The sequence below is a fragment of the Microbispora sp. H10830 genome (assembly GCF_014161375.1).
GTDB classification, from domain to species: domain Bacteria; phylum Actinomycetota; class Actinomycetes; order Streptosporangiales; family Streptosporangiaceae; genus Microbispora; species Microbispora catharanthi.
Window position 1 is genome coordinate 1 of the sequence record NZ_JABBWX010000008.1, and the last position, 56,443, is coordinate 56,443.

The 56,443-nt window shown below is 70.5% G+C and carries 53 protein-coding genes and 1 riboswitch (1 of these 54 cut by a window edge); of the genes, 29 read left to right on the forward strand and 24 right to left on the reverse strand.

Annotation, left to right across the window (positions count from 1 at the left end):
• Positions 1-467 precede the first annotated feature (467 nt).
• Together HHX35_RS20685 and mgrA are read left to right on the forward strand one after the other, a co-directional pair.
• The gene (locus tag HHX35_RS20685) at positions 468-2,513 is read left to right on the forward strand and encodes a S9 family peptidase (RefSeq protein ID WP_182900686.1); all 2,046 of its coding nucleotides are present in this window, start codon (positions 468-470) and stop codon (positions 2,511-2,513) included.
• Positions 2,510-3,535, forward strand: coding sequence for an L-glyceraldehyde 3-phosphate reductase (gene mgrA / locus HHX35_RS20690; protein ID WP_182900421.1), 1,026 nt, complete (start codon positions 2,510-2,512; stop codon positions 3,533-3,535). The genes HHX35_RS20685 and mgrA overlap by 4 nt, the downstream gene beginning before the upstream one ends.
• Before the next feature lie 211 nt (positions 3,536-3,746).
• Here mgrA and HHX35_RS20695 read toward each other — a convergent pair whose 3' ends face one another.
• The gene (locus tag HHX35_RS20695; protein WP_310739197.1) at positions 3,747-6,152 is read right to left on the reverse strand and encodes a lysylphosphatidylglycerol synthase transmembrane domain-containing protein; all 2,406 of its coding nucleotides are present in this window, start codon (positions 6,150-6,152) and stop codon (positions 3,747-3,749) included.
• 49 nt (positions 6,153-6,201) lie between these two features.
• On the opposite strand from HHX35_RS20695, the gene HHX35_RS20700 reads away from it, so the two are divergent.
• Both HHX35_RS20700 and HHX35_RS20705 read left to right on the forward strand, forming a co-directional pair.
• Entirely contained in the window at positions 6,202-6,639 is a 438-nt protein-coding gene (locus tag HHX35_RS20700; protein WP_182900423.1) for an RpiB/LacA/LacB family sugar-phosphate isomerase, read from the forward strand.
• A gap of 35 nt (positions 6,640-6,674) precedes the next feature.
• Positions 6,675-8,720 (forward strand): molybdopterin-dependent oxidoreductase, encoded by a 2,046-nt coding sequence (locus tag HHX35_RS20705; protein WP_182900424.1) that lies wholly within the window; start codon positions 6,675-6,677, stop codon positions 8,718-8,720.
• Here HHX35_RS20705 and HHX35_RS20710 read toward each other — a convergent pair.
• A complete protein-coding gene (locus HHX35_RS20710) occupies positions 8,691-9,137 on the reverse strand; it encodes a GNAT family N-acetyltransferase (RefSeq protein WP_182900425.1) in 447 nt (148 codons plus the stop codon). The two genes, HHX35_RS20705 and HHX35_RS20710, sit on opposite strands and share 30 nt — an antisense overlap.
• 86 nt (positions 9,138-9,223) lie before the next feature.
• On the opposite strand from HHX35_RS20710, the gene HHX35_RS20715 reads away from it, so the two are divergent.
• A complete protein-coding gene (locus tag HHX35_RS20715; RefSeq protein ID WP_182900426.1) occupies positions 9,224-9,673 on the forward strand; it encodes a hypothetical protein in 450 nt (149 codons plus the stop codon).
• A 3-nt stretch (positions 9,674-9,676) separates the two neighbouring features.
• Here the strand turns inward: HHX35_RS20715 and HHX35_RS20720 are convergent, their stop codons facing one another.
• The gene (locus HHX35_RS20720) at positions 9,677-10,060 is read right to left on the reverse strand and encodes a VOC family protein (protein ID WP_139579770.1); all 384 of its coding nucleotides are present in this window, start codon (positions 10,058-10,060) and stop codon (positions 9,677-9,679) included.
• A 41-nt stretch (positions 10,061-10,101) separates the two neighbouring features.
• A complete protein-coding gene (locus HHX35_RS20725; RefSeq protein ID WP_182900427.1) occupies positions 10,102-10,347 on the reverse strand; it encodes a hypothetical protein in 246 nt (81 codons plus the stop codon).
• A 5-nt stretch (positions 10,348-10,352) separates the two neighbouring features.
• Positions 10,353-10,425: riboswitch (guanidine-III (ykkC-III) riboswitch) on the reverse strand.
• Positions 10,426-10,571: 146 nt separating this feature from the next.
• Between HHX35_RS20725 and HHX35_RS20730 the strand changes: the two genes are divergently transcribed.
• Complete coding sequence (locus tag HHX35_RS20730) at positions 10,572-12,395, forward strand: acyl-CoA dehydrogenase (protein ID WP_139579768.1); 1,824 nt, start codon at positions 10,572-10,574, stop codon at positions 12,393-12,395.
• Between the two features lie 166 nt (positions 12,396-12,561).
• On the opposite strand, the gene HHX35_RS20735 is transcribed toward HHX35_RS20730, so the two are convergent.
• Together HHX35_RS20735 and HHX35_RS20740 are read right to left on the reverse strand one after the other, a co-directional pair.
• Positions 12,562-14,073, reverse strand: coding sequence for a sodium:solute symporter family protein (locus HHX35_RS20735; protein WP_182900428.1), 1,512 nt, complete (start codon positions 14,071-14,073; stop codon positions 12,562-12,564).
• A 405-nt stretch (positions 14,074-14,478) separates the two neighbouring features.
• On the reverse strand, positions 14,479-15,642 hold the full coding sequence (locus tag HHX35_RS20740) for an MFS transporter (protein ID WP_182900429.1): 1,164 nt from the start codon (positions 15,640-15,642) through the stop codon (positions 14,479-14,481).
• A 134-nt stretch (positions 15,643-15,776) separates the two neighbouring features.
• On the opposite strand from HHX35_RS20740, the gene HHX35_RS20745 reads away from it, so the two are divergent.
• Positions 15,777-16,232 carry a MarR family winged helix-turn-helix transcriptional regulator gene (locus HHX35_RS20745; protein WP_182900430.1) on the forward strand — a complete coding sequence of 152 codons (456 nt, stop codon included), beginning with the start codon at positions 15,777-15,779 and terminating at the stop codon, positions 16,230-16,232.
• A gap of 5 nt (positions 16,233-16,237) precedes the next feature.
• Here HHX35_RS20745 and HHX35_RS20750 read toward each other — a convergent pair whose 3' ends face one another.
• Together HHX35_RS20750 and HHX35_RS20755 are read right to left on the reverse strand one after the other, a co-directional pair.
• Positions 16,238-16,531, reverse strand: coding sequence for a Dabb family protein (locus HHX35_RS20750; protein ID WP_079315164.1), 294 nt, complete (start codon positions 16,529-16,531; stop codon positions 16,238-16,240).
• A 129-nt stretch (positions 16,532-16,660) separates the two neighbouring features.
• Positions 16,661-17,401, reverse strand: coding sequence for a GbsR/MarR family transcriptional regulator (locus HHX35_RS20755; protein ID WP_182900431.1), 741 nt, complete (start codon positions 17,399-17,401; stop codon positions 16,661-16,663).
• A gap of 312 nt (positions 17,402-17,713) precedes the next feature.
• Here HHX35_RS20755 and HHX35_RS20760 point away from each other — a divergent pair, with 312 nt between their 5' ends.
• Positions 17,714-18,943 carry a serine hydrolase gene (locus HHX35_RS20760; RefSeq protein WP_182900687.1) on the forward strand — a complete coding sequence of 410 codons (1,230 nt, stop codon included), beginning with the start codon at positions 17,714-17,716 and terminating at the stop codon, positions 18,941-18,943.
• 106 nt (positions 18,944-19,049) lie between these two features.
• Positions 19,050-19,457 (forward strand): hypothetical protein, encoded by a 408-nt coding sequence (locus HHX35_RS20765; protein WP_182900432.1) that lies wholly within the window; start codon positions 19,050-19,052, stop codon positions 19,455-19,457.
• Positions 19,458-19,553: 96 nt separating this feature from the next.
• On the opposite strand, the gene HHX35_RS20770 is transcribed toward HHX35_RS20765, so the two are convergent.
• From HHX35_RS20770 to pdhA, 5 genes are all read right to left on the reverse strand, one after another.
• Positions 19,554-20,558, reverse strand: coding sequence for a TIGR04500 family putative peptide maturation system protein (locus tag HHX35_RS20770; protein ID WP_182900433.1), 1,005 nt, complete (start codon positions 20,556-20,558; stop codon positions 19,554-19,556).
• Entirely contained in the window at positions 20,555-20,842 is a 288-nt protein-coding gene (locus tag HHX35_RS20775) for a hypothetical protein (RefSeq protein WP_182900727.1), read from the reverse strand. Before HHX35_RS20775 ends, HHX35_RS20770 begins: the two co-directional genes overlap by 4 nt.
• Positions 20,843-20,913: 71 nt before the next feature.
• On the reverse strand, positions 20,914-22,350 hold the full coding sequence (locus HHX35_RS20780) for a dihydrolipoamide acetyltransferase family protein (RefSeq protein ID WP_182900434.1): 1,437 nt from the start codon (positions 22,348-22,350) through the stop codon (positions 20,914-20,916).
• A 16-nt stretch (positions 22,351-22,366) separates the two neighbouring features.
• Complete coding sequence (locus HHX35_RS20785) at positions 22,367-23,341, reverse strand: alpha-ketoacid dehydrogenase subunit beta (RefSeq protein WP_182900435.1); 975 nt, start codon at positions 23,339-23,341, stop codon at positions 22,367-22,369.
• On the reverse strand, positions 23,338-24,429 hold the full coding sequence (gene pdhA / locus HHX35_RS20790) for a pyruvate dehydrogenase (acetyl-transferring) E1 component subunit alpha (RefSeq protein ID WP_240809401.1): 1,092 nt from the start codon (positions 24,427-24,429) through the stop codon (positions 23,338-23,340). The genes HHX35_RS20785 and pdhA overlap by 4 nt, the downstream gene beginning before the upstream one ends.
• Before the next feature lie 386 nt (positions 24,430-24,815).
• Between pdhA and HHX35_RS44685 the strand changes: the two genes are divergently transcribed.
• The 6 genes from HHX35_RS44685 (at position 24,816) to HHX35_RS20820 (ending at position 30,396) form a co-directional block, all read left to right on the forward strand.
• A complete protein-coding gene (locus HHX35_RS44685) occupies positions 24,816-25,166 on the forward strand; it encodes a helix-turn-helix domain-containing protein (RefSeq protein ID WP_310739198.1) in 351 nt (116 codons plus the stop codon).
• A gap of 76 nt (positions 25,167-25,242) precedes the next feature.
• Positions 25,243-25,488 carry a phosphoribosylformylglycinamidine synthase subunit PurS gene (gene purS / locus HHX35_RS20800; RefSeq protein WP_139579756.1) on the forward strand — a complete coding sequence of 82 codons (246 nt, stop codon included), beginning with the start codon at positions 25,243-25,245 and terminating at the stop codon, positions 25,486-25,488.
• A 174-nt stretch (positions 25,489-25,662) separates the two neighbouring features.
• Positions 25,663-26,112: an ATP-binding protein gene (locus HHX35_RS20805; protein WP_079315171.1), complete on the forward strand. Its 450-nt coding sequence runs from the start codon at positions 25,663-25,665 to the stop codon at positions 26,110-26,112.
• A 182-nt stretch (positions 26,113-26,294) separates the two neighbouring features.
• Positions 26,295-26,978, forward strand: coding sequence for a phosphoribosylformylglycinamidine synthase subunit PurQ (gene purQ, locus HHX35_RS20810; protein WP_139579754.1), 684 nt, complete (start codon positions 26,295-26,297; stop codon positions 26,976-26,978).
• Positions 26,975-29,230, forward strand: coding sequence for a phosphoribosylformylglycinamidine synthase subunit PurL (purL, locus tag HHX35_RS20815; RefSeq protein WP_182900436.1), 2,256 nt, complete (start codon positions 26,975-26,977; stop codon positions 29,228-29,230). Before purQ ends, purL begins: the two co-directional genes overlap by 4 nt.
• Before the next feature lie 146 nt (positions 29,231-29,376).
• A complete protein-coding gene (locus tag HHX35_RS20820) occupies positions 29,377-30,396 on the forward strand; it encodes an aminotransferase class V-fold PLP-dependent enzyme (RefSeq protein WP_182900437.1) in 1,020 nt (339 codons plus the stop codon).
• A 135-nt stretch (positions 30,397-30,531) separates the two neighbouring features.
• Here HHX35_RS20820 and HHX35_RS20825 read toward each other — a convergent pair whose 3' ends face one another.
• Positions 30,532-32,640, reverse strand: a complete 2,109-nt coding sequence (locus HHX35_RS20825) for a M6 family metalloprotease domain-containing protein (RefSeq protein ID WP_310739199.1) — start codon at positions 32,638-32,640, stop codon at positions 30,532-30,534.
• A 108-nt stretch (positions 32,641-32,748) separates the two neighbouring features.
• Here HHX35_RS20825 and HHX35_RS20830 point away from each other — a divergent pair, with 108 nt between their 5' ends.
• Positions 32,749-33,915, forward strand: coding sequence for a helix-turn-helix domain-containing protein (locus HHX35_RS20830; RefSeq protein ID WP_182900438.1), 1,167 nt, complete (start codon positions 32,749-32,751; stop codon positions 33,913-33,915).
• Between the two features lie 24 nt (positions 33,916-33,939).
• On the opposite strand, the gene HHX35_RS20835 is transcribed toward HHX35_RS20830, so the two are convergent.
• From HHX35_RS20835 to HHX35_RS44695, 4 genes are all read right to left on the reverse strand, one after another.
• Entirely contained in the window at positions 33,940-34,602 is a 663-nt protein-coding gene (locus HHX35_RS20835; RefSeq protein WP_182900439.1) for a class I SAM-dependent methyltransferase, read from the reverse strand.
• Between the two features lie 169 nt (positions 34,603-34,771).
• Positions 34,772-35,581 (reverse strand): collagen-like protein, encoded by an 810-nt coding sequence (locus tag HHX35_RS44690; RefSeq protein ID WP_182900440.1) that lies wholly within the window; start codon positions 35,579-35,581, stop codon positions 34,772-34,774.
• Between the two features lie 159 nt (positions 35,582-35,740).
• Positions 35,741-36,634, reverse strand: coding sequence for a collagen-like protein (locus tag HHX35_RS20845; RefSeq protein ID WP_220505693.1), 894 nt, complete (start codon positions 36,632-36,634; stop codon positions 35,741-35,743).
• A gap of 236 nt (positions 36,635-36,870) precedes the next feature.
• On the reverse strand, positions 36,871-37,671 hold the full coding sequence (locus HHX35_RS44695; RefSeq protein WP_220505694.1) for a collagen-like protein: 801 nt from the start codon (positions 37,669-37,671) through the stop codon (positions 36,871-36,873).
• A 234-nt stretch (positions 37,672-37,905) separates the two neighbouring features.
• Here HHX35_RS44695 and HHX35_RS20855 point away from each other — a divergent pair, with 234 nt between their 5' ends.
• A complete protein-coding gene (locus HHX35_RS20855; protein WP_182900441.1) occupies positions 37,906-39,357 on the forward strand; it encodes an MFS transporter in 1,452 nt (483 codons plus the stop codon).
• Here the strand turns inward: HHX35_RS20855 and HHX35_RS20860 are convergent.
• A complete protein-coding gene (locus tag HHX35_RS20860; protein WP_139579744.1) occupies positions 39,264-39,959 on the reverse strand; it encodes a TetR family transcriptional regulator in 696 nt (231 codons plus the stop codon). The two genes, HHX35_RS20855 and HHX35_RS20860, sit on opposite strands and share 94 nt — an antisense overlap.
• A 109-nt stretch (positions 39,960-40,068) precedes the next feature.
• Between HHX35_RS20860 and HHX35_RS20865 the strand changes: the two genes are divergently transcribed.
• Entirely contained in the window at positions 40,069-41,496 is a 1,428-nt protein-coding gene (locus HHX35_RS20865; protein WP_182900442.1) for an MFS transporter, read from the forward strand.
• A 14-nt stretch (positions 41,497-41,510) separates the two neighbouring features.
• On the opposite strand, the gene HHX35_RS20870 is transcribed toward HHX35_RS20865, so the two are convergent.
• Entirely contained in the window at positions 41,511-42,461 is a 951-nt protein-coding gene (locus HHX35_RS20870) for an Lrp/AsnC family transcriptional regulator (protein WP_182900443.1), read from the reverse strand.
• Positions 42,462-42,542: 81 nt separating this feature from the next.
• Here HHX35_RS20870 and HHX35_RS20875 point away from each other — a divergent pair, with 81 nt between their 5' ends.
• From HHX35_RS20875 to HHX35_RS20885, 3 genes are all read left to right on the forward strand, one after another.
• Positions 42,543-43,406 (forward strand): NAD(P)H-binding protein, encoded by an 864-nt coding sequence (locus HHX35_RS20875; protein WP_182900444.1) that lies wholly within the window; start codon positions 42,543-42,545, stop codon positions 43,404-43,406.
• Complete coding sequence (locus tag HHX35_RS20880) at positions 43,403-44,449, forward strand: NAD(P)/FAD-dependent oxidoreductase (protein ID WP_182900445.1); 1,047 nt, start codon at positions 43,403-43,405, stop codon at positions 44,447-44,449. Before HHX35_RS20875 ends, HHX35_RS20880 begins: the two co-directional genes overlap by 4 nt.
• Before the next feature lie 87 nt (positions 44,450-44,536).
• Positions 44,537-44,977: a sterol carrier family protein gene (locus HHX35_RS20885; RefSeq protein WP_182900446.1), complete on the forward strand. Its 441-nt coding sequence runs from the start codon at positions 44,537-44,539 to the stop codon at positions 44,975-44,977.
• Positions 44,978-44,989: 12 nt separating this feature from the next.
• Here the strand turns inward: HHX35_RS20885 and HHX35_RS20890 are convergent, their stop codons facing one another.
• The gene (locus tag HHX35_RS20890) at positions 44,990-45,283 is read right to left on the reverse strand and encodes a DUF4190 domain-containing protein (protein ID WP_182900447.1); all 294 of its coding nucleotides are present in this window, start codon (positions 45,281-45,283) and stop codon (positions 44,990-44,992) included.
• 465 nt (positions 45,284-45,748) lie between these two features.
• Between HHX35_RS20890 and purF the strand changes: the two genes are divergently transcribed.
• Both purF and purM read left to right on the forward strand, forming a co-directional pair.
• Positions 45,749-47,185, forward strand: a complete 1,437-nt coding sequence (gene purF, locus HHX35_RS20895) for an amidophosphoribosyltransferase (RefSeq protein ID WP_139579738.1) — start codon at positions 45,749-45,751, stop codon at positions 47,183-47,185.
• Positions 47,182-48,210 (forward strand): phosphoribosylformylglycinamidine cyclo-ligase, encoded by a 1,029-nt coding sequence (gene purM / locus HHX35_RS20900; RefSeq protein ID WP_139579737.1) that lies wholly within the window; start codon positions 47,182-47,184, stop codon positions 48,208-48,210. The genes purF and purM overlap by 4 nt, the downstream gene beginning before the upstream one ends.
• A gap of 528 nt (positions 48,211-48,738) precedes the next feature.
• Here purM and HHX35_RS20905 read toward each other — a convergent pair.
• Positions 48,739-48,969 (reverse strand): DUF3073 domain-containing protein, encoded by a 231-nt coding sequence (locus tag HHX35_RS20905; RefSeq protein WP_079315184.1) that lies wholly within the window; start codon positions 48,967-48,969, stop codon positions 48,739-48,741.
• A 151-nt stretch (positions 48,970-49,120) separates the two neighbouring features.
• A complete protein-coding gene (locus HHX35_RS20910) occupies positions 49,121-50,239 on the reverse strand; it encodes a Glu/Leu/Phe/Val dehydrogenase (RefSeq protein ID WP_182900448.1) in 1,119 nt (372 codons plus the stop codon).
• 134 nt (positions 50,240-50,373) lie between these two features.
• On the opposite strand from HHX35_RS20910, the gene HHX35_RS20915 reads away from it, so the two are divergent.
• Together HHX35_RS20915 and bldC are read left to right on the forward strand one after the other, a co-directional pair.
• On the forward strand, positions 50,374-51,240 hold the full coding sequence (locus HHX35_RS20915; protein ID WP_139579735.1) for a hypothetical protein: 867 nt from the start codon (positions 50,374-50,376) through the stop codon (positions 51,238-51,240).
• A 521-nt stretch (positions 51,241-51,761) separates the two neighbouring features.
• Positions 51,762-51,965 (forward strand): developmental transcriptional regulator BldC, encoded by a 204-nt coding sequence (bldC, locus tag HHX35_RS20920; RefSeq protein ID WP_013133571.1) that lies wholly within the window; start codon positions 51,762-51,764, stop codon positions 51,963-51,965.
• A gap of 234 nt (positions 51,966-52,199) precedes the next feature.
• On the opposite strand, the gene HHX35_RS20925 is transcribed toward bldC, so the two are convergent.
• Positions 52,200-52,946 carry a TetR/AcrR family transcriptional regulator gene (locus HHX35_RS20925; RefSeq protein WP_310739201.1) on the reverse strand — a complete coding sequence of 249 codons (747 nt, stop codon included), beginning with the start codon at positions 52,944-52,946 and terminating at the stop codon, positions 52,200-52,202.
• 222 nt (positions 52,947-53,168) lie between these two features.
• Here HHX35_RS20925 and HHX35_RS20930 point away from each other — a divergent pair, with 222 nt between their 5' ends.
• The 4 genes from HHX35_RS20930 to HHX35_RS20945 all read left to right on the forward strand — a co-directional run.
• A complete protein-coding gene (locus HHX35_RS20930) occupies positions 53,169-54,272 on the forward strand; it encodes a LacI family DNA-binding transcriptional regulator (protein WP_182900449.1) in 1,104 nt (367 codons plus the stop codon).
• 114 nt (positions 54,273-54,386) lie between these two features.
• Positions 54,387-54,653: a hypothetical protein gene (locus HHX35_RS20935; protein WP_079315186.1), complete on the forward strand. Its 267-nt coding sequence runs from the start codon at positions 54,387-54,389 to the stop codon at positions 54,651-54,653.
• 66 nt (positions 54,654-54,719) lie between these two features.
• The gene (locus HHX35_RS20940; RefSeq protein WP_182900450.1) at positions 54,720-55,595 is read left to right on the forward strand and encodes an N-acetylmuramoyl-L-alanine amidase; all 876 of its coding nucleotides are present in this window, start codon (positions 54,720-54,722) and stop codon (positions 55,593-55,595) included.
• A gap of 94 nt (positions 55,596-55,689) precedes the next feature.
• A protein-coding gene (locus tag HHX35_RS20945; RefSeq protein WP_182900451.1) for a beta-N-acetylhexosaminidase crosses the window boundary here: on the forward strand, positions 55,690-56,443 show its 5' portion. 887 nt of this gene lie beyond the right edge of the window; the window shows 754 of its 1,641 coding nt (coding positions 1-754); its start codon is at positions 55,690-55,692; its stop codon lies off the right edge, out of view.

The following is a 56,443-nucleotide window of genomic DNA, read 5'->3' on the forward strand; positions in this document are numbered from 1 at the left end:
TAATTCTTCCCGACCGGCTCTTCCGTGTCAAATCCGCCCCACCGGGACTTATTTGACCCGAAACCCGCCGACCGACAGGAATTCGACCACCCCGTTTCCGGGGCAACCCCTCTAACTTACCCGAACCGCCAGCCCGGCGCAAAACCACCGAACCAAGAAGATCGAAAAGCGAGAGGAGCCGCCGGCAATCAACCCGCGCACACACAAGACAACCACCGAAGTGATCGAAGAGGAGTGCGCCGAACCGCGCCGACACCACAAGATTACCAGGGTCCGGCACCGCCATGACCCGACTCGATACGAACGCCTGGAGTCCCGGATGTATTCCGCCCGCCTCACGCCTGGGGCCGGTGGGATCGCGACGCGCCGGCCGCGGCCCCCTTGTTCCCCGTCACGGGTTATCCACAGGCCGCAGCGAGGAGGCTTGGCGGGACCATGCCGAACATAGACTTTGGCGGGTGAGCGACATGCCGCCTGTAGCGAAGAAGGTTCCCCTGGAGCGCACGCATCACGGTGACACCGTGGTCGACGAGTATGCGTGGCTGCTCAAGAAGGACGACCCCGACACCATCGCGTACCTGGAGGCGGAGAACGCCTACACCCAGGAGATGACCGGCCACCTGCAGGACCTCCAGGAGAGCATCTTCAAGGAGATCAAGGGCAGGACCCTGGAGACGGACCTGTCGGTGCCCACCCGCAAGGGCGCCTGGTGGTACTACTCCCGCACCGAAGAGGGCAAGCAGTACGGCATCCAGTGCCGCGTGGCCGCCGACGGCGACAGCCCGCCACACCTGGAGCCGGGCACGTCTCTCCCGGGCGAACAGGTGATCCTGGACGGCAACGAGCTCGCCGGTGACAGCCCCTTCTTCTCCATGGGCACGAGCGCGGTCAGCCCCGACGGCACGAAGCTCGCCTACTCGACCGACTTCTCGGGAGACGAGCGCTTCACTCTCCGGTTCAAGGATCTGAAGACGGGCGAACTGCTCCCGGACGAGATTCCGGGAGTCTTCTACGGCGGCGCCTGGTCGGCCGACGGCTCCACGTTCTTCTACACGACGGTGGACGAGGCGTGGCGTCCATACCGGATTCACCGGCACACGCTTGGCTCGACCGAGGACGTCGTCGTTCATCAGGAGGACGACGAGCGCTTCTGGGTGGGCATCGGGCTCACCCGCAGCCAGCGCTACCTGGTGCTGACCTCGGGCAGCAAGATCACCAGCGAGGTGCGGGTCCTCGACGCGGACACCCCGGAAGGCGAGTTCGCGGTGGTGCGGCCCCGGCAGACCGGCGTGGAGTACGGGCTGGAGCACGCGGCCGACCGCTTCCTCGTCCTGCACAACGACGGCGCCGTGAACTTCGAGCTCGCCACCGCCCCCATCGACGATCCGGGGAGCTGGACTCCGCTGATCGAGCACAGGGACGACACGCGGCTGCTCGACGTGGACGCCTTCAAGGACTACGTCAGCGTCCACTTCCGCCGTGACGGTCTCACGGGGGTCCGGATCCTGCCGGGCGACGGCGGCGAGCCCTACGAGATCTCCTTCCCTGAGCCGCTGTACGACGTCGCGCCGACCGGCAACGCGGAGTTCGAGACCAGCCGGCTGCGTCTCAGCTACACGTCCATGGTCACTCCGCCGTCGGTGTACGACTACGACCTGCGCTCCCGCGAGCTGATCCTGCTCAAGCAGAGGGCGGTGCTCGGCGGCTACGACCCGGCCGACTACGAGCAGTTCCGCGAGTGGGCCACCGCCCCGGACGGCACCAGGATCCCGATCTCGATCGTGGTCCGGAAGGACACGAGCCGGCCCGCCCCCACCCTGCTTTACGGCTATGGCAGCTACGAGTCGTCCATCGATCCCTACTTCTCGGTGGCCCGGCTCTCGCTGCTGGACCGGGGGTTCGTGTTCGCGATCGCCCACGTGCGCGGGGGCGGCGAGATGGGCCGCCGGTGGTACGAGGACGGCAAGCTGACCAGGAAGAAGAACAGCTTCACCGACTTCGTGGCGTCCGCACGGCATCTGAAGGCCGAGGGATGGTCCGACAGGATCATCGCCAGGGGCGGCTCGGCCGGCGGTCTGCTCGTGGGCGCGGTCGCCAACCTGGCGCCGGAGGAGTTCGCGGGGATCGTCGCCGAGGTCCCGTTCGTGGACGCGCTGAACACGATCCTCGATCCGTCGCTGCCGCTCACGGTGACCGAGTGGGACGAGTGGGGTAACCCGCTGCACGATTCCGAGGTCTACGCGTACATGAAGTCCTACTCGCCCTACGAGAACGTCGACGGCCGGCCTTACCCGCCGATCCTGGCGACGACCAGCCTCAACGACACGCGGGTGCTCTACCACGAGCCGGCCAAGTGGATGGCCCGGCTCCGTGCCACCGCGCAGGGCGGCCCGTTCCTGTTGAAGACCGAGATGGGCGCCGGCCACGGAGGCCGCAGCGGCCGTTACGACGCCTGGCGTGAGGAGGCGTTCGCGCTCTCCTGGATCCTCGACCGAGTTGGAGTGACCGAGTGAGCTATGTGGCTGCCGAGGGCCGGTATGGGCCCATGCCGTACAACCGGACCGGACGGAGCGGGCTGAGGCTGCCCGCGGTGTCGCTCGGGTTGTGGCACAACTTCGGCGACGACAAGCCGATCGAGACCCAGCGGGCCATCCTCCGCCGGGCCTTCGACCGCGGAGTCACCCACTTCGACCTCGCCAACAACTACGGTCCGCCGTACGGCTCCGCCGAGATCAACTTCGGGCACCTCTACCAGCAGGACTTCGCCAGGTACCGCGACGAGCTGGTGATCTCCACCAAGGCGGGGTACGACATGTGGCCCGGCCCGTACGGCAACTGGGGGTCGCGCAAGTATCTGCTCGCGAGCCTCGACCAGTCGCTGAAGCGGATGGGCCTCGACTACGTGGACATCTTCTACAGCCACCGCTTCGATCCGGAGACGCCCCTGGAGGAGACCATGGGGGCGCTCGCCCACGCGGTCCGCTCGGGCAAGGCGCTCTACGCGGGCATCTCGTCCTACTCCCCGGAGCGGACCCGGCAGGCCGCGGCGATCCTGCGGGACATGGGCACTCCGTTGCTCATCCACCAGCCCTCCTACTCGATGCTCAACCGGTGGATCGAGAACGGGCTGCTCGACGTGCTGGAGGAGGAGGGCGCCGGCTGCATCGCGTTCTCTCCGTTGGCACAGGGCATGCTGACCGACCGCTACCTGGCCGGCGTTCCGAAGGACTCGCGGGCGGCCCAGGGCAAATCGCTCGATCCGTCCCTGCTGACGGAGGAGAGCCTGCGCCATGTCCGGCGGCTCAACGAGATCGCCGGGCAGCGCGGGCAGTCGCTGGCGCAGATGGCCCTGGCCTGGGCGCTTCGCGATCCGCGGGTGACGTCGGTCCTGATCGGCGCGAGCAGCGTCGAGCAACTCGACGACAGCCTCGACGCGATCAACCGGCTCGACTTCACCCAGGACGAGCTGGACGCGATCGACAAGGACGCGGTCGAGTGCGGGATCAATCTCTGGGCCGCTTCCAGCGCGGAATGAGCGTCCACGAGCCGCGGTGCACCGGCCGGCGCGCCTGCACCGCGGCGTGTGGCCCATGCTCGTGACCCCAGGCTGGTGACCCCGGGCTCATGGCCGGTGTCTCTGCTCTGGCGCACAGACACCGGGCGCCTGAGGCCTCATCCCCACCGCACCGCCTGTCCCGGCGGACGGCGATGCCCGGCCGGGCGTCGCCGAAGCCGGCCGCCGACGTTCAGAGGGCGTTCTGACGCTGGAGGTAGGCGAAGGAGGCCCAGCCGGGCAGGACGGGAAGCCAGAACGTCATCAGCCGGAACAGCAGCACGGCCGAGGTGGCGATGGGGCCCGGCACGCCGGCGACCTGCAGGCCGAGCGACAGGGCGTACTCAACCGCGCCCAGCCCGCCGGGCGTCGGAGCGGCCGAGCCGATGGCGTTGCCGGCCAGGAACACCACGGCGACCGCCGTGAAGCTGGCCTTGCCTCCGAACGCCTGGACGCACGCCTCAAGGCAGATCACGAAGCTGAGGGTGAGCAGCAGGGTCCCGCCCACCGCCTCGACGATCTTCTTGGGTGACTGCACCACGTCGAGCAGCCGGGGGATCACCCCCGAGAACATCGCCCGCAGGCGGGTCGTCAGCACGCGGCGAAGCGGCCGTACGGCGAGCACGATCAGGAAGAGCACCGCGACGCCGAGCAACACGACGAGCAGGCCCCGCGACGGGGTGAGGGACGGCGCGGCCTGCGTTCCGGTGAGGTAGCCGAACAGCAGCAGCAGCATGATGTGCATGGCCAGGCCGATGAGCTGCGAAGCCCCCACGCTGGTCACCGCCGCCCCCGGCGGGACGCCTCGTTTCTGCAGATAACGGGTGTTCAGCGCGACGCCGCCGACCGCGGCGGGCGCGACGAGCTTCACGAACGACGCGGCGAGCTGTGCCAGGACCGTGCGGCCGAGCGGCAGCGGCTCGGGTACGAACCCGCGCAGCATGATCGCCGCCGCGACGTAGCTGAGGGCGCCGGCGACCAGTGCGACGCCGCTCCACGCCCAGTTCGCCGTGGTGATCACGCTGATCAGGTTGACCTGGCTGAGCTGGGAGAGCAGGAAGTAGGCGCCGAGCGTGCTGACGATGATCGTCAACAGCGTCCGGGGGCGGAACCGTTCGAGCCGCACCTCCTCGACCTCGACCTGCGGCTTCAGCGCGGTGATCTGCACGCGGATTGCGGGCAGGAGCTTCCTGTCCCGGCGGGCGGCCGTCCGGGTGTCCCGGCTCAGCGCGATCCGCTGGAGCAGCGGCATCGCCCCGGCCAGCGTGTTCTCCCCCAGCGCCTTCGCCGCCGACCCGACAGAGCGCTCGGCTCCCACCCGAGTGCCGAGGTAGGCGAGGAGCTGGGCGATGTCGAGCCGCAGCAGCAGGTCGCCCGCCGCGATCTCGCCGCTCCGGGCGTCCACGAGGTAGACGTTCCGATGGGCGTCGACGTGGATGCTCTCGCCGGTGAGGTGGCGGTGGGCCAGGCGCTGCGCGTGCAGCAGCCGGACCTGCTCCCACATCCGCTCCAGCAGCTCGTCGTCGAAGTCCTCATCCTGTAGATCGCTCACCGGCCGGGTGTCCACGTGCTCGTAGGCGAGCAGCGCGGCCTCGGTGCCGACCTCGCTCGTGCCGAGCAGGCGCGGCAGCCGCACCCCGGCGGCCTGCGCGGCGTACGCCATCAGCGCCTCGCGCTCCAGCTCGGCGCGCAGCGAGCGGATGGCTCTGCGCCGGGTCTCGCTGTTGAGCAGGAAACGCCGCCACAGCCGGTAGAGGACGCCCGCCACCTGCCGGTCCCGGTCGAGCACGGTCACGTCGATCCGCCGGTCGTCGGCGAGGCCGACCAGGTAGCGGCGGCTGCCCGAGCTGTCGTCCTCCACCCGCCTGGCGCTGACCGGCGTGAAACCGAGCCTGCGCAGCGCCGCCAGCACGGCGCTGCCGGGCGGCCTGGTGTTCGCGCTGCCGATGCCGTAGAGCGTGCCGAACCCGACGGCGAGGCCGACGACGTACGTGAGGATCACGCCGAGGGCGGTGACCTTGGTCGCGGTGAAGAGCGCGAACACGTCGAGGGCGAGCGCGACCCACATCAGCGCCCGCCAGTTCGGGCGCCGCGCCATCCTCACGGCCGTGGCGTACGCGATGGCGGGGGTGAGCACGGTGTTGAGCGGCTCCACGTCCCTGCCGCCGGTGAGCAGCTGCACCAGGTCGGCCGGGCCCGCCTGGACCAGCCACTCGTCCAGCGCGTACGACACCAGCAGGGCGAGGATCGCGGCGATCAGCCCCTGGGTGACCCGCATGCCGTCGCGGTGGAAGACCCGCTCGACGGCGAACGCGACCGGGACGACCAGCACGGCGACGCCGCCCAGCAGCCCGGCGGCGGCCGACAGCACCTCGGGGGCGCGGCCGGTGCCCGCCTGGACGTCGGTCTCCAGGCCGTTCAGCGTGCGCTGCAGGGCCAGGGCCATCAGTGTGACGGCGACGAGGGCCAGCAGCGTGAGCAGGAACCGCAGTGCGTCGGAAGGACGGCGGATCCGCTGCGGCAGCAGAGGCTCGACGACGAGGACAGCTCCTTGGCCAGGAGTGTCCAGCGTTATGTCCTGCTCCTTGATGCCTCTCACCACCAGCGATTCTGTGCGATCTTCGCACTCGGTGTCCACAATTGACGGCATGCGTATATCCCTGGCCTCGGACAGCCTCGACGGGATCGCGTCGGTGCTTGTGGCCGAGGTGGAACGGCGCGGCCATTCAGTCACACTCTATGGAGCACTGGCCCCCGGCGACCGGGCCGATTGGGCGTGGTGCTGCTCCGCCGCGGCGAGGGACGTCGCGGAGGGCCGCGCGGACCAGGCCGTGGTCTGTTGCTGGACCGGCACCGGCGCGTCCATAGCGGCAAACAAGGTAGCGGGCGTGCGGGCGGCGCTGTGCACCGACGCCGCCACCGCCGCGGGCGCCCGCAAGTGGAACGACGCCGACGTGCTCGCGCTCAGTCTCCGCCTCACCTCCCAGCAGGTTCTGACGGAGATTCTGGACGCCTGGTTCTCCGAGGCGCCGAGCACCGACCCCGAGGACGCCGCGAACATCGCGTACGTGCGGGAAATCCGGTAGAGACCGCCCGTGGGGGGCGCGCTAACGTCGATGCCATGACGTCGCTACCCGTCCTCGGCGCCTGCCCGCTCGACTGCCCCGACACCTGCTCCTGGGTCGTCACCGTACGCGACGGTGAGGCCGTCGGGTTGCGCGGCAACCGCGACCACCCCTACACGCGCGGGGCGCTGTGCGTGAAGGTCAACCGCTACCTGGAGCAGGTGCGGTCGGCCGACCGTGTTCTCCACCCGTTGAAGAGGGTGGGGCCGAAGGGATCCGGCCGGTTCGAGCGGATCAGCCTGGACCAGGCCCTGTCGGAGATCGCCGCCAAGCTGACCTCGATCGTCGAGGAGCACGGCGGCGAGGCGATCTGGCCCTACCAGGGCACCGGGACGCTCGGCTACGTCCAGGGCGAGTCGGGTCAGGCCGGGCGGCGGTTCTGGAACGCCCTCGGCGCGTCCCGGCACGACCTCAACATCTGCGCGCGGGCCGGCAACGACGGGCTGCGGTACGTCAACGGGACTCCCGGCGGCATGGACCCGGAGACGTTCGCGTTGTCGCGGCTCATCCTGCTGTGGGGCACCAACACGCTGACCAGCGGCCACCACCTGTGGAAGTTCGTCCAGGACGCCCGCGCCGCCGGGGCGTACGTCGTGGCGATCGACCCCATCCGCACGCGTACGGCCGACCAGGCGGACGAGCACCTGCCGATCCGGCCGGGCACCGACGCCGCGCTCGCCCTCGGCCTGCTGCACGTCGTGCTGGAGGAGGGCGCTGAGGACCGCGCGTACATCGAGGAGCACACGACCGGCTGGGACGAGTTCGAGGCCGAGATCCGCAGGCATCCGCCGGCGCTGGTCGCGGAGATCACCGGCCTGCCCGAGGAGCGGATCCGCGCCCTCGGCGTACGGCTCGCGCACACCCGGCCGACCGGCATCCGGGCCACGATGGGCATCCAGCGGCACGCGGGCGGCGGGGCCGCGATGCGGGTGATCGCGTGCATCCCCGGCGTCACCGGCGACTGGCGCCACCCGGGCGGCGGCGTGGCCTACTCCACCTCGGGATACGCCCCCACGGGCCCCAATCCGCGTGACGACCTGCTCCCCCACCCCGTGCGTACGCTCACGATGACCCGGCTGGCCGACGGGCTGGACGAGTCGGTCAAGTGCCTGTGGGTCTATGCGGCCAACCCGCTGGGCTCGACCTCCGACCAGAACCGGATCAGGGCGGCGCTGGCGCGGGAGGATCTGTTCACGGTGGTGATGGAGCAGTTCCCGACCGACACCGTCGACTACGCCGACTACGTGCTGCCCGCGACCATGCAGATCGAGCACCTGGACGTGCACCACGGCTACGGGCACATGTACATGGTGTGGAACGAGCCCGCCGTCGAGCCGCCGGGCGAGTGCCTCTCCACGACCGAGACCTTCCGCCGGCTCGCCCGGCTGATGGGCCTGACCGAGCCGTCCCTCTACGACAGCGACCTCGAACTGGCCGGGCAGACGCTCGCCCAGGCGGGGATCTCGCTGGAGGAGTGCCGCAAGCAGGGGTGGGCCCGGCTTCCGGTGGCCGACCCGTTCGTGCCGTTCACGGAGGGCTTCCCGACGCCGAGCGGGCGGCTGGAGTTCGCCTCCGCGAAGGCCGAGGCCGCCGGGCTGCCGCGCGTGGCGGGCTACGTCCCCTCGTTCACCGCCCGTACGGCTCCCGCCGACCGGCCGCACCCGCTCGTCATGATCACTCCGGCCGCGCACATGTTCCTCAACACGCAGTTCGCCAACAACCCGGAGCTGCGCAAGCGGTCGAAGGGCCCGCGGGTGCTGGTCAACCCGGCCGACGCCGCGTCCCGGGGGCTCGTGGACGGGCAGGCCGCCCGGGTCTTCAACGGCAACGGCGAGTTCAGGGCGTACGTGGAGGTCAGCGACCGGGTGGCGCAGGGCGTGGTGGCGGCGCCGAAGGGCCACTGGCCGAAGCTGTCGGCGGGCGCCAACCCCAACGCGCTGGTCGACGAGCGGGACGCCGACATGGGCCGGGGCCCGGTCTACCACGACAACTTCGTCGACGTCGCCCCGCTGTCAGAGGAGGAGCTTGAACCCCTCGTGTGAGGCCGTGAAGCCGAGCGAGCCGTAGAAGCGGTGGGCCTCGGTGCGGGCCTTGTCGGAGGTGAGCTGCACCAGCGCGCAGCCTCGCTCCCGGGCCCGCTCGACCGCCCACCGCATCATCTCCCGGCCGATCCCCCGGTTGCGGTGCGGCACGGCGACCCTGACCGCCTCGATCAGCGCGCGCTCACCACCCCGCCGCGACAGCCCGGGAATGTAGGTGATCTGCATGGTCCCGACCGCGTCGCCGTCGGACTCCACGACGATCAACTCGTTGCGCGGGTCGGCGTCCACCGCATCGAAGGCGGCGTAGTAGTCCGGATCCCCGGAAGACGGGCGGGCGGCGGTGATCGGGTCCTCGTTGATCATGGCCACGATGACGGGGACGTCCTCACGCCGGGCCGTACGGAAGTGCAGCGACATGCCGGGGAGCCTAACCGGGTGGCGTCAGGGGCGGCTCAGGGACTTCCCCGATGCCGGAGAAACGCCCGGAAAGGCACGCTGTAGTCATGAACGAACTGACCCGCATGGACGAGATGTCCTTGGCCGGCGCGGCCCTGCGCGGCGCGCCCTGGCGAGCCGCGGCGACGTCCGGTGGGGCGGTCGCGGCCACGAGCTTCCTCCTGGGCGTCATCCTGCCCGGCCCGGCCGACCTGACCTGGGCCCTGTGCGCGGGGATCACCGTGTTCGCCCTCGTCGCGGCGATCGGCGCGATCTCCAAGCCGGACGTCGGCGACCGGGTGACCCGGCAGGCCCGCCTGTGGGCGCTGCGCCACCCCTGGCGCTTCTCGCTCTACCCGGGCCTCGGCGCGGCGGCCCTCATGTACCCGGTGCAGCTCGTCATCGACCACGAGGGCGTCTTCGGCTCGGCCTGGGACGCGCTGTGGGGCGGCGCGCTCGTGCTGCTGATCACCACCGTTCTCACGTTCTCGATGCGCGGCCGGGCCAAGAGCTCCTAAACCTCACGCGGAGGCGGCACGCTCGTACTCGCCGCGGCAGACGCAGAACTCGTTGCCCTCGGGGTCGAGGAGAGTGACCCAGCCGGTGCCCTCCGGGGTGCGGTGGTCCTCGTACGGCTTGGCCCCGAGCGCGAGCAGCCGCTCCACCTCCTGGTCGCGGGTGCGCTCCCCCGAGGGGACGACGTCGAGGTGCAGGCGGTTCTTGACCGTCTTGCCCTCGGGCACCTGGATGAAAAGCAGGTGCGGAGGGCCGTCCGGACGGTCCAGCATGACCTCGTCGTCCTCCGGCTCCGAGTCGACGAGCGGCCAGCCCAGGGCCTCGCTCCACCACTGGGCCAGCTCGTACGGCCGGGCGCAGTCGATCGTCATCGTGTGGATCTCCATCATGCGCCCAGCCAATCGCGACACCGGTAAAGCTGTCAAGCAGGTTACGTTGCCGTCCGGCGCGGCCGCAGGGACTGGACGAGACCCACCGCGGACACGATGGCCCAGACCCCCTCCAGCAGCAGGAATCCCCAGTCGTCGTCCGCGTACGCGAGCCACGCGAGCACCGCGGAGCCGACGAGGTTGAGCGTGAGGTAGATCTTCGAACGGTTGTCCAGGACGTTCATCTGGGAGAGCAGGAACGCGCCGAGGATGAGGACGGCGCCGGCGATCTGCAGAACTTGGTCCATGTCCTTCCGCCCACCGTCTTCGCTGGTCCGGGTACGGAGGGCACCTCGTCCGGGAGGGCCGCGGATCACGACCCTCACATCATGTGACCATACCGGTCGCACCTAACCAATCCGTGCGAACTGTGGCGCAGACCATGGATATCGCGGGTTACTCGCGGGTAGCATTCGTTTAGAGTTACCGACCAGTACGTTACCCCCGGGTTCGGTTCTAGGAGCGCACACAGATGGGTCACTACAAGAGCAACCTCCGCGACCTGGAGTTCAACCTCTTCGAGGTGTTCGGGCGCAGCGAGATCCTCGGCACCGGCCCGTTCGCCGAGGTGGACGAGGACACCGCGCGAAGCGTGCTGGATGAGGTGAACCGGCTCGCCGCCGGCCCCATCGCCGACTCGTTCGAGGACGCCGACCGCCACCCGCCCGTCTTCGACCCCGCCACCCACAGCGTGACCATGCCGGAGAGCTTCAAGCGCTCCTACCAGGCCTGGGTAGACGCCGAGTGGTGGCGCCTGGAGTTGCAGCCGGAGCTCGGCGGCACGCCCGCCCCGCGCAGCCTGGTGTGGGCCATGGCCGAGATGGTGCTCGGCGCCAACCCCGCCGTGTGGATGTTCGCCTGCGGCCCGGCCTTCGCCCACCTGCTGTTCGAGCTCGGCACCCCGGAGCAGAAGCGGTTCGCCGAGATGGCCGTCGAGCGGCGCTGGGGCGCGACCATGGTGCTGACCGAGCCCGACGCCGGCTCCGACGTGGGCGCGGGCCGCACGAAGGCGGTCCAGCAGCCCGACGGCACCTGGCACATCGAGGGCGTCAAGCGCTTCATCACCAGCGCCGAGCACGACATGGCCGAGAACATCTTCCACCTCGTGCTGGCCCGGCCCGAGGGCGCCAAGCCCGGCACCAAGGGCCTGTCGATGTTCCTCGTGCCGAAGTACCTGGTGGACCTGGAGACCGGCGAGCTGGGCGAGCGCAACGGCGTGTACGTCACCAACGTCGAGAAGAAGATGGGCCTGAAGGTCTCCACGACCTGCGAGCTCACGCTCGGCGAGAAGCACCCCGCCATCGGTTACCTGGTCGGCGACGCGCACGACGGCATCCGGCAGATGTTCATGGTGATCGAGCACGCCCGCATGATGGTGGGCGCCAAGGCCATCGCCACGCTGTCCACCGGCTATCTCAACGCGCTGGACTTCGCGAAGAACCGCGTCCAGGGCGCCGACCTCACCCGCTCGGGCGACAAGACCGCCCCGCGCGTGACGATCACCCACCACCCCGACGTACGCCGCGAGCTCATGCTGCAGAAGTCGTACGCCGAGGCGATGCGGGCGCTGGTCATCTACACGGCGACGATCCAGGACCAGATCCAGATCGCGGAGTTCGAGGGCCGCCGCGACGAGGCCGCCGAGGCGCTCAACGACCTGCTGCTCCCGCTGGTCAAGGGCGTCGGCTCCGAGCGGTCGTACGAGCTGCTGGCCCGCTCGCTGCAGACGCTCGGCGGCTCGGGCTTCCTCCAGGACTACCCGATCGAGCAGTACATCCGCGACTCGAAGATCGACTCGCTGTACGAGGGCACGACCGCGATCCAGGGCCAGGACCTGTTCTTCCGCAAGGTCCTGAAGAACCAGGGCGCGGCGCTGGGGTCGCTGCTCGGCGAGATCAAGGCGTTCGCCGCCTCTGAGGCGGGCAACGGGCGGCTGAAGGTCGAGCGCGGCCTGCTCGACGAGGCGGCCGACGAGGTCAAGGCCATGGCCGACACGATGGCCGGCTGGGCGATCGCCTCCATGGAGACGCCGCAGGAGGTCTACAAGGTCGGCCTCAACACCACCCGCTTCCTCATGGCGCTGGGCGACCTGGTGCTGGGCTGGCTGCTGCTGCGCCAGGCCGAGATCGCGCTGAACGCCCTGTCCGCCTCGGAGGAGGACAAGGCGTTCTACACGGGCAAGATCGCGGCGGCCTCGTTCTTCGCGCAGACCGTGCTGCCGCGCGTGGCCGCCGAGCGCCGCGTGCTCGCCGCCACCGGCCAGGACCTCATGGAACTGCCGGAAGAGTCCTTCTGATCTGTTCTGGTTCGGTACGGCCGCCGCCCACGTAACGGTGCGGCGGCCGTACCGCGTTTCTGGGCCGCACCGCTCCCGGGCCGGTCAGGTGAACGCGGGAAGCGGTGCGGCGGTCAGGGGAGGCACACCCCCAGGCGGAGGCACATCCTCGGGCGGACGCACGTCCTCAGGCGGACGTCGGAAGCGGCCGGGCGGCGCTGTCCTCGTCGGTGTTGACGGTCTGGAGCAGTTCCTCGCGCTCGGGGGTGTTCTCCGGGCGGATGAAGCCGATGATCGTGAAAAGCACCAGCGAGGTGGCCACCGGCGCGGCCGTCGCCACGGCGGTCGAGACGTCGCTCATGCCGTAGTTGGTGAGCCAGAAGACGAACAGGCCGGCCGCCCACGAGACCAGCGCGGCCGTCGGGCCGGACCTGCGGAACAGCGGCAGCATGCCGAGCAGCAGCGGGATCGAGATCGGGCCCATGAGCCCGGCCACCCATTTGATGACGACCGTGATGATGTCCTTCAGCACCGGGCTGTTGACCTGGGTGGCCACGGTCATCGACAGCGCGATGAACGCCACCGTGGTGACCCGGGCCGCGACCAGGGCGGCCCTGGTGTCCCAGGCCCGCGCCGCGCGGGACAGCACCGGGATCACGTCGCGGGTGAAGACCGAGGCGATCGCGTTGGCGTCGGAGGAGGCCATCGCCATCGTGTGCGAGAAGAAGCCGGCGATCACCAGGCCGAGCAGGCCGTGCGGGATGAGCTGGGTGGTCAGCAGCGCGTAGGAGTCGCTCGCGTCCGGCTTGGTCGCGTGGACCAGCAGCGGCGCGGCCCACATCGGGAAGAACAGCAGCAGCGGCCAGATCGCCCACAGCACGGCCGACAGCCGGGCGCCGCGGGCCGCCTGCGCCGCCGACGGCGCGGCCATGTAGCGCTGGGCCTGGTTCCACATGCCGCCGTTGTACTCGAACGTCTTGACGAACAGGAACGCGAGCAGGAACGTCACGGTGAACGGGCCGTTCAGCGGCTGCGCGTGCTCGGGCGGCAGCCGGTCCCACATGTCCCCCACCGCGCTGATGCCGCCGAGCTTGGCGAGGACGGCGAACAGCATGACGACGCCGGCGAGGAGCTGGATGACGAACTGCCCGAAGTCGGTGAGCGCGTCGGCCCACAGGCCGCCGACCGTGCAGTAGACGGCGGTGACGACGCCGGTGATCAGGATGCCCTGGTTGAGCGACAGCCCGGTGAACGTCGACAGCAGCGTGGCGATCGCGGCCCACTTGGCGCCGACGTCCACGATCTTCAGCAGGCCGCCGGACCAGGCGAGCGCCTGCTGGGTCGGCACGTTGTACCGCTTGGCGAGGAACTCCAGCGGCGAGCTGACCCTGAGCTTCGACCGGATCCGGTTCAGCCTCGGGGCGAACAGCACCGAGCCGATCGCGATGCCGATCGCGATCGGGAAGGCCCAGGTGACGTACGAGGTGGCGCCATAGAGGTAGGCGATGCCTGCGTACCCGGTGAACATGACGGCGCTGTAGCCGGACATGTGGTGCGAGATGCCGGCCAGCCACCAGGGCATCTTGCCCCCGGCGGTGAAGAAGTCACTGATGTTGCCGATACGCCGGTGCGAGTAGACGCCGATCGCCACCATGACGATGAAATAGGCGCCCAGAACGAACCAGTCCAATGGGTTCACGCGCGTCGTACCTCCGGGTGAACGGCGGCACCCGGACCGACAACCGCCTGGCCTCGTTACGATGCGCCCGCCCCCCTCCCGCCGTCAATGGCGGGTTCGCAGGTCACGGGCGTACGAGAGAGCGGATCGAGGCCGTGATGCAGGTCACAGCACGTTCATACTCATGAACCGGCTTCGCGTATCTGAATCGTTATCAGGAACGGCCTTGATCTCGCACGGGGTGGGGGGTGAAAGTGTGCGGCGAAATGAGATTCCAGCAAGCGGCACACAACGGACCCGTCACCGCCTGGCACCGGTGATCGTCCGGCAGGGCACGTGCGCGAGCGGGAGGACGAGGGGCGCCGCCCCCGCCCCTCGCGTGAGCATGCCCGGAAGTGTGAAAGGCCCAGCGAACAAGAGAGAAGGTCAGACGGCCGCGACCACCGCGGAGCGGCGTTCGAGGGCGGCCGAGAGGGCGGCGAGCACGAGCGCGGAGGCGGTGAGGAGGGCGCCCACCCAGTTGGGCGCGGTGTAGCCCAGGCCCGCCGCGATGACGAGGCCGCCGAGCCAGGAGCTCAGGGCGTTGCCGAGGTTGAAGGCGCCGATGTTCACGGCCGAGGCCAGCGTCGGCGCGCCGTGGGCCAGGTCGAGCACGCGCTTCTGCAGCGGCGGCACGGTGGCGAAGCCGAGCGCCCCGATCAGGGCGACGGTCACCGCGGCCAGGATCTTGCTGTGCGCGGTCAGCGTGAAGGCGGCGAGGACGACCGCGAGGGCGCCCAGCGAGACGTACAGCATCGGCATCAGCGCGCGGTCGGCGAACCTTCCGCCGACGAGGTTGCCGGCGACCATGCCGAGGCCGAAGAGGACCAGGAGCCAGGTGACCGCCCCTTCGGGATAGCCCGCGACCCGGACCATCATGGGCGCGATGTACGTGATGGCCGCGAAGACGCCGCCGAACCCGAGCACGGTCATGCCCATCGCCAGCAACACCTGGACGTCGCGGAGTGCGGCCACTTCGTGACGCAGGCGTACGCCCTGGGGGCGCGGCATCTCGGGCACGAGCGCGGCGATGCCGATCAGGCCGACGGCGCCGAGCCCGGCGACGACGGCGAAGGTGGTCCGCCAACCGGCGACCTGGCCGACCAGGGTGCCCAGGGGTACGCCGACGACGTTGGCCACGGTCAGACCGGTGAACATCAGGGCGATCGCCCCGGCCCTGCGGTGCGGGGCGACCAGTTCGGCCGCGACCACGGAACCGATGCCGAAGAACGCGCCGTGCGCCAGCGAGGCGACCACTCGGCCGGCCAGCATCACTCCGAAGCCCGGCGCGAGGGCCGAGAGCAGGTTGCCGGCGATGAACAGCGTCATCAGCAGCATCAGCACGCGCTTGCGGGACATGGTCGTCCCCAGCACGGTCATCGGCGGGGCGCCGACGACCACGCCCAGGGCGTAGCCCGTGACGAGCAGGCCGACGGTCGGGATGGAGACCCCGAGGTCGGACGCCACCTGCGGAAGCAACCCCGTGATCACGAACTCGGTGGTCCCGATCCCGAAGGCCCCGATGGCGAGGGCTACGAGTGCGAGAGGCATGAACGTCCCCCAACGATTGCAGGAGCAAGTAACAGGCGCAGACAATAGTTGCAGACGCTTGATACTTGCAAACGCGGGCTATTGCAGGAGTGGAGTATCCTCGTCTGAGTCACACGCGAACGGAGGGAGAGTCGATGACGACCGCCGATCCCGCCCTCACCGCGCTCGCGCAGGGCTGGTGCGCGCTCTCCCTGCTGCACGAGAGGATCGAGGCGCACATCGAGCGCGCCCTGCAGAGCGAACACGGCCTGAGCGTGCGGGAATACTCCCTGCTGGAGACGCTCAGCCGGCAGCACGACGGCCCCGGGGGCCATCTGCAGATGAAGCAGGTCGCCGACGCCGTGGTGCTCAGCCAGAGCGCGACGACACGCCTGGTGACCCGGCTCGAAGAGCGGGGACTGCTCACCCGCTACCTGTGCCCCACCGACCGCCGCGGGATCTACACCGACGTCAGCCCCGCGGGCCTGGCGCTGCTCGCCGAGGCCCGGCCCACGAACGACGCCGCCCTGCGGGAAGCCCTCGACCAGGCAGCCCGGAATCCCCGGCTCGCCCCTCTGGTCGAAGCGGTCGAATCACTGCATGCGCAGTAGCGAACCTAGAGGACGTACTGCACGGCCGCGCGGGCGGCGAGGATCGGCGTGATGCACTCGTCGATCACCGCCCGGTGGGCCGGGTGGTCGCGGTAGACGACGTAGTCCTCGGGGGAGTCGAAGTCGGCGACCACGCCGAAGGAGAAGTTGCCCTGGTTGACGCCCGCGTCCGGGCCGATCTGGTAGGAGCGCAACTCGGGGATGACGTCCGGCAGCCCGCCCAGCCGCCTGGCCACCTCGGCCCGCTGCTCCTCGGTGGCGTCCTCGGTCCACTTCAGCAGCACGACGTGGCGGAACATGCACTCCCCCTGGGATGAGACGCACGCGGCCGGCCGGCCGCGCTCTTCACGGCGCTCATCCTCTCATCATCGATGGCGAAGGCGCAGGCGCGGTGCCTGTTCGCGCCGGCCCGTCAGCCGAAGCGTGTGTCAGTCGCCAGGCGTTCGCACCGGCCGGGGAGCGCTCCGGGCGGCCGGGCTCTGCCACTGCTCCAGGACCTGCCGGAAGGCCTCGCTCACGAGGGACAGGAGTTCGGCGGAGGATTCGAAGCGCCCGCCCGCCGGGGTCGCGGCCCCGAGGATCTCCGCTCCGCGCCGCGATGCGGCCGCCAGGACCTCGTTCATCCGCAGAGACGCGAGGATCGACCGAAGCCAGATCTCATCGTCGATGACATAGCGCTCGCGCCGCGCGCCGGGAACCCGTTCCCGCCTGAGCATCCCCTGCTGTTCCAGGAAGGCGACGGCGTGCGAGATCGAGGCAGGGCTGACGTGAAGCCGCTGGACCAGGTCGGCGGCGGTGAGAGTGCCGGAGTCGGTGACGTACAGGCAGGCCAGCACCCTGGCCTCCATCCGGGGCAGCCCCTGCTGAACGAGGAGGGCGATGAAGGACTCCGTGAAGTCCTGCACCGCTTGGGGGTCGCGCCCATGGCCGCTGTCGGGGATCGGCGGCGCCGGAGGCTGAGCCCGTTTGTGCCGGCGCGCGCGGTGCCGCGTGGCCTCGTGCGCCCGCTCCGCCCCGTAATCGTCGGGCCCGCCGTTGCGGGTGACCTCCCGCATGACGGTCGAGGCGGGCCGCCCCAGACGCCGGCCGATCTCCGCGTATCCGAGCCCCTCGGCCAGCCCCGCAGCGATGTGCTGACGGTCCTCGTCGGTGAGTCTGCCTCCGGGCATGGGTGCTCGTCTCCTGTCTGCCGGCATGTGCGGAGCTCGGCGCCCGCATGCCGCACAGTATGCATTCACTCTGAGGTCATTGCAATGCACACCTGGCCGCTCGTTGCATTCAGTTTCATAGTCATTGCAATGGAACGCCCTAATACCCCTCTACAGCAGCCGCCATCTGCTCGCTTTGCTTGTTGACCGATTAGTGAATGCAATGTAGTGTCGCAGACGTTCAGAGATTCCCGAACACTTGCGAGTGCCGGTGGCGCCGCAGAGGGAGTCCCGATAAGGGCAGATCGACCACTGTGCGTGAGGAGATTCATGATGGAAACCGGCGACAGCGGCTTGTCCGCAACCGGGCTGCGCAGGTTGCGCGAGGTGCTGGCGCGGTATGTCGAGTCGGGGAGGATTCCCGGGCTCGTCGCCCTGGTCAGCCGGGGCGACCGGACGCACGTCGAAGCGATCGGGACGATGCGTCATGACGGTGGCGCGCCGATGCGCCGGGACACGATCTTCCGGATGGCCTCGACGTCCAAGCCGGTCTCTGTCGCGGCGGCGATGGTCCTGCTGGATGAGTGCAGGCTGCGGCTGGATGACCTGGTGGAGCCGTGGCTGCCGGAACTGGCCGACCGCCGGGTGCTGAAGCGGATCGACGGACCGCTGGACGACACCGTGCCGGCGCGGCGGCCGATCACCGTGCGGGACGTGCTGACCTCCACGTTCGGGATCGGCATGGATATGACGTCGCTGGGCACTCCGATCATGAACGCGGTCTTCGAGCAGGGGCTCACGCCCAACCTGCCGGTGCCGATGCCCGAGCCGGATGAGTGGATGCGCCGCCTCGGCACGCTTCCGCTGATGTACCAGCCCGGAGAGCGCTGGCAGTACCACATCAGCAGCGACCTGCTCGGCGTGCTGGTGGCCAGGGTCACGGGCCAGTCGTTCGAGGAGTTCCTGCGCGAGCGCATCTTCGATCCGCTGGGGATGACCGACACCGGTTTCCACGTGCCCTCCGACAAGATCGACCGGCTGCCGGCCCTCTACGCCCCCGACCCGCGGACCGGCGAGTTCCTCGTGTGGGACGAGGCCGAGGGAGGACGGTGGAGCGAGCCTCCGGCGTTCCAGGGCGGCGGCGGCGGGCTGACCTCCACCGTCGACGACTACCACGCCTACTTCCGCATGCTGCTCAACGGCGGAGTGCACAAGGGGAAGCGGATCCTGTCCCGGCCCGCCGTCGAGCTGATGACCACCAACCGCCTCACGCCCGAGCAGAACGCCGCCCGCAACGCCATGGCCGTCGACAACGTCCATATCTCGCACGGCCAAGGGCAGCACGGCGGCTGGGGCTTCGGGATGGCGGTGCGCACCTACCGCGGCGACTACGCCTCCGTCGGCCAGTTCGGCTGGGACGGCGGAAGCGGCACCGCGGCCTACGCCGACCCGGTCAAGCGACTCACCGGGCTCCTGCTCACCCAGGTCGGGGCGTCCACCCCGGATTCGATGCAGCTCATCCACGACTTCTGGACCACGCTCTACCAGGCGATCGACGACTGACACCGAGCCCGCGTCCCGGCAGACCCGCCCTCAGGCCCCTGACGCCCCGGGCACCGGCAGGACCCTTCCCGCTATCCGTATAACAGATGTAAAGGACCACACGACCATGTCCGTCACCCTCACCGACCAGGACAAGATCACCCTGCGGACCGCCGCCTACGGCGCCGTCTCGCTGCTGGCCGCCGCCGGTGCCGCCGGCTCGCCCCACAAGGTCGCCACCGCGGGGTCCATCGCCCTGACCTCCGCGACCGGCCTGGTCGGGCACGTGCTCGCCGAGAAGTCGACGGGCATGAACCTGGACGGCAAGTCCGTGGCCGAACTCGCCGACCACGTGCTGCCGGCCCTGACGGCGGCCATGAGCCTGCTCAAGAAGCAGGCTCCGGCAGAGGCCGACAACTTCCGCGGCACCGTCATCGTCGCCCTCGATGCAGCCACCCAGGCTCAGAAGGGCGGGCCCAGCCCCACCATGGCCGACATGGCCCGCAAGATCACCGCAGCTCTCGACGCCGCCTGACGGGATGTCCCGGGGTCCTCTCCGGACCCCGGGACGCGGGGACGACCGGCCCGGCGATGCCCGTCACCCGGCCGCCGATCACGTTCAGCCAGGTCCTCACAGCCAGTGCCACTCGATGGAGGCCCGCCTGCGCCGGCCGGCGAGCCACTCGTCGAAGGCGGTCTCGCCCGCCGCGGCCAGTGTCTCCGGGTCGTCCCGCCCCACCCGGCGCTCCAGCACGATCCCGGTCAGATAGCCGTCGCCGTACGCCACGGGACCGACCAGCGTGTCGTGCGCGGCGTGGCGCAGGGGCGCGGGCAGGTCTCTGGCCCACCGCGCACCGACGGTCACCACGGCCTCCCCGCAGCCCACCAGACCGCCCACGCCACGCAGCAACTCGCCGTTCACCGGCTGTGAGCCGGTCACCCACAGCGCGCGTACGCGGTCGAAGTCGCAGCGGTGGGCCGCGAAGTGACCCGGTGCGAGCTCGGCCTCCTTGCGCCGCCGGAAGCGCCGCCGCAGCGCGATCCCGGCGATGAACGCCTCGAACTGTTCGCCGGACAGCGACATCTCCGCCAGCCAGGCCAGCGTGGAGGCGCGGTCACGCAGACCGTGGCCGGCGCGGAACTCCTCGGCGGCGGCCCGGATGTCGGCGTCGTCGAGGGGCTCGCCGTCCTCCAGCGTCTCGTTCATCAGCAGGCACTGCTCGACGATCTCGTCGTGGACGTCGCGATCGCCGTACGGCCGCCTGGGCAGCAGCATGAGCGCCTCGGCGACGCGCAGGCGCACGCGGTCGACCGTGACCAGATGTCCGGCGGCCCAATTTCCGGCGGCGCAGTGGGCCGAGTGCTCGGCCGGCCAGGGCACGCCGTCGTCCGGCGAGGCCGAAAGGGCCACGGTGCCACCCTCCGGATGTTCGACGAGCAGGTCGTAGTCCACCAGCGGGCTGTCCGGACGCGTGCCGACGACGAGCTGGGCCCGCGCCTCCGGATGGGTGGCCGCCCACGCCGCGGCCAGGCTCCTGGCCTCGGGAACGGCCGTACGGCGGCGGCGCAGGCCGCGCAGCAGTTCGACGGCTTCGGCGAGGACCGCGGCGAACGCCGTCACCGATACGGCGGTCATGCCGCCGGCCAGGCGGCGATGGCGTCGCTGACCGGCAGCCCGGTGCTCTCCTCCACCGGCGCCCACGCGCCGTTCGGATCGATCTCCAGGAAGACGTGCTCGCCCGGGCGCTGGGCGAGCTGGGCCGTGTGGACAAGACGGTTGTCGGCGAAGGCCGCGCTCACCCGTGACCTGGCGGGAAACTCACCGCTGTCCCACCAGGTCACGGGGACGCCCAGGCGCTCGATCTTCGGGAGGACACGGCGCACGGTCGTGTCCCGCCGGTCGCTCAGTATGAGGATCACAAGCGAACGGTAGGAATCCGAGCTTGAGCCTCACTGGTTCGGATCTTGCATCCGACTTGAGTGGTCCCCGCTCAGCTCCAGGCGAGCATGCGGAGGGGGTCCTCCAGCATGGCGCCGACGTCGCGCAGGACGTACGAGCCGAGCTCGCCGTCGACCACGCGGTGGTCGAACGACAGCGCCAGCGTGGTGACCTTGCGGACCGCCAGTTGCCCGTCGACCACCCAGGGCATGTCCCTGATCTGGCCCACGGCGAGGATCGCCACCTCCCCCGGGTTGAGGATCGGCGTGCCGGCGTCGACGCCGAAGACGCCCACGTTGGTGATCGTGATCGTGCCGCCGCTCAGCTCGGCGGGCTGGCACTTGCCGGCCCGCGCCCGCTCGGTGAGCTCGCCCAGCGCCCGGGCGAGCTCGGGCAGCGCCATCGCGTCGGCGTCCTTGACGTTCGGCACGATCAGCCCGCGATCGGTGGCGGCGGCGATGCCGAGGTTCACGTAGTGCTTGACCACGATCTCCTCGCCGGTCCAGGTGGCGTTGACCATCGGGTGCCGTCTCACGGCGGTGATCAGGGCCTTCGCCACGAGGAGCAACGGGGAGACCTTGACCTCGGCGAACTCGGGCAGCGTACGCAGCCGCCGGACCGCCTCCATGGTCTCGGTCACGTCGACCTGCAGCCACTCGGTCACGTGCGGGGCCGAGAACGCGCTGGCCACCATCGCCTGCGCGGTCGCCTTCCTGACCCCCCTGACGGGGATGTACTCCTCCCGCGCCCCGGCCTCCCGCCGCGCGGCGGCCGGAACGGGGGCGGGCGCCCCCACCGCGGCCTCCACGTCCGCCCGGGTGATCGATCCCTGGGGGCCGGTGCCCGTGAGGGTCGTCAGGTCGACGCCGAGGTCCTTGGCGAGCTTGCGGACCGGCGGCTTGGCCAGGACGCGCGCCCGTGCGGACGCGGAGCCGTCGCCCTGCGCCACATCGACACTCGCTGCCCCATCGACACCCCCTGCCGCACGGGCCGGGGCCGCGACGACCGGGGCAGGTGTGGCCGGAACGGGAGTGGCCGGCGGAGGCGCGGCGGTCCGGGCGGGCGGAACCGGCGCGACCGGCGGAGCGGACGCGGCCGGCTTGCGGGGGCGGCGGCGGGTGGCGCTCGTCTTGACGCCGTACCCGACCAGCACCGGCTGGCGCTCCTCCTTCGCCGGAGCGCCGTTCCGCGCGTCCGGCACCATGTCGTCCGCCAGCGCCTCCCGGCCCGCGCCGGCGCCGGCGCCGCCCTCGCCGTCCTCGACCGAGATGATCGGGGCGCCGACGTCGACGGTCTGGCCCTCGCCGACCATCAGGGCGGAGACGGTGCCCTCGTAGGGGCACGGCAGTTCGACGACGGCCTTGGCCGTCTCGATCTCCACGATCGTCTGGTTGATCTTCACCGAGTCGCCCGGGGCGACGTGCCACTTGACGATCTCGGCCTCGGTCAGCCCCTCGCCCACGTCGGGGAGTCTGAACTCACGGAGCATGAGAAGTCCCTCCCCCTCAGTACGCGAACGAGCGGTCCACGGCGTCGAGCACGCGGTCCAGGTCGGGCAGGTAGTGGTCCTCCAGCCGCGACGGCGGGTAGGGCGTGGAGAACCCGCCGACCCGCAGCACGGGCGCCTCCAGGCTGTAGAAGCAGCGCTCGGTGATGCGCGCCGCCAGCTCGGCCCCGAAGCCGGTGAAGACGGGGGCCTCGTGGGCGACGACGCACCGTCCGGTCCGCGTCACGGACTCGGTCAGGACATCCACGTCGAGGGGGTTGAGCGAGCGCAGGTCGATGACCTCGATGTCCCGCCCGTCCTCCTCCGCCGCCGCGGCGGCCTCCAGGCAGGTCTTCACCATCGGCCCGTACGCGATCAGCGTGATGTCGCTGCCCTGCCGTACGGTGCGGGCGCGGTCGAGCGGCAGGCCGGGGGCGGCGAGGTCGACGTCGGCCTTGTCCCAGTAACGGCGCTTGGGCTCGAAGAAGATGATCGGGTCGTCGCAGCGGACGGCGTCCTGGATCATCGTGTACGCGTCCGCCGGGTTGGAGCACGCGACCACCCGCAGGCCCGCCGTGTGGGTGAAGTACGCCTCGGGCGACTCCGAGTGGTGCTCGACCGCCCCGATGCCGCCGCCGCAGGGAATGCGTACGACGACCGGCAGCTTGAGCGTGCCGAGCGACCGCAGCGGCATTTTGGCCAGCTGGGTGATGATCTGGTCGGCGGCCGGGAACACGAACCCGTCGAACTGGATCTCGCAGACCGGCCGGTAGCCGCGCAGGGCCAGGCCGATCGCCGTCCCGATGATGCCCGACTCGGCGAGCGGCGTGTCGATCACGCGGTCCTCGCCGAAATCCTTCTGCAGGCCGTCGGTGACGCGGAAGACACCGCCGAGCTTGCCGACGTCCTCTCCCATCACGAGCACCTTGGGGTCGTCCTCCATCGAGCGGCGGAGGCCCTCGTTCAACGCCTTGGCGAGAGTGAGTGTGGTCATCGTTCGAACCCCGCCAGGTAGGTCAGGTACTGCTCGCGTTCCTCGTCGAGGAGTGCGTGGGCGCCGGCGTACACGTGATCAAAGATAGCCCGGGGTGGCGGGTCGGGCAGCGCCAGGCACCGGCTTCGCACGTCCTTGCCGAGCGCGTCGGCCTCGGCGTCGATCTTCTCGAAGAACTCCTGGTCGGCGAGCTGGTTCTTGAACAGGTACGCCTTGACCCGCTCGATGGGGTCCTTCAGCTTCCACGCCTCCAGCTCGTCGGCGAGGCGGTAGCGGGTGGGGTCGTCGGAGGTGGTGTGCGCGCCCATGCGGTAGGTGAACGCCTCGATCAGCGTCGGCCCCTGCCCGTCGCGGGCGTTCTGCAGCGCGCGGCGGGTCACGGCGAGGCAGGCGAACACGTCGTTGCCGTCCACGCGGATCCCGGGGAAGCCGAAGCCGGAGGCCCTCTTGTAGAGCGGGATCTTCGACTGCTTCTCCAGCGGCTCGGAGATGGCCCACTGGTTGTTCTGGCAGAAGAACACGATGGGGGCGTTGAACACCGAGGCCCAGATGAAGGACTCGTTCACGTCGCCCTGGGAGGTCGCGCCGTCGCCGAAGTAGACGATCGTGGCCGCCTCGGCGCCGTCGCGCTGGATGCCCATGGCGTAGCCGACGGCGTGGAGTGCCTGGGAGCCGATGACGATCGTGTAGAGGTGAAAGTTGTGCTCGGCCGGGTCCCACCCGCCGTTGCTGACGCCGCGGAAGAGGCCGAGCAGCTTGACCGGGTCGACGTCGCGGCACCAGGCCACGCCGTGCTCCCGGTAGGTCGGGAAGGCCATGTCGGCGTCCGTGAGCGCCCGGCCGGAGCCGATCTGGGCCGCCTCCTGTCCGAGCAGGGACGCCCAGATGCCGAGCTCGCCCTGCCGCTGGAGCGCGACGGCCTCCAGGTCGACGCGGCGGACGAGGACCAGGTCACGGTAGAGGGAGCGGACCTCCTCCGCGGTCAACTCGATGTCGTAGTCGGGATGCTCGACCCGCTCCCCTTCCGGGGTGAGCAGTTGGACGAGCTCCGGGGGTGCGTGTACACCACGAGGGGCGTCGGCTGTCACGTGCCACTCCTGTGCGTCTCGGGCCCCCGCGGGTGGGGTCACCCCCGCAGGCAGGCCGGGTCGTCGGGCGTACGGCCGCTGGGGTGGGCGACCGGGCGCATATGTGGACATCGTGGCAGAACTCACACCCCTCAGCGCAAGACCCCGCCCGCCCGTCCACACTTCTCCGATTCCCGGACTGTGGGACGCCACACCCCGGCGCCACGTCTCAGGAGCGGTGGACCGCCCGCCCGCCCGGCATCGTCAGCCGCGCGTCCACCCCCGCCGGTTCGTCCACGCCGAGGCGGTCGAGGTCGTGGTCCAGGACGACGACGTCGGCCGGCCTGCCCGGCGTCAGGGACGCCGATCCGGTTTTCCATCCGCAGCGCGTACGTCGCGTCGGCGGTGTGGGCGCGCAGCGCCTCGTCCAGGGTGACTTCTCCCCCGCGGCGGCTCCGCGGCACGGCGGCGCCCTCGTCTCCTCCGTCCGGACCTTCCTCGGCTGCGGCGCGAGCGTCGAGGCCGCGGCGAGGCGTCTCGGCGTGCACAGGAACACGATGCGGGCCCGCCCGCAGACGGCCGAGCGCGTCTGCGGGCGCGACCTCGGCAAGGCGCGCGACCGCCTGGAGCTGTGGCTCGCCCTGTCCCTGGACGAGTTCGTCCCGCCGGGGCGCAGGAACCGAGCCGCGTGCCCGCCGTGGGCGCCGCCCGGCGCGGCATCGCGGCCCGTCGGGGGCGAGCCGACAAGGCGGCACTAGGCTTGACCCAAACGGACCTCCGAACGGGCGGACCTCCCCGAATTCGGCGGGCCCTCATTCGCATTGGAGGAACATCGTGGCGCGCGTCATCGTCGACGTCATGCTCAAGCCGGAGATCCTCGACCCGCAGGGCCAGGCGATCGCCCGGGCGCTGCCGCGACTCGGCTTCTCCGGGGTCTCCGGGGTGCGGCAGGGCAAGCGGTTCGAGTTGGAGCTGGACGGCCCGGCCGACGAGGCCGCGCTTTCGGATGTCCGAAAGATGGCCGAAACCCTGCTCGCGAACACGGTCATCGAGGACTTCACGATCCACGTCGAGGGGTGAAGTGACGCATTTCACACCACTATTCCCGCGGCTTGTCCACCCCTAATCGGGCATCGGTCCGTCTCGAACCCACCTATCCAGTGCGTCCTGAATAACGGGGACGTGATTTTGCGGTTAGCCCTGATTCATCGGGGAAGCCTTCCTTGGTGACCTTCGACACCGGGGAGGGGTCCGGTGGATATTGAGTTCTCACTGGCGATGCCACGGGACGCGATCGGCATCCCGATGGTCCGCCGAGTGGTGGGAGACGCGCTGCGGTCTCTCGGGGTGACCGAGGAGTGCGTGTCCGACATACTCCTGGCCACGTCCGAGGCGTGCGCCAACGCGGTGCGGCACGGTGGTCCCGCCAACCGTTACGAGGTCATGGCCACCATAGGCAACGGCCGCTGCGAGTTGCGCGTCGCCGACGAAGGCGAGGGGCTGCACATGATTCCCCGCCAGTATCCGCCGGCGGAGACCGAGAACGGCCGGGGCATCCTGATCATGCGCGCCGTCGTCGACGATCTCTCGTTCGACATCACGCCCGGGCGCGGCACGACCGTGCGCCTGAGCAAGGAACTCGACTGGGACGAGGACGCCATCGCCCATCACCTCACTCTCGACCGTCATCTCGCCGGGGTCTGAGGACCCTGCTCCGCACCGCGCCGGGCTCGGGGAGCCCGGCGTGACGAGTGATCGGAAGTAGGCCTCCGCAGGGGGAGTCGATTTGGCGGCTCCGATACCCTGAGGTGTACCGCCACAGACCGCCGTCCGGCCAGATGACGGTGGCGTCCGCCTTGGCGGGGACCCTTGGAGGGAAAACTGTCATGAGCGCTGCCCGGGTGGGCGTCGTCACCTTCCCCGGAACACTCGACGACCAGGACGCCGCGCGAGCCGTACGGCTGGCCGGAGCTGAGGCGGTGCCCCTGTGGCACGCCGATCACGACCTCAAGGGAGTCGACGCCGTCTTCCTGCCCGGCGGGTTCTCCTACGGCGACTATCTTCGCTGCGGGGCGATCTCCCGGTTCTCCCCTCTCATGACCGAGCTGATCCCGGCCGCCCAGGCCGGGCTGCCCGTGCTCGGCACCTGCAACGGCTTCCAGATCCTCTGCGAGGCGCATCTGCTGCCGGGCGCGCTGACCCGCAACGAGGGTCTCCACTACATCTGCCGCGACCAGCGCATCCGCGTGGAGAGCACGCGTACGGCGTGGACGGCGGACTTCGCGGACGGCCAGGAGATCGTGCTGCCGATCAAGCACGGCGAGGGCCGTTACGTGGCCGACGCGGCCACGCTGGCGGCGCTGGAAGGCGAGGGCCGGGTGGTCTTCCGCTACGCGGGCGGCAACCCGAACGGCTCCCTGAACGACATCGCCGGGATCACCAACGAGGCCGGGAACATCGTCGGCCTCATGCCCCACCCGGAGCACGCGGTCGAGGACCTGACCGGCGCGCCGAGCGTGGACGGCCGACACTTCTTCACCTCGATCCTGAAGAGACTGGTGAACGCATGACCCTGGACTCCGTCACGCGGGCGCAGGAGACGCCGGACGAGCGCCAGCCGTACGTCGAGCTGGGCATGAAGGACGACGAGTACCAGCGCGTACGCGACATCCTCGGCCGCCGTCCGACCAGCTCCGAGCTGGCGATCTACTCGGTCATGTGGAGCGAGCACTGCTCCTACAAGTCGTCGAAGGTGCACCTGCGGCAGTTCGGGACCAAGGCGCCCGAGTCGGAGGCCCTGCTCGTCGGCATGGGCGAGAACGCCGGTGTGGTCGACATCGGCGACGGCTGGGCCGCCACCTTCAAGATCGAGTCGCACAACCACCCGTCGTACGTCGAGCCGCACCAGGGCGCCGCGACCGGCGTCGGCGGCATCGTGCGCGACATCATGTCGATGGGCGCCCGGCCGGTCGCGGTCATGGACGCGCTGCGCTTCGGCGGGGCCGACCAGCCCGACACGCGCCGTGTGCTGCCCGGGGTCGTCGAGGGCATCAGCCACTACGGCAACTGCCTCGGCCTGCCCAACATCGGCGGAGAGGTCGTCTTCGACCCCTGCTACATCGGCAACCCCCTGGTCAACGCCCTGTGCGTCGGCCTGCTGCGCAAGGACCAGATCAAGCTGGCCACCGCGCCCGGCCCCGGCAACAAGGTCGTGCTGTTCGGCGCCAGGACCGGCGCGGACGGCATCGGCGGCGCGTCGGTGCTGGCGTCGGCCACCTTCGAGGACGAGTCGCAGGCCAAGCGGCCCGCCGTACAGGTCGGCGACCCGTTCATGGAGAAGCTGCTGATCGAGTGCTGCCTGGAGCTCTACCAGGCGGACGTGGTCGTCGGCATCCAGGACCTCGGCGCGGCCGGGGTGTCCTGCGCCACGACCGAGCTGGCCGCCAAGGGCACCGGCGGCATGGAGGTCGACCTCAACCTCGTCCCGCTGCGCGATCCCACGCTGCGGCCCGAGGAGATCCTCATGAGCGAGTCGCAGGAGCGCATGATGGCGGTCGTCACGCCCGACGACATCCCGGCCTTCATGGCGATCTGCGACAAGTGGGATGTTCCGGCGACCGTGATCGGCGAGGTCACCGACACCGGCAGGCTCGTCATGACGTGGGACGGCGAGGTCATCGTCGACATCCCGCCGGGCACGGCCGCCGACGAGGGCCCGGTCTACGAGCGCCCCTTCCACGAGCCCGCCGGGCAGGCGGCGCTCAACGCCGACGGTCCCGAGCGCCTGCCGAGGCCAGAGGACCTGCGGGGCGCCCTGCTCACCCTGCTCGGCTCGCCCAACGTCGGGTCCAAGGAGTGGGTGACCTCCCAGTACGACCGGTATGTCCGGGGCAACACGGTCCTGGCCCAGCCCGCCGACGCCGGCATGCTGCGCATCTCCGAGGTCATGCCGGGCGCGCAGGAGACCACCCGGGGCATCGCGCTCGCCACCGACGGCAACGGCCGCTACGCGAAGCTCGATCCGTACACGGGGGCGCAGCTCGCGCTGGCGGAGGCGTACCGCAACGTGGCGGTGACCGGCGCGAAGCCGCTCGCCGTCACCAACTGCCTCAACTTCGGCTCGCCGGAGGACCCCGAGGTCATGTGGCAGTTCTCCGAGGCCGTACGCGGGCTGGCCGACGCCTGCCGGACCCTGGGTGTGCCGGTGACCGGCGGCAACGTGTCGTTCTACAACCAGACGGGCTCGACCGCGATCAACCCGACGCCTGTGGTCGGCGTGCTCGGCGTGATCGACGACGTGGCACAGCGGGTCAGGTCCGGCTTCACGGCTCCGGGCCTGCGGGTCCTCCTGCTGGGCGAGACCCGCGAGGAGTTCGGCGGCTCGGAGTGGGCGCACGTCGTCCACGGCCACCTGGGCGGCCTGCCGCCGCAGGCGGACCTGGAGGCCGAGCGCGGCCTGGCGGCGGTGCTGACCGAGGCGGCGGCCCGCGGGCTGCTGGAGGGCTCCCACGACCTGTCCGACGGCGGTCTCGCCGTCGCCCTGGCGGAGTCGTGCCTCGCCCAGGGCGTCGGCTGCACGGTCACCCTGCCGGGCGAGGACGCCTTCGTGGAGTTGTTCAGCGAGTCGGCCGCGCGGGCGCTGGTGTGCGTACGGCCCGAGGCGTTCGACGCCTTCGCCGACCTGTGCGCCCGCCACGAGGTCACCTGCTCCGGGCTCGGCCTCACCGGCGGTTCCGCGCTCACGGTCGAGGGCGTCCTCGACGTCCCGGTCGAGGAGCTTCGCGAGGTGCACACGTCCGCGCTCCCGCGCGTCTTCGGCTGATTCTGATCGAGTGAAGGCCCTTCCGAACGGATCGTCCCTCGTCCGGAAGGGCCTTCGCCTGTCACGGTCGCCGTAGAGCACGTCGCGCCGCCTGGGCCACGCGCAGCAGGGCCATGATTCGTCAGATACGACCTAGGCTTACCAGGATGAATCTTGACGAGGCGGTACGTCTGTGGGATCCGGAGCCGGGATGGCTGAACACCGCGAGCTACGGCATACCGCCCGAGCCGGCGTTCGAGGCGCTACAGAGCGCGCTGGCCGAGTGGCGTCGCGGGGCCAACGGCTGGGACAAGTGGGACCGGTCCACCAATCGCGCGCGCGCCGCGTTCGCGCGGCTGGTCGGCGTCGCGGCCGACGACGTGGCCGTGGGCGCCTCCGCCTCGCAGGTGCTGGCCCCGGTCGCGGCCTCGCTGCCGCCCGGTTCACGTGTCGTCGTCCCCGACATCGAGCAGACGTCGAACCTGTTCCCCTGGCTCGCGCACGATCTCGACGTGCGCACGGTGCCGCCCGCGGACCTGCCCGGAGCGATCGACGAGCGCACGGACGCGGTCGCCTTCAGCCTGGTCCAGTCCGCGACGGGTGAGGTCGCGGCCGCGGACGAGGTCGTCGCGGCGGCGCGGACGCACGGCGCACTCGTCGTCGCCGACGCCACCCAGGCGGTCGGCTGGATGCCGGTCGACGCGACGCCCTTCGACGTCCTCGCCGTCTCGGCGTACAAGTGGCTGATGTGCCCGCGCGGCACCGCCTTCTGCTACGTGAGCCCGGCCGTGCGCGACCGCATCCGGCCGATCGCCGCCAACTGGTACGCCGGTGACGGCGACGCGTCGTACGGCCCGCCCCTGCGGCTGGCGAAGGACGCCCGGCGATTCGACATCGCCACCCCGTGGTTCTCCTACGTCGCGGCCGCCCCCACGCTGGAGCTGCTCCTGGAGATCGGCATCGGTCCGATCAACGACCACGACGTACGGCTGGCCAACCGGTTCCGGACCGGCCTCGGCATGCCGCCAGGCGACAGCGCGATCGTCAGCGTCACCCGCCCGGGCGCGGCCCAGCGGCTCGCGGCGGCCGGCATCCGCGCATCCGTCCGCAACGGCGCGGCACGCCTCGCCTTCCACCTCTACACGACGGAAGCCGACGTGGACACCGCCGTCGCGGCGCTGGTCTGAGCCCGGCAGTCCAGTGCACCCCGGCCAGCGGCGGCGCCGAACCCTCCGGCGCACCCCAGACCGGTGGTCACGGCGCCACCACGGGGCGCCGCCGACACGGCGGGAGGGGTGGCCGGAAGGGCCGGCGCGGTCACCCTAGAGACCGATGACGTGGCACTCGGCCGTCGCGGTCTTGGTGGGGTCGCTCTCCGAGGTGGCTGTGAGCGTGACGGTGGCCAGGCGGCTGCCGCCGTCGGCACGCTGGGCGTGGACGGTGACGTCGTCGTGCGTGCCGAAGCCGACCGCGGTGAGGGCGTTCGGCGTGATCACCGACCAGCCCTTCCCGTCGACCTTCGCCTGCAGGCGGTAGACGTCGCTGTCGAGGTACTTGCCGACGTCCTCCGGGTGCTGTCCCTGCGCGGGCGCCGCCTTGCCGGTGTTGAACAGCGGGAACCGGCACGTCGACACGCCCTTCTGGGCCGCGGGGACTCCGGCGCCCGGGAGCAGCTTCACGCCCCGCTTCTGCGGTCCCGACCCGTCGAGCGAGCGGACGGCGACCGTGTACGACAGCGTTCCGTCGCGGCCGCGGTGCGGGTCGATGACGTAGAACTGCAGGCGGTTGGCCTGGTCCACGTACTCGTACTGACTGCCGGAGTCGGTGCCGGCGTGGAAGAGGGCGTCGGCGAGCTGCCGGTAGTCGCCGATCGTGATCGGGACCTTGGTGCCGTCGGGCAGCACGTAGTCGGTCATGCCGATGTCCTGCGGGTTGGCGTCGATCACCCACTCGAACGGCGCCCTGTCCTGGTCCTTGGTCTTGGCCAGCAGCACACCGGAGTCGGGGGTGAACGAGTCGGTCCCCACGCGGTCGACGACCTCGACCGTGTAGTTGTCGTAGCCGCCGCCGTCGCACAGGGGATCGGTCGCGGTGTTGCACGAGCCCGTGGACTTGTCGCCGGTGCCGAAGGCGATGTTCACGCCCGTCAGGCCCTTCTCGCCCGGCTGGACGCTGCGGGCCGTGACGTCGGCGACGACGAGGCCCGACTGGGCGAGCGCGTCACGCGACAGGCGCAGGACGTTCTGCTCGTCCACCATGTTCAGCTTGATCTTGTTGCGCAGCATGTGCTGGGCGCCCATGGACGCGCCCGCCGTGGGCGGGATCAGCCAGCGGCTGTGCGGTCCGCCCGGCCCGTTGAAGCTGCCCCGGCTGAGCATCTCCCAGATGCCGGTGTACGCCCGGCGGGCCGGGACACCGTACGGGTTGTTGTAGTTGTCGGCGATGCCCATGATGTGGCTGAACTCGTGGGCGAACGTCCCCATGCCGGAGCTCTCGGTCTGGACCGAGTCGATGCCGAAGCGCGCGTTCGGCCAGAACGCCGAGCCCGCGGCCCACGAGGTCCAGTCCACGTAGCGCGTCTTCGACCAGTTGGGCAGGTTCGGGTCCGGCGGGCCGAAGTCGTCGGTGACGTCCTCCTTGGTGGGGAACTTCATCATGCCGAACTCCTGCCAGGTCGACGATTCGTCCTGGCCGGCGCTCAGGTAGAAGACGAAGTCGAACTGGCTCGCCACCTCCTGGCCGACGGCGTTCAGCCAGGCGGCGTTGCCGTCCGTACGCAGGTTCCTGTTGCAGTTGTCCCCCGCCGGGCAGGCGTCCCGCTGATACTCCATGCCGTACTCGTACGACTTGCCCGGCATGGTGTAGGGGCCGAAGGCGGTGAGGTCGACGCCGTACCGGCCGCCGGAGTCCTCCATCCAGTACTCGTGCAGGGTGTGGCCCTTGTTGAGCTGGTTGGGGGTGTTGAGGAAGTCCTGGTAGAACTTGGCGACCTGGTCGCGGGGGATGTCGTGGGCCTCGGCGCTGGGGTTGCCGAAGACGGTCGAGTTCTGCGGCCGGGTGACCACGAACGGCTGGTTGGGGTAGTCCACCAGCACGAGCGCGCCCTTGAAGGTGCGCGCGGAGCCCTTCACGGCGGGGTTCGCCCAGTCGGTGCCCGGGATCTTCTTGTAGTCCGCCCACGTCATGTGGTCGGGGTTCTTCCAGTTCTGCGGGTCGATCGGCGCGACGACCCGCGACGGGCGGCCACGCAGGGCCTGCGCCTCGTCCGGCTGGTCGCGCTGCCAGGGCTGGGTCTGGGGCCAGTGGTCACGACGCCAGGGGAGATCCGGGTCTCCGCCGGGGGCCGCGGAGGCGGGAGCCGCCGTCAGCGCGAGCGGGGCGAGCGCAATGGCCGCCACTATGCCCGGGAACAGCGTTTTTGAGAGTTTCACGAATTATGACGCTATAGAGACTATTGACGCAGATCATCGGTCACTTGTAGGGAAGACCAACGGGCCCTTCTCCTACAAATGTCGAAGCGCCCAGGTGGAGGCCGAGTGGTGGATCTGCAGCGAATCGTGGACGACCTCGCCCTTCGCCTCGAAAGACCTCTGCTGCTCGAGGACGGCCGCCAGCGCGTCGTCGCCTACAGCGAGCAGGACGGGCTGATGGACGACGTCCGCCGCCACTCGATCCTGCGCCGCCACACCACCCCCGACGTGCGCGATTTCCTGCGCGCCGCGGGCATCCACGAGGCGACCGAGCCGCTGCGCACGCCCGGCGCCCCGGAGCTGGGGCTGCTGCCGCGGGTCTGCGTCCCCGTACGGCACGACGGCCTGCCGCTCGGCTTCCTCTGGTTCATCGACGCGGCTCCGGCCATGACCGAGCCGGAGATCGCGGCCGCGGCGGAGGCCACGCCAACCCTTGCCCTGACCCTGTTCCACGAGAGCCTGGCCTCCGAGCTCGCCTCGCGCCGCGAGCTGGAGGCCGTCACCGGGCTGCTGCTCCGCGAGCCCGACGCCGACAGGACCCTGATCGAGGCGGGTGCGTTCCCTCATGGCGTGCCCGTGACCGTGGCTGTCGCCAGGCCCGTCCGCGGCGGGGCCGACGAGACCCTGCGGCTGACGCTGGAACGCGGGCTGCTGGCCCTGCGGCGGCGCCTGGCCAGGCACCATCCCCTGCACCTGGTGCGCTACGACCACGCCGTACTGCTCACCGCGGGCACCCGCGCCTTCTCGGAGGAGATGCACGCGGCCCTCGGGACGCCGGTCCTGGTCGGGGTCGGCTCGCCACGCTCCTCACTCTCCCTCGCACCCGAGTCGTACGAGGAGGCGTTGCACGCCGCCGAGGTCGTCGCGAAGGTGCCGGAGTTCGGGCGCTCGGCGGAGTGGGACCACCTCGGCGTCTATCGCATGCTGTCCGGAGTGCCGTACGGCAACCTCCATCCGGGGCTGGCACGGCTGCTGGACGAGGCCCAGCACCGGCCGCTGCTGGAGACCCTGGAGACCTACCTCGACCTCGCCGGCAACGCCCAGGCCGTCTCCCGCCGGCTCCGCCTGCACCGTACGTCGCTCTACTATCGCCTTCGCCGGGTCGAGGAGCTGGCGGAGACCGACCTCAGGGACGGCGAGGAGCGGCTGAGCCTGCATCTCAGCCTCAAACTCGCCCGCCTCTCCGGCCGCTACCGCCCATCCCCCTCGGGCGACACCTCGTTCCCGGCCGTCTGAGCCGACCCGAGGAGGGTCTCCGTCTCATAGCCGGGAAGGCGCTGGTTTGCGGGCGACGAGGTACGCCTGAGGGGTTCGCTCGAACTCGCGGCGTTCGGTCTTCAGCTGTGCCACCACCGGCAGTCCCGCCTCGGCCAGCATCGTCGCCGCTCGGTCCGGCGACAGGCGGTGGAAGTCGAGCGCGACCTGCCGGCCGAACACCTCCGCCGCGTAGAAGGGCTCGTCACCGACCTGGAAGGCGAGCAACAGATGCCCGCCCGGGGCCAGCACCCGGCGGAACTCGGCCAGCACCGCCGGCTGCCGCTCCGGCGGGGTGTGGATGATCGAGTACCAGGCGACGACGCCGCCGAGGGTCTCGTCGGCGATGTCCAGGGCCGCCATCGCCCCCTCCTCGAACCGCAGGTCCGGATGCTCGCGCCGGGCCACCGCGATCATGCCCGGCGACAGATCGACGCCGAAGACGTCCAGGCCGAGCGCGTGCAGGTGCGCCGTGATCCGGCCGGGCCCGCAGCCGACGTCGGCCACCGGCCCGGGAACGCCCGACGCCCGCACGATCTCGGCGTACGCGGCGAGCATCGCGCGCTCGAACGGCTTCTCGTTCAACTGGTGCCGGAGGCGATCGGCGTAGTCCGCGGCGACGGCGTCGTAGGCCGCCCGGGCGACCTGCAGGTAGGAGGGCTCGGTCATGATCGGACACCTTAGGCTCCGGAATCGGCAACGGCCCACGAAACCGACGAAGGCCCTTCCGGTAACCCCTCCGGAAGGGCCTTCGCAGTGCCGTACGCCAACGCCTCATCGCGTACGGCAAGTATGTGTGGCGCGTCCGCGGAGCCCCGCGGACTCCGCCGGGCCGCTCTTACGAGATCTTGGTGCAGATGGCGTAGACGAGGCCGTTGCCCTCGCCGTCGCTCGCCAGCTCGACCCTCCAGCCGTTGCCGCTCATGTAGCTGCCCGTGACGGTCCTACTCGAGTTGATCTTGTAGCCCCCGCCGGTGACCGTCTCTCCCGCCGCGCAGGAGACGGATGCGCTGTTCCCCGAGATGAACTGGCTCGCCATCCGCGAGGTCAGCGTCGGGGCGCCGCCGGAGTCGCCCTGGCCCTTGAGCCACTTCAGGAAGTCGGCCTCGTCGCCGGCGCTGCAGGCACCCTTGTTCCAGATCTCACAGGCGCTCTTGCCGTCCTGACCTGGGGCGCCGTCCTTACCGTCCTTACCGTCCCGGCCCGGAGCGCCGTCCTTACCATCCTGACCCGGAGCGCCGTCCTTACCGTCCTTACCGTCCTGGCCGGGTTCGCCCTTTTCGCCCTGGAGGCCCCGCGGACCGGCGGGACCTTGCGGACCCGCAGGACCCTGCGGACCGGCGGGACCCTGCGGACCGGCGGGACCTTGCGGACCGGCAGGCCCCTGCGGTCCGATCTGGTTCCACGACACCTTGGTCTCGGTCGTCTTGCACGCCGCGGTGTCGTCGACCAGACGCATGTCACCCGTGGTCTTATGCGTACAGGCATAGAGCACGACGTCACTCGCCGACGAAGCGGTGGCCGCGCCACCCAGGACAAGGACCGATCCAGCCAGAGCACCAGCCGTCATCAGGCCGATCGTGCGTCCACCCGGCAACTTGATAGCCACGGAACTTCCCTTTCTGAGGCACACGAACTGCGTGGGCACAGAGGTTGTACGTATAAAACACGCATTACGACATATGCCGGTTGTCACACCCAGCGTCACGTATGCGCATCTCCGCTACCAGTGAGTCCGAGTGGTCAAGAAATGGGCCGGCCGCGAGCATGGTGGAGCCCCACGGACCCCACCACCTCGCCGGCCACGTCACATGCAGAGCACGTAGACCGTGCCGTTGGAGTTCTTGCCCGAGATCTGCCAGCCGAGCGGCTTGTTGCCCAGGAAGTACGGGCCGTTCACCCAGAACTGCCCGTTGAAGCTACCGTTGTAGCCGCCGCCCGTGGCGACCCCCTTCTCACACATGACGATCTTGGTGCCGCCGCTGCCGCCGAAGTTGAAGCTGTCGGACTTGTAGGTGGCGCTGCCCGCGCCGCCGGAGCCAGAGCCAGAGCCGCCCGAGTCACCCGGGTCGCCCTTCTCACCCTTGAGCGACGCGAGGAACTGCGCGACCGTCTTGCCGCTGTTGCCCGGCTGCGCCTTCCAGATCTCGTAGGCGCTCTTTCCGTCCTCGCCGTCCTTGCCGTCGGCACCCTTGGTGCCCTGCGGACCGGCGGGGCCGCGCTCGCCGTCCTTGCCGTCCTTGCCCGGCTTGCCGTCCTCGCCCGGAAGGCCGCGAGGACCGGTGTCACCCTTGTCGCCGTCCTTGCCGTCCTTGCCGTCGATGCCCTTGGGACCCTGCGGACCGGCGGGGCCGCGCTCGCCGTCCTTGCCGTCGGTGCCCTTGAGGCCCTGCGGGCCGCGCATGCCCTGGGGGCCGCGCAGCCCCTGCGGACCGGCAGGACCCTGCGGGCCGGTGCCGCCGATGCCCACCGGACCCTGCGGACCGGTCCTGTTCCACGACACCTTGGTCTCGGCCGGCTTACACGTCGTCGTGGCGTTCACCAGGCGCATATACCGCGTGCTCTTGTTCACACACGCGTAGAAGGCGGCGTCACTCGCCGACGAAGCGGTGGCCGCGCCACCCAGAACCAGCACCGATCCAGCCAGAGCACCAGCCGTCATCAGGCCGATGGTGCGTCCACCCGGCAACTTGATAGCCACGGGACTTCCTTTTCTTGAGCACACGAAGTGTGGGGGACACAGGAGCTATGCACGTGATTCACACGTCAGGAGATATGCCGGTCGCCACGCCGGACATCACGTATGCGCATCTCCGCTATCGGTGAGTTCGAGCGGTCACGACAACCGGTCCGGGACGAGGGTGTGGTGGAGCCCCCCACGGCCTCCACCACCTCCTCACCTCTGCTGGGCCGCCTCAGACGAGCGTCTTCGCCGGATCAGCTCTCGGAAGCACCGCCGGAGCCGGACTGCTGGGTCCTCTCCGCACCGGGCTTCTTGTTCCCGCCGTTGTCCTCGGCGGTCTCGTTCTCGTTGCTGCGAGCGCTGTTGCCACCGCCGCCGACGCCGGCGCAGATCACGTACGCGGTGCCCTTGGTCGAGGTGCCGCCGACCAGCCAGCCGGTGGGCTTGCCGCCGGTGAGGATCGGACCGTTGGTGGTGATCTCGCCGATGATCTTCGTGCCGGTGAACCCGCCCCCCGTGGCGTAACCGCCGTCGCAGGTCAGCTGCACCGAACCCCCACCGATGCCGAAGTTGAACTCCTTCTGCTTGGCGGAGATGCTCGCGACGCCGTCGCGGCCCGGAGCGCCGTCCTTGCCAGGGGCACCGTCCTTGCCGTCCTTGCCCGGGGTGCCGTCCTTGCCGGGCTCACCCTTGGCGCCGGTGTCGCCCTTGGGGCCCTGCGGACCGGTGTCGCCCTTCGGGCCCTGCGGGCCGCGCATGCCCTGGGGGCCGCGCAGCCCCTGCGGACCGGCAGGACCCTGCGGGCCGGTGCCGCCGATGCCCACCGGACCCTGCGGACCGGTCCTGTTCCACGACACCTTGGTCTCCGCCGGCTTACACGTCGTCGTGGCGTTCACCAGGCGCATATACCGCGTGCTCTTGTTCACACACGCGTAGAAGGCGGCGTCACTCGCCGACGAAGCGGTGGCCGCGCCACCCAGAACCAGCACCGATCCAGCCAGAGCACCAGCCGTTATCAGGCCGATCGTGCGTCCACCCGGCAATCTGATAGCCACGGGACTTCCCTTTCTAAGGCACACGAAGTGCGCGGAATACAGAAGTTACGCACGTGATTCACGCGTTGAGGGATATGTGGGTTGTCATGCCAAACATCACGTATGTGTATCTCCGCTATCCGTAAGCCCCGGCGGTCAAGAACGTTCCAATCGAATGCCGGCCGATTCGGCACCACACCCATAGAGCAGGTCCCAGGACAATCCAGGCGTACGGCGTACGTCAGAATCGACGACATGGCCGACACCCCCCAAGAGCCAGGCTCAGCCGACCATGCGAAGGCCCTCCGATACGCCTGGAGGGTCTGCTCCGTCACCGGACTCGGTCTCGTCCTCATCGGGCTCAGCTCCAGCACGCTCAACGTCGCCCTTCCCACGGTCGTACGGCACTTCGACGCCGGACCGCTGGCGTCGAGCTGGATCCTGCTCGCGCACCTGCTGATCAGCACCGCGACGCTGGTGTTCTTCGGCCGTGTCGCGGACCTGCTCGGCAGGCGGGAGGTCTACCTCGTCGGGTTCGCCCTGTTCACGGGCGCGTCACTGCTCGCCGGGATCGCGCCGGACGTCGGCGTGCTCATCGCCCTGCGGGCGCTCCAGGGGCTGGGCGCGGCCATGATCCTGGCCAACGGCACGGTGATCGTCACCGCCGCCTTCCCGCCCGACCGGCTCAGCCAGGGGATGGGCGTCTACATGGCCACGCTCTCGGTGGCCCAGCTCGCCGGGCCGACCCTCGGCGGCCTGATAGCGGACACGCTCGGCTGGCGGTGGATCTTCTGGATCAACGTCCCGGCCGGGGTGGTCGCGCTCGCCTGGGGCGCGGCCGTGCTGCGGAAGGTCCCGGCCGGCCCCCGGCAGTCCGTGGACGCGCTCGGCAACCTGATCGTGTTCGCCGCGCTGTCGGCCGTGCTGATCGCCATCAGCCAGGGCGCGCCGTTGCCCGGCGTGGCCGCCGCCGCGCTCGTCCCCGCGCTGTTCGCGGTGGAGCGCAGGGCGCGCAACCCGGTGCTGAACCTCACGTTGTTCGGCGGGCGCATGCTGTTGTGCGCCAATCTGGCGTCGTTCGCCAACGCACTCGCGCGCTCGTCGCTGATCCTGCTCGCCGGGCTCTATTTCCAGGCCGCGCGCGGGGCCGACGCGCTGGCCGCCGGCGTGGGCGTGCTGCCGGTCCCCGTGGGCATGACCATCGCCTCTCCCCTGTCGGGCGCGCTGGGCCGCAGGGTGAGCCCGTACGCGCTGTCGGTGGGCGGGTGCGTGCTCACGGCGTCGGGGCTGCTCGTCCTCACGGTCTCGGCCGGCCCGGCCACGCCGTACTGGGTGATCGGGGTCGGGCTCTTCGTGTGCGGGTGCGGCAGCGGCGCCTTCCTGACCGGCAACACGACGCAGGTCATGGGCGCGCTGCCGGAGGAGAGCCGCGGGGTGGTGAACGGCTTCCGTCTGATGGTCATGAACGTCGGCGTCGTGCTCAGCGTGGCGACGACGCTGAGCGTGCTGACCGCCTCGGTGGTGCCGGCGCTGCGCGACCAGATCTACGCGGGGACGCTGTCACAGGTGTCCCCGACCGCGCTGCGGCAGCTCATGACGGGGTTCCGCACCACCTATCTCGTGCTGTTCTGCGTCGCGCTGTCCGGCGTCCTCTTCGCGGCCATGGCCTCGACCCCGGACATCAGGAGATCCAGGCCGAACGCGTAGTAGGCGTCGAGGTCGGGCTCCTCCTCCATCGTCTTGGCGTACTCGACGATGCGGGGGAACTCGTCGGCGGGGAGCCGTTCCAGGGCCAGCCGCTTCTGCCGGCGCAACTCGGCCGCTTCCGCCGCGGTGAACGCGCCGGGGCAGCCGGGCTCGTTGTCGACCAGGGCCATGGCGCCGTGCAGCAGGTATGTGGAGACGGCGTAGCCCTCGCTCAGCGTGAAACCCGCCTGGCCGAGCAGGTCGAGCGCGGTGTCGGTCGCCCGGCTGAAGCTCGGGAGCTCCTGCTTCTCGACCATCGCGAACAGCCCCGGCATGTACCGGTGCCGCCGCATCACCCCGATCAGCGCCTCGACCATCACCCGCAGCCGCGCGTTCCACGGCGCGGCCGGGTCGAACTCGGGAGTGACCGTGGCGAGCAGATGGTCGGCGAGACAGACGAACAACTGGTCCTTGTTCTTGACGTGCCAGTAGAGGGCCATCGGCGTCACCCCGAGCTCATGGGCGAGCCGCCGCACCGTGACCGACTCCAGGCTCTCGGCGTCGGCCAGCTCAAGGGCCTTCTCGATCAGACTCAGACGGCTCAGCCGCTCCGCGTTCGCCATGGCCCGCAGCCTCCCTACCTCCTCGGCACTTGACAACTATACGCCGTACAAGGTCTCCTATGCACCGTACATGTACGCCGTACATGTACCTCGTACAAGAGGAGGACACATGTCCGGACGGTGGTGGGCGCTCGTCGCGGTGGCGCTCGCGACATTCATGACCTATTTGGACAACAACGTGGTCAACGTCGCACTGCCGACGATCCAGCGGGACCTGGCGCTGACGATCTCCGGTCTGGAGTGGATCGTGAGCGCGTACATCCTGGTGTTCGCGGGCCTGCTGCTCGCCGGCGGACGCCTGGCGGACGTCTTCGGCCCCCGGACGGCGTTCTTCGGCGGCCTGGCGGTCTTCACGCTCGCGTCGGTGGCGGCGGGCCTCGCCGGGAGCCAGGAGACGCTGATCGCGGCGCGGGCCGTGCAGGGGCTCGGCGCGGCGCTGGTGACACCGTCGACGCTGGCCCTGCTGCCGCGGATCTTCCCCGATCCGCGCGAGCGGGCGACGGCCGTCGGCATCTGGAGCGCGGTCGGCGCCCTGGCCCTCGCGATCGGTCCGCTCACCGGCGGGTTCCTCAGCGAGAACGCCGACTGGGGCTGGATCTTCCTGATCAACCTGCCGATCGGCGTGGTCGCGGCCGTGATCGGCCTGCGTTCGATCAGGGTCGAGCGGGCCTCGTCCGGGCGGGCGTCCCTCGACCTGCCGGGCCTGGCCACCTCCGCCGTGGCGCTGTTCGCCCTCACCTACGCGCTCATCGAGGGCGAGTCGCGTGGGTGGACCTCGGCGCCGATCCTCGGGGCGTTCGCGGTCTTCGCGGTGGCCGCCGTCGTGTTCCTGGTCGTCGAGTCCCGTACTGCGCAGCCGATGATCGACCTCACGCTGTTCCGTGAGCGGGTCTTCAGCGGCGGCCTGCTGTCGATGGGCCTGTGGTCGTTCGGGGTCTTCGGCATCTACTTCTTCACCGCGCTCTACCTCCAAAGCGCGCTCGGGTTCTCCCCGACGGCGGCGGGCGCGGGCTTCGTGCCCATGGCGCTGCTCATGGCGGTGATCGCGAGCATCTCACCGCGGATCGCCGAGCGCTTCGGCAGCGCGGGCACCGTCGCCGTCGGCCTCGGCCTGATGGCGGTGGCCATCGGCGGGCTGTCGAGCGCGGGTGAGGGCTCCCACTACGGCGACCTGCTCCCCTGGTTCCTGCTGTACGGCGCGGGCGCCGGCCTGCTCGTCCCGCTGACCAACGTCGTGCTGAACGCGATGCCCCCCGCGAGGGCGGGCGTGGCCTCGGGCGTCCTCAACGTCTCCCGCGAGGTCTTCGGCCTGCTCGGCATCACGATCCTGGGCGCGATCCTCAGCGCCAGGCAGAGCGCGGTCGGCGGCGCTCCGCTGCACGCCTTCCTGGAGGCGTACCGGTTCACACTGCTGATCGCGGCCGCGATCGTGCTGGTCGGCGTGCCGGTCAGCGTCTACTCCCTGCGCCGCACCCGGGCCGCCGCCTCCGCCTCCGCCGAGACCATCGAACCCGCCGTGGCCGAGCCGGTCGCCTGACTCCCGGGGTTCGTTCAGGGCAGCAAGGTGCCCACCCGCTTGACAGTGCGGATCACCGGGGCGGTCTCCACCTCGCGCACTCCGTCCAGCGTCGCCACCCGCTCCGTCAGGTAGCGGTAGAGAGCCTGGATATCCCGGCAGGTCACCCCTGCCATGAGGTTGGTCGGGCCGGTGGTGGCGGCCACCACGTCGGCCTCGGCGTGCCGGGCCATGGCCTCGCCGACCGAGGTCAGCGCCCGAGGCTCGACCTTCATCCACAACCATGCCTCCGCGTGGTAGCCGAGCGCCCGGGCGGGGATCTCGACGTCGAAGCGCAGCGCGCCGCCCGCGCGCAGCTGCTCCAGCCGGCGGCGGGCCGTGGTCTGCGAGCACCCGGCCGCCGCCGCCAGTTCGCCGAAGCCGGCCCGGCCGTCCCGGGCCAGCACCCGCAGCAGGGCACGGTCCTCGCCGCCGAGGGTGATCTCGTGCTCGTCCACGCGATCCGGGCGCAGGCGCGCGGCCTGCTCGTCCGAGAGCACGGCTGCCCGGCTGCGCCATCCGGCGAACATGTGCAGCGTGGCGTGCGCCGACATCGACACGACGCGCGGAGTCCTGGGGAGCTTCTTCAGCAACAGGTCGTCCCCTTCCCCGCCGGACTGGACCCCGCAGGCGATCTCGGTGCCGCCGGACAGCAGGCGCACCCAGACGGTGTCGTCGCGCCGGGCCAGCGCCTCGGCCACCGGCCCGGCGGCGTCCGGCGTGCACACCAGACGAACCGCCCAGGAGGTCTGCCCGAAGCGGGTGCCGTCGAGCATGCCGACCACCCGCAGGAGCCCCTGAAAGCGCAGCCTGCGGTAGCGGCGCGCGATGGTGTGCTCGGAGGTGCCGACGACCTCGGCGATCTGCCGGAAGGAAGCCCGGCCGTCGATGTGGAGCGCGTGCACGAGAGCACGATCGAGGTCATCCAGAACGCCGCTTTCCGCCATATTTCACGATCTCATGCGATTTTCCGCCGCTACGACACCTCTGGCCTGCGCGTGCTACCGGTCGCCGGTGATCGTGGGCACATGAGCACTTACCTGGTTTTCGGCGGCACGGGAAACGTCGGCCGGCGAGTCGTGGAGCGGCTCACCCGGGCGGGCGCCGCCGTACGGGCGACCAGCCGGCGCCCGCGGACCGCCGGCCTTCCCGCGGGCGTCGAGGTCGTCCCACCGGACCTGGACGCATCCGGCGCTCTGGACGGTGTCGAGGCGGCGTTCCTGATGTGGCCGTTCCACTCGGCCGAACCCGCCCGGCCTCTCGTCGACGCGCTCAAGCGCCAGGCCCGCCGGGTCGTCTTCATGACGGGTGGCGACGCACGCCCCGGGGTGGCCCCCGAGCTGCAGCCCACCCCGGTCGCCCGCTGGCACGCCACCGTGGAACACCTGATCGAGCAGTCCGGCATGGAGTGGACGATCGTGAGCCCCAGCGCCTTCATGGCCAACACCCTGTGGTGGAGCGAACAGATCAAGGCCGGCGACGTCGTGCGAGGCGCCTACGGATCACTCAAGACGGTGCCGATCCACGAGGACGACATCGCGGCGGTGGCCGTACACGCCCTGACGGAGGACGGGCACGCCGGGCGCCGGTACACCCTCACCGGGCCCGAAGTCCTCACCCAGGAAGAGCAGGTGCGGATCATCGGCGAGGCGATCGGGCGGCCGCTGCGCTGGCACGAGCTGACGCGGGAGGAAGAACGCGCCAGGCTGCTGGCCGATCCCGGCTTCCCCGACGGTTTCGTGGACGAACTGCTCGACGGTTACGCCACGCTGATCGCCGCCCCGCCACCCACCGTGAGCACTGCCGTGCTGGACATCACGGGTGCTCCGGCCACGTCGCTGTCGGCGTGGGCCGCCGAGCACGCGGCCGGCTTCGGCGGTGAGCCGCGATGAAGGTGATCGTCATCGGAGCCGGCCTCGGCGGCCTGGCCCTGGCCAACGGACTGCGCGGGACCGGCGTCGACGTGGCCGTCTACGAACGCGACGCCTCGCCCGCGATCCGTGGGCAGGGATACCGTCTTCATCTCGGCGACCTGGGCATCGACGCGCTGGCGTCCGTGCTCGCGCCGGAGCGCTGGGCCGCGTTCCTGGCCGCCGCCCACACGCCCAAGCCGAAGTTCGTCCGTCTCGATCCGGCACTGCGGGTGCTGGAAGAACGCGATTTCGGCGGGCGGCACCTGTCGGTCGACCGGCAGGAGTTGCGTGACACCCTGCTGGCCGACGTGAAGGGGGTGGTCACCCATGGCAAGCGCCTCACCGCCTTCCAGGCGGAGGCCGGGCAGGTGACCGCGTGTTTCGACGACGGCACCACGGCCACCGGCGATGTGCTGGTGGGCGCCGACGGCGTCGGCTCCGCGGTCCGCCGGCAGCACCTGCCGCACGCCCGCGTCGTCGGCACCGGTCTCACCCAGCTCTACGGCAAGATCCCACGAGAGTCGGCCGAGGACCTGGACCACGTGTTCAGCGCCGTCACCGGGCCCCGCCACCGTGTGGTGGGCATCGCCCTCACCCGCGACTACGCCACCTTCTCCTTCAGCGCGCGCGCCGAGGAACTGCCACCCGAGCCGCACCTGCTCAGATCCCTCGTCATGGAGATGACGCACGGCTGGCATCCCCGCATACGGCAGATGCTCACCGAGTGGTACGACGTCTTTCCGCTCGCACTGCGCACCAGCGTTCCGATCGCTCCCTGGGACACCACCCGCGTCACGCTGCTCGGCGACGCGGCCCACGCGATGAGCCCGGCGGGGGGAGCCGGGGCCAACCTCGCCCTCCGGGACGCCGCCGGCCTCGCCGCCGCTCTCGCCGGTGGCCGTCCCCTGATCGCGGCACTGCGTTCGTATGAGCGCGAGATGATCGACTCCGGTTTCGCCGCGGTCCGCGCCTCCGCCGCCAACGGCGCTCGGATCCTCGGTCAGGATCCGCTCCCGATCTGAGTCCCCCATACGGCTCCGCGCCGAGCCGGCGACCGCCCATCATTTCCCCCGCGATCGAGCGGAGGCGGGATCCGGGACAATGGGCCGATGCCGGCACGCAGACTCGACCCAGGGAAGATCCGAGAGGCGCTCGACGCCCAGCTCGCCGATCTCGGACGGCCGCCGTTCGACGGTCCCGAGAGCATGGCGGGCAACGCGTGCGTGCTGGCCGTGCTCGACGCCTACGAGGCCGGGCTCACGCCGCTGAGGGCCGCCGCCCGCGCCGCCGTACGGCATCTGCTGGAGGACCTGGCCGCGCGGGCCCCGGGACGGTCGGTGGAGGTGCGGGTCCCCCCGCACGCCGCGGTGCAGTGCGTGGAGGGGCCCCGGCACACGCGGGGCACCCCGCCCAACGTCATCGAGACCGACCCTCGCACCTGGCTCGAACTGGCCACCGGGCGGCTGTCGTGGGCCGACGCCACCGCCGCCGGGAAGATCGCGGCCAGCGGCTCCCGGGCCGATCTGTCCGCGCTGCTCCCCCTCTGGTGACCCCCGCCCGGGTCACCGGAACCCGGAGAGCTTGTCCTGCACGCAGCGCTGCGCGTCCTCCTGGGTGGGGTAGAGCCTGCGGTCGAAGCACTCGCCGACGTGCCTGGTCGTGAACCAGTTGTAGAGCGCGATGCTTATGATCAGGGCCAGCAGCAGGGTCAGTGTGCTCAGCACCACCCCTCCGACCGCCCTGCCCCGGTTGGAGTTCCTGGCGATCGCCACGATGCCGAGGACGAGCCCGACGATCGCCACGAGCGTGCCGACGCCGCAGACCAGCAGCAGGACGATCGAGCAGATCCCGAGCACCAGCGCGGCCGTCCCGAGCCCGCCGCCCGGTTGGGGCCCCCAGGGGCCACCGGGAGGTCCGCCGGGTCCCGGGGGCGGCGGCAGCGGCCCCCCGTACGGCGGCTGCCCGTAGGGAGGCTGTCCATAAGGAGGCTGTCCATAAGGAGGCCGGCCATAGGGCGAGCCTCCGGAGGGCGGCTGACCAGAGGGCGGGCCTGCGGGTCCTCCCGCCGACGGCTCCCGCTCCTCCGGGGCCCCCGGGCCGTACGGCTCCTGTGGGCGCCCGGGGTCGTCGGGTGTCGCCACGATCATCCCTCCCGTACCGGTCTGGGCCATATCCGATTCTTGGGGCCTGCCCGAAAGCCCAGGCTGCCCCGAATTCCGCGTGTGAGCAGGGGCGACACGGCAAAGGGCGGGTGATGCTTCCGGCGCCTGAAGGGCATGCCCGGGTTTGAGCAGCGCCAACGCCCAAATAGACTCAAGTACGTGTTGAAGGGCGACGGCCGGCTGGGCCATGACCTCGACCCCCAGGACCGCGCTCCGAAGGACGCCTGTGGCGTCTTCGGCGTATGGGCGCCCGGGGAGGACGTCTCCAAACTCACCTACTACGGCCTCTACGCGTTGCAGCACCGTGGGCAGGAGTCCGCGGGCATCGCGGTCAGCGAGGGCAACCGCATTCTCGTCTACAAGGACATGGGCCTGGTGGCCCAGGTCTTCGACGAGTCGATCCTCGGCACCCTTCGGGGGCACCTGTCCATCGGACACTGCCGTTACTCCACCACCGGATCGAGCGTCTGGGAGAACGCGCAGCCCACGCTGAACTCCAGCGACGGCAAGGGGCTGGCGCTCGCCCACAACGGCAACCTGATCAACACCGCCTACCTCGCCGAACGGCTCGCGCCGGGCTCCACCCGGGCGACGACCGACACCGAGGTGCTCACCGCTCTCCTGGCGCAGGACTCCTCGCGTCCGGTCGAGGACGTGGCGGCCGAGCTGCTCCCGGAGGTCAAGGGCGCCTATTCGCTCGTCTGGATGAACGAGACGACGCTGTTCGCCGCCCGCGACCCGCAGGGCATCCGTCCGCTCGTGCTGGGCCGGTTGGAGCGCGGCTGGGTGGTGGCGTCCGAGACCGCCGCCCTCGACATCGTCGGCGCGTCGTTCATCCGCGAGATCGAGCCCGGCGAACTGCTGACCATCGACGAGCGAGGAGTCCGCTCGCAGCGCTTCGCGTCGGCCGAGCCCAAGGGCTGCCTGTTCGAGTACGTCTACCTCGCCCGCCCCGACACCACGATCGCCGGGCGCGGCGTGCAGTCCACCCGGGTCGAGGTCGGCCGCGTGCTGGCCCGCGAACACCCGGTGGACGCCGACCTCGTGATCCCCACGCCCGAGTCCGGCACCCCCGCCGCCATCGGCTACGCCGAGCAGAGCGGCATCCCGTACGGCCAGGGCCTGGTGAAGAACTCCTACGTCGGCCGGACGTTCATCCAGCCGTCGCAGACCATCCGCCAGCTCGGCATCCGCCTCAAGCTCAACCCGCTGCGCGAGGTCATCGAGGGCAAGCGCCTGGTGGTCGTGGACGACTCGATCGTCCGAGGCAACACCCAGCGGGCCATCGTGAAGATGCTGCGCGAGGCCGGGGCCAGCGAGGTCCACGTGCGGATCTCCTCGCCCCCGGTCGCCTGGCCGTGCTTCTACGGAATCGACTTCGCCACCCGCGCGGAGCTGATCGCCGGGTCGCTGTCGGTCGAGGAGATCCGCTCCTCGCTCGGCGCCGACTCCCTCGGGTACATCTCCCTGGAGGGGCTCACCCGGGCGACGACGCTGCCGGCCGACCGGCTCTGCCGCGCGTGCTTCACCGGTGAGTACCCCATTCCGATCGAGGACGACAGGGTGGGCAAGTTCGTGCTGGAGGCTCAGCGATGACCAGCTACGCCGACGCCGGCGTCGACATCGAGGCCGGCGACCGCGCGGTCGAGCTGATGAAGTCGCGGGTGGCGCGCTCCCGGCGGCCTGAGGTCGTGGACGACGCCAGCGGCTTCGCCGGGCTCTTCGACGCCTCGGCGTTCCTGCGCTACCGCAGGCCGCTGCTGGCCACGTCCACCGACGGGGTCGGCACCAAGGTCATGCTGGCCCAGCAGCTCGGCAAGCACGACACGATCGGCATCGACCTCGTCGGCATGGTCGTGGACGACCTCGTGGTCTGCGGGGCCGAGCCGCTGTTCATGACCGACTACATCGCGTGCGGCAAGGTCGTGCCCGAGCGGATCGCCGACATCGTGGGCGGTGTGGCCGAGGGATGCCGGCTCGCGGGCTGCGCGCTGGTCGGCGGGGAGACCGCCGAGCACCCCGGCGCGATGGGCCCCGACGAGTACGACCTCGCGGGCGCGGGCACCGGCGTCGTCGAGGCGGACGAGATGCTCGGCCCCGACCGGGTCGTGCCGGGGGACGTGGTGCTCGGGCTGGCCTCCAGCGGTGTCCACTCCAACGGCTACTCGCTGGTCAGGCACGTGATCAAGACCGCCGGGCTGGGCCTGGAGCAGGAGCTGCCCGAGCTGGGCCGCACGCTCGGCGAGGAACTGCTGGAGCCCACCCGCATCTATTCGCTCGACTGCCTGGCGCTCATCCGGGAGACCGAGGTGCACGCCCTGGCTCACATCACCGGCGGCGGGCTGGCGGCCAACCTGGCCAGATCACTGCCCGGCACGGTGGACGCCCTCCTCGACCGGAACTCCTGGACCCCGCCCGCGATCTTCGAGGTGCTGGCCGGGCGCGGCGGCGTGCCCCAGGAGGAGATGGACAAGACGTTCAACCTCGGCGTGGGCATGTGCGCGATCGTCCCAGCGGCGGAGGCCGACAAGGCACTCGCTCTGCTGACCGGTCGCGGCCTGCCCGCCTGGGTGCTGGGTGAGGTCGTCGCGGGCGAGGGACGGGCCCGTTTCCGTCAGTGAGGTCCGGGCCGCCCGGCCCTATGAACGGTCGCCGGGTGGAGGTCGTGGCGGGCGGCGGCGGCCGCGGCTGATCGGTCGGCGGCCGGTCGTCCGGAACATAGGCACTGAAGGTCACGGGCGGTCACGTCGTGGCGTCCCGCCCGTCCGGGCGCTGACGGCCGGCGGATGTCCCGCCCTCGTGAGATCCGTCACACTCGGGAAACGCGGCCATAGTGGACTCTCCCGGGTTGGCCGCCGCAAGCAACGCGAGCACCCGAGCATCGCACCGAGACGGCGACCACGACGGCTCCGGCCAGGGCGACTCGGCGGCGACTCGACAATGAGGAGACATGCCGATTACACCGACCGGCCGTGACCGTGTCTGGCCATATATGCGGCCGACCGCAACACCGCGCGGCCGGCCGACTCTCACCCCGCACCCGTCTCCGTACCGGAGGCGAGAGGCTCATGGGAGAGCGATTCGCGGACATTGAGAGAACCCGGCGGGAACGTCCCCGCCGGGTCACTCACCTGGCGATCAGAACCGGGTCAACGCCGCCCACGGCGGTCATCGTCGCCGTCGTCGTCGTCGACGGCCGCGTAATCGGCGTAGCGATCAGCCAACTCGTCGTAAGGGTCATGCTCGTCACTGTGGCCGGAATCGTCGGCGTCCACGACTCCGAGCTCCGCGCGCAGGCGCTCAAGATCCGTACCGCCGCTGTTGTACTTCAGCTGACGGGCGACCTTGACCTGCTTGGCCTTGGCTCGGCCGCGCCCCATTGGCTCGACCCCCTCATGCGGGGCCGTGCCCGACCCCTCGTCACTAACGCACCGCGCACCGACGCCACCTGACTTCAGGCGTCAGTCTCTCGTTCGCCTATTACCGTACCTGGTTTGTGCGCCGCTCGGTACGTCGTACGAGCGGCGGCGGTCAGCGCCGGAGCCAAATACCCCTTAGCCGACCGATTTCTGACATTCTCCGCTCTGCCAGCCTATCCGCTGCGACGGCGGGAGGGACGCCTTCCTCCTCGGCCGAGCGGAAGATTCTCAAGGTCGTGTCGAAGATCTTCGCCGCCCGGGCGCGGGCCCGGCCCATGTCGAAGCCCTCGATCTCGTCGGCCACCTGGATGACCCCGCCGGAGTTCACGACGTAGTCCGGGGCGTACAGGATGCCCCGCTCGGCGAGCTGCTTCTCGACGCCGGGATGCGCGAGCTGGTTGTTGGCCCCACCACAGACGATCTTCGCCTTGAGCCGGGGGACGGTCTCGTCGTCCAGCGCGCCGCCGAGGGCGCAGGGCGCGTACACGTCGATGTCGGAGGCCGCGAGCGTGGCGGCGTCGGGCACGACCTCGACGGCGGGGTGGCGCTGCCGCACCCGTTCGACGGCCTGCTCGTCGACGTCGCAGACCACGACCTCGGCGCCGTCCTCGATCAGGTGCTCGACCAGGCGGTGGCCGACCTTGCCGACCCCCTCGACCCCGACCCGCCTGCCGCTCAGGGAGGAGGCGCCGTACACGTGGTCGGCGGCGGCCCGCATGCCCTGGAACACGCCGAAGGCGGTGAGGATGGAGGAGTCTCCCGCGCCGCCGTGCGCCTGGGTGCGGCCGGTGACGTAGGAGCACTCGCGCGCCACGACGTCCATGTCCTCGCTGTAGGTGCCCACGTCGCAGGCCGTGTAGTAGCGCCCGCCGAGCGACTGGACGAACCTGCCGTAGGCCCGCAGGAGAGCCTCGCTCTTGTCGGTCGCGGGGTCGCCGATGATGACGGCCTTGGCGCCGCCGTGGTCGAGGCCGGCCAGCGCGTTCTTGTACGCCATGGCCCGGGAGAGGTTGAGCACGTCGGCGAGTGCGGCCTGCTCGCTCTGGTAGGGGTAGAACCGGGTGCCGCCGAGCCCCGGTCCGAGGGCGGTGCTGTAGATCGCGATGATGGCGTACAGGCCGCTGCGCTCGTCGGAGCAGAAGACGACCTGTTCGTGTCGAACCGGCTGGGCGGGGTTCGTGTCGCCGCCGGAGCTGGAATCCTTGTGGGACAGCCCGAAAACGTCGGTCACGGTGGTGACTCCTGATCGTGTACGCCGCCTCGTTGCGGCGATCGGCCTTCAGCTTATCCGATGCACCCGCAAAACGATCATGAAAAGCCGGGACGGTGCTGCACATGCGTCCCGCGACGTGGCACGATTCTGGTGTGCTCCCCTACGCCGCCTATCTCCGTGTGTACGAGCCGCTGACCGCTTTCGCCCCGCAGGATCAGGCTCGCTGGGTCCGATACGCCGAGTCGCGCGACCGGCCGCGCCGGGCGGGCGCGCTCGAGGTCGAACACGGCGAGGCGGTCCGCCGCCTGCTGCCGGTCCCGCCGCTGCCGGCGCCCGAGCGGGAGAGCCCCAACGCGTACCTGCGCCGGGTGGAGGAGACGCTGTACGTCTGCCCCTGGCAGAGCAGGCTGCGGTCGTGGCTGGCGTTCGCGTCGTTCCGCGGGAGCGTCCCCGTCAAGCTCGCCTCCCGGTTCGTGCCCCAGGCCATCGCGGAGCAGACCGCCGACGACTTCGACCGGTTCAAGCGGGGTGAGCAGTCGCTGCGCACCCACATTCGCACGAGCACGTGGCATGTGCCGATCGCGTGGTTCGTGCCGTTCGACTCGGCCGAGCGCTGGCTCGTGCTGGGCTCGGAGCAGCCGGCCGAGGCGGGCGCGCAGACCACCGCCGCGCCGCCCAGGAACATGCTGTACGTCACCTCGATGGCGCAGGCCCGGCGCCGGGTGGCCCGGGCGCTGGTGGTGATCCGCAGGCACGTCGGGCAGGTGGCGGCCCTCACCGAGGTCGAGGAGGTGGGCCGCTGGCTGGAGGAGTTCCACCCCCACTCGCTGGTGGAGCTCGACTACGGCGGCCTCGTCCACCTGATGGACGACCGGACCCTCCAGGGCGACCAGTCCGTCGCCGAGGTGGCGACCGCCCTCGCGGGTTTGGACAACGGTCAGGAAGAACTTGCCTTCGCGATGTATCAGCGGGTGATTCTCCGCTGGAGGTCGATCCGGGCCCTCGAGTCGGCAAACTGACGGTCAGGAACATTCCCTGACCTGCCGATTCTGGTCATGACATAGTCGATCTCACATCTACGAACTGAGTAGTTTGCCGTTTTCACTGCGATACCACGAAACGTGTCGCTAGAATCACCGAGCGTGACATCAACCCGTGGTCGAGACGTTGTGCCCAGAGGGCTCGCCAATCGCGCTACGTGGCTGTATGGTCACATCGGGTGATGCCGTAAATGGTCCTAGAAACCGCACGTTTTTGGATCATTGAAGGACATCCGTGACAGTGCCGCGACCGACAAGATTTGCCCGAACGCAGCGGTGTCCAGAGTGGTGCATCGCAAGGCGGAGGAGGAGCCGACACAGCGCTGTCGGCGACGACTCCGGGCCCGCGGAAGGTCCGAGCCTGCGAGGAGTTCTCGCGGGCGAGGCGGACAACGCCGCTCCGGCCGACGCGACGGGACAGGGATTGGCGGAAGGGGCACTTGCGCCAGACAAGTCGCAGGATCGCTGCCGGCGGTCCACACGGAGGAGAGGCCGCACAAATGTCAGCTCGTACACCCGAGGCCGAGCCACTGCTCACCCCGGCGGAGGTCGCCACGATGTTCCGGGTCGACCCCAAGACCGTCACCCGGTGGGCGAAGGCGGGCAAGTTGACGTCCATCCGCACCCTCGGCGGTCACCGGCGGTACCGGGAGACCGAGGTCCGGGCACTGCTCGCGGGGATTCCGCAGCAGCGGTCCGAGTAGGACGTGGCCGTCACGCCACGGGGGGAACGACGGCGCGCTCGCGTCGGGGATGTGAGCGCGTCCACCACGCTCCCGTGACCGCTACGGGTCATGGGAGGGGATCTGGGGTCGGCGCCGCCCGCCCGGCGCCTCCCCGCGTACACGGTCCGTTCGCCCCCGGTGGTTCCCCCCGGCTCCCCATGCGTACGGCCCTGGCCTTCGCGCCTCGGGACGTTTCACGAACGCCGTGAGGGTTCAGGGAACGGCCTCACGGTTCTCGGATGCCCGGTTCTCGGATGCCCGGTTCTCAGATGCAGGATGCACGGGCAGCTCAGATGCAGGGTGCACGGGCAGCAGGGTCTCCAGCAGCACCCGCACCCCGGGATCGTGCCCGCTCGCCGCCCGCAGGAGCGCGACCATCTGGTCCACCAGGAGGCGCTCCAGCTCGGCCCGCTCCATGTCGCGGTGCTCCAGCCAGTCGAGGCCGGCCGTCTCCACCGAGGCGACCCACGACCTCAGCGTGACGCGCAACGCCGGACCGGGCGCGTCGACCCCCATCTGATGCACGATCATGCGCAGCATGCGCTGCCGCACCCCGTCGACGATCTCGCCGATCTCCCCTGCGCGATTGGCCGGGCCTCCCCTGAGCAACGCGGCGAAGCCGGCCGCGTGCTCCTCGACGAAGTCGAAATACCGCGTCAGGCCCGAGCTGAGCTGCTCCAGCGGCCCGCCCTCGCCCTGCGGCTGTAACCGCGCCCGCAGTTCGGCGGCCGCGCTGCGCAGAGCCGCCACATAGAGCTCCTGCTTGCCACCGAAGTAGTGGTAGACGAGCGCCCTCGACGCGCCCGCGGAGGCCGCCACGTCGTCGATCGAGACGTCCTCGGCGTCGTGCCTGCTGAACAGCTCGAGCGCGGCGGCGATGAGCTCTTCACGCCGCCGGTCCACGCTGAGCCTGCGGCGCGCCGGCCGTGCCCCGTCTTCCGCTTGGCCTGTGGCACTCACACCCCGCACCCTAGCGAATCGGCCCCCTGAGAGGGGGACCGGCCAGATCAAGGCTTCCCCTTCGAACCCCCTCCCGGCTCCGCCGTCCTACCCATGGTGCGGCTAACCTTCCCAACGCCCGATTAGAGGAAGGATCCTGTCTTACCGCGATCAACCCGTACCCTCGGGGCAACTCGATCGTTTGGTGTGTCAGGTGCACGTCCACGCATCGTGGGGAGAACCATGTCAGGACCGTCCATGCAGACCACTGCCCGGAAAGACGTCGGGGTCGCGATCCCCGCCGGCGGACTGTCCGATGGGTTCAGCCCGCGGCCACGCCCGACGATCCGCAACGTAGCGGAGCGGGCAGGAGTCTCCAAGTCGCTGGTGTCTCTCGTGCTGCGGGGCTCCCCGCACGTGAGCGAGCACCGCAGGGAGGCGGTCCTCCAGGCCGCCCGGGAGCTCGGCTACCGCCCGAACGCGGTCGCCCGCAGCCTGGTCGAGGGGCGCACCCATCTGGTGGGCGCACTCGTGGCCGACCTGCACAACCCCTTCTACGCGGAGTTCCTCGACGGCCTGCAGGAGAGCCTGCACGGCGACGGGCTGCGGCTGCTGATCGGCAGCGGCCGCTGGGACCCGGCGTTCGAGGACGAGGCCGTCGAGGCGTTCCTCGAGCTGCGGGTGGACGGCCTGGTCCTGCTCGGGGTCGCGCCGTCCAGCGACACGCTGGCCGAGGCCGCGGCCTACACGCCCACCGTGGTGGTCGGCGAGCGCGACGTCGAACTCGACGGCGTGGACATCGTCGTCGACGACGACCAGCTCGGCGCCCGCTACGCCGTGGACCACCTCGTGGAGCTGGGCCACCGGCGCATCGCCCACATCGAGGGCGCTCCGTCGTCGGCCGCCCGCTGCCGGTGCGAGGGCTACCTGGTGGCTATGCGCCGCCACGCGCTGGCGCCGTACATCATGGTCGAGCACGGCGACTTCAGCGAAGAGGGCGGCCGGCGCGCGGCGCTGGCGCTGCTGAAGCGCGACCCCCGGCCGACGGCGATCTTCGCGGCAAACGACATCGTGGCCATGGGCGTGCTGACCGCGGCGAGCGAGCTGGGGCTGAGGGTGCCCGAGGACCTGTCGGTCGTCGGATATGACAACACCCATCTCGCGGCCGTCACCCACATCTCGCTGACCAGCGTGGACCAGCCCCGGCGGGCCATGGGCCGCTCGGCGGCGGCACTGCTGAGCGACCGCATCACCGAGCCGGGCAAGACCGCCCGGCTGCGGCAGGTGAGCCCGCAGCTCGTCGTACGGCGCAGCACCGGGCCCGCTCCAAGTGGTGGCCAAAGCTAGGTCAATCACCGACGTGTCCCCTCGCGGCCGGTGTTGACTTCAGCCGTGGCGCCGGCCCCCGGCGGGTCGCGGAAGGGCTGCCCGCGGACCGGCGACCGGGAATCGGGGGGATTCATGCGTGATCCTGAGTTGGTCTCCTGCGCTCAGCGGGCCGCCGGCGAACTGGAGCGGGCCTGGGCGCACTGGAGGGAGAGCCGGGGGCTGGGCAGCGAGGACGTCGCCGAGTCGGTGGCGAGCTACGTCGCCCACTCGATCGACCACCCCTGGGGACGGCCCCGCGTGGTGCTGGGCCTCGACGCCGAGGACGCCCGTGAGCTGGCCGCTCTCCTGCATCGGCAGGAGGTCCCCGAGCCGGCGTGGGTGGGCAGGTTTCCGGCGTAACGGTCTGATCACGACCCCGTTCCGGTTAGGTTGGGGAGACCACACCTCCGGGAAGGGATTTCGACCGTGATCAGACGACCACTCGCCGCCGCAGCCCTGGCCCTGTGCGGGGTCGGAGCCGTCGCCTGCGGCGGCGCTGAGGTCTCCGACACGGGGGCCGCCGCCCCCGCCACCTCGTCCCGGCTCGGACGGCCGGCCGCGACCCAGGACCAGGCGGACGCCGCCGGGACGACCGTCCCCACCACGCGTACGGCCTCCTCCGAGACGGAGGCCCTGCCGCTGACGGGGAAGGTCGTGGTGATCGACCCGGGCCACAACGGCGGCAACTTCCGCCACACCAAGGAGATCAACCAGCTGGTCGACATCTCCAACCAGAAGAAGGCCTGCGACACGACCGGCACGTCGACGAACGACGGCTACACCGAGGCGGCCTTCACCTGGGACGTGTCCAGCAGGCTCGCGAAGCTCCTGAAAGCCGAAGGGGCCACGGTCAAGCTCACCCGGACGAGCAGCACCGAGTGGGGTCCCTGCATCAACCAGCGGGCCGCCATCGGGAACAAGGCCCACGCGGACGCGGCGATCTCCATCCACGGCGACGGCGCGGCGGCGAACCTCCGCGGGTTCCACATCATCATGCCCAAGAAGATCGGCGGGCCGGTCGATCCGGTCGTGAAGGACTCGGCGCGGCTCGGTGAGAACGTGCGGGACGCCTTCCGCAGCGGCACCGGCCTGCCTTACTCGACCTACATCGGCAAGCAGGCGCTGAACTACCGCAGCGACCTCGGCGGGCTCAACCTGTCGACGGTGCCGAAGATCTTCATCGAGTGCGGCAACATGCGCAACGCCAAGGACGCCGCCAGGTTCAAGGACCCCGCGTTCCGCGCGAGGATGGCGCGGTCGCTGGCGAAGGGCCTGGAGGACTACCTCATCTCCGCCCGCTGACCGCGCCTCAGGGCTCTCAGCGGCTCTCAGCGGCTCTCAGGGGGCTGTGGACGGAGTGGCGGGACCGCCGGTGGGGTTTGGCATCATCGGCGGCATGAAGCATCTCCTTCCCCTGCCGAGGCTCGTCGAGACGGGCTCGGGGTCGGCCGGGATCGCACCCGGCTCCGCCGTGTCGGGCCCGGCCCCGCTCACCGACGCCGTACGGCTCGCGCTCCCTGTGCTCGACCTCAGGCCCGGCGACGCCGCCACGTCGGCCGTGCGGGTGGAGGAGGATCCCCGGCTCGGGCCGGAGGCCTACGCGATGACGATCGCGGGCGACGGCGTCCGCATCGCGGCCGGAGACCGGGCGGGCGCCTTCTACGCCGGGCAGACGCTGCGGCAGCTCCTGCCGGCCGAGGCGTTCCGGTCGGCCCTCGTGCCCGGGACGTCCTGGACGGTCCCCTGCGGGCGGGTGGAGGACGCGCCCGGGTTCTCCTGGCGCGGCGCGCACGTCGACGTGGCCCGCAGCTTCCTGCCGAAGCGGGAGGTGCTGCGGATGATCGACCTGATGGCGCTGCACAAGCTGAACCGGCTGCATCTCCACCTGGCCGACGACCAGGGCTGGCGGGTGGAGAGCAGGGCGTTCCCGCTGCTGCACGAGGTGGGCTCGCACCGCCCGCGGACGATCACCAGCCACAAGGGGGAGGAACTCGCCTTCGACGGCGTCCCCCACGGCGGCCACTACACGCTCGCCGACCTGGCGGAGATCGCGGCATACGCCCGGGCGCGCGCGGTGACCGTCGTGCCGGAGATCGACGTGCCGGGGCACGCCTCCGCCGTGCTGGCCGCCTATCCCGCGCTGGCGTCCC

Excerpts from the sequence above, each read along its gene's own strand:
- HHX35_RS20685 (WP_182900686.1), top strand. The coding sequence starts at position 468 with ATGCCGCCTGTAGCGAAGAAGGTTCCCCTGGAGCGCACGCATCACGGT.
- HHX35_RS20700 (WP_182900423.1), top strand. The coding sequence starts at position 6,202 with ATGCGTATATCCCTGGCCTCGGACAGCCTCGACGGGATCGCGTCGGTG.
- HHX35_RS20705 (WP_182900424.1), top strand. The coding sequence starts at position 6,675 with ATGACGTCGCTACCCGTCCTCGGCGCCTGCCCGCTCGACTGCCCCGAC.
- HHX35_RS20710 (WP_182900425.1), bottom strand. The coding sequence starts at position 9,137 with ATGTCGCTGCACTTCCGTACGGCCCGGCGTGAGGACGTCCCCGTCATC.
- HHX35_RS20715 (WP_182900426.1), top strand. The coding sequence starts at position 9,224 with ATGAACGAACTGACCCGCATGGACGAGATGTCCTTGGCCGGCGCGGCC.
- HHX35_RS20720 (WP_139579770.1), bottom strand. The coding sequence starts at position 10,060 with ATGATGGAGATCCACACGATGACGATCGACTGCGCCCGGCCGTACGAG.
- HHX35_RS20725 (WP_182900427.1), bottom strand. The coding sequence starts at position 10,347 with ATGGACCAAGTTCTGCAGATCGCCGGCGCCGTCCTCATCCTCGGCGCG.
- HHX35_RS20730 (WP_139579768.1), top strand. The coding sequence starts at position 10,572 with ATGGGTCACTACAAGAGCAACCTCCGCGACCTGGAGTTCAACCTCTTC.
- HHX35_RS20740 (WP_182900429.1), bottom strand. The coding sequence starts at position 15,642 with ATGCCTCTCGCACTCGTAGCCCTCGCCATCGGGGCCTTCGGGATCGGG.
- HHX35_RS20745 (WP_182900430.1), top strand. The coding sequence starts at position 15,777 with ATGACGACCGCCGATCCCGCCCTCACCGCGCTCGCGCAGGGCTGGTGC.
- HHX35_RS20750 (WP_079315164.1), bottom strand. The coding sequence starts at position 16,531 with ATGTTCCGCCACGTCGTGCTGCTGAAGTGGACCGAGGACGCCACCGAG.
- HHX35_RS20755 (WP_182900431.1), bottom strand. The coding sequence starts at position 17,401 with ATGCCCGGAGGCAGACTCACCGACGAGGACCGTCAGCACATCGCTGCG.
- HHX35_RS20760 (WP_182900687.1), top strand. The coding sequence starts at position 17,714 with ATGGAAACCGGCGACAGCGGCTTGTCCGCAACCGGGCTGCGCAGGTTG.
- HHX35_RS20765 (WP_182900432.1), top strand. The coding sequence starts at position 19,050 with ATGTCCGTCACCCTCACCGACCAGGACAAGATCACCCTGCGGACCGCC.
- HHX35_RS20770 (WP_182900433.1), bottom strand. The coding sequence starts at position 20,558 with ATGACCGCCGTATCGGTGACGGCGTTCGCCGCGGTCCTCGCCGAAGCC.
- HHX35_RS20780 (WP_182900434.1), bottom strand. The coding sequence starts at position 22,350 with ATGCTCCGTGAGTTCAGACTCCCCGACGTGGGCGAGGGGCTGACCGAG.
- HHX35_RS20785 (WP_182900435.1), bottom strand. The coding sequence starts at position 23,341 with ATGACCACACTCACTCTCGCCAAGGCGTTGAACGAGGGCCTCCGCCGC.
- purQ (WP_139579754.1), top strand. The coding sequence starts at position 26,295 with ATGAGCGCTGCCCGGGTGGGCGTCGTCACCTTCCCCGGAACACTCGAC.
- purL (WP_182900436.1), top strand. The coding sequence starts at position 26,975 with ATGACCCTGGACTCCGTCACGCGGGCGCAGGAGACGCCGGACGAGCGC.
- HHX35_RS20820 (WP_182900437.1), top strand. The coding sequence starts at position 29,377 with ATGAATCTTGACGAGGCGGTACGTCTGTGGGATCCGGAGCCGGGATGG.
- HHX35_RS20835 (WP_182900439.1), bottom strand. The coding sequence starts at position 34,602 with ATGACCGAGCCCTCCTACCTGCAGGTCGCCCGGGCGGCCTACGACGCC.
- HHX35_RS20855 (WP_182900441.1), top strand. The coding sequence starts at position 37,906 with ATGGCCGACACCCCCCAAGAGCCAGGCTCAGCCGACCATGCGAAGGCC.
- HHX35_RS20860 (WP_139579744.1), bottom strand. The coding sequence starts at position 39,959 with ATGGCGAACGCGGAGCGGCTGAGCCGTCTGAGTCTGATCGAGAAGGCC.
- HHX35_RS20865 (WP_182900442.1), top strand. The coding sequence starts at position 40,069 with ATGTCCGGACGGTGGTGGGCGCTCGTCGCGGTGGCGCTCGCGACATTC.
- HHX35_RS20870 (WP_182900443.1), bottom strand. The coding sequence starts at position 42,461 with ATGGCGGAAAGCGGCGTTCTGGATGACCTCGATCGTGCTCTCGTGCAC.
- HHX35_RS20875 (WP_182900444.1), top strand. The coding sequence starts at position 42,543 with ATGAGCACTTACCTGGTTTTCGGCGGCACGGGAAACGTCGGCCGGCGA.
- HHX35_RS20880 (WP_182900445.1), top strand. The coding sequence starts at position 43,403 with ATGAAGGTGATCGTCATCGGAGCCGGCCTCGGCGGCCTGGCCCTGGCC.
- HHX35_RS20885 (WP_182900446.1), top strand. The coding sequence starts at position 44,537 with ATGCCGGCACGCAGACTCGACCCAGGGAAGATCCGAGAGGCGCTCGAC.
- purM (WP_139579737.1), top strand. The coding sequence starts at position 47,182 with ATGACCAGCTACGCCGACGCCGGCGTCGACATCGAGGCCGGCGACCGC.
- HHX35_RS20905 (WP_079315184.1), bottom strand. The coding sequence starts at position 48,969 with ATGGGGCGCGGCCGAGCCAAGGCCAAGCAGGTCAAGGTCGCCCGTCAG.
- bldC (WP_013133571.1), top strand. The coding sequence starts at position 51,762 with ATGTCAGCTCGTACACCCGAGGCCGAGCCACTGCTCACCCCGGCGGAG.
- HHX35_RS20930 (WP_182900449.1), top strand. The coding sequence starts at position 53,169 with ATGTCAGGACCGTCCATGCAGACCACTGCCCGGAAAGACGTCGGGGTC.
- HHX35_RS20935 (WP_079315186.1), top strand. The coding sequence starts at position 54,387 with ATGCGTGATCCTGAGTTGGTCTCCTGCGCTCAGCGGGCCGCCGGCGAA.